This is a genomic window from Rhodocaloribacter sp. (assembly GCF_056451265.1).
Map to the genome: position 1 here is coordinate 57,672 of NZ_JBWOPL010000053.1, position 57,671 is coordinate 115,342.

A 57,671-nucleotide genomic window follows, 5' to 3' on the forward strand; every position below is an offset into this window, starting at 1 on the left:
GATTCGAGAAGGAATATTTTAAGAGATACGCATCGGCGAGAGAACCCGTCATCACGAAGTACCCGAAGTCCATGCTCGCCAGGACCATAAGCACCAGTGTTATGATATGAAGCAGACCAATGCTCCACGAGCGCACCCTGCCCCGGCTGTTGTGGATCACCAGGAGCGAGACCGTGGCCAGAATAAAGATGAGGAGCAAGTCGCCACGAACAACCTCGAAGAATGCTCCGGAGAGCCACTTCATATGGAACGAGAGGGCGAAGCGGAGAAGGCCGGCAGCTCCGGCGAAAAAGAGTAGAAACAGCGGCACGAAGGCCGTGGTCAGCGACGGCCACCGCATCAGCAGGAAGGCGGCCAGGCAGAAGGCAAGCCCGCCGAGCAGCAGGGGCAACGGCGCATGTTCGATGAAAAGCGACGTGACGAGCTTATCCTGCGCGACCGCCTGTCCCCCGTCACGCTGAAGCACGGCGTACTTGATGAGCTTGAAGAGCACGACCTGGAGCGCCAGCGGCGTCAGGAGCCAGAGCACCCGCCGCCAGACCGCCCGGGTGACGCGCAGCCCGTCCACGAGGCGTCCGTCGATCCAGAAGCCCCACTGACTAAACCCCGAACCGCTCCCGCTCTCGTCCATGAAAGGCGGCCTCCTCCCACCTTCTCGCGTGTGTCCCTGTCGTGGACCGGGAGCCGCTCGCTCCCTCACTGAGCATACGTCGGCTTCGAATGAGGAAACTTAATACCACGGGAGAACAATTCGACAGAAACATACCAAGCGCGGGAATCCGTCCGCGTTCCTCCCTGCAGGTCGGAGCAATCATGCAACATGCGGGAGGCTGCGCCACGCTGCCGACGGCGTCCTCCGGTCTCGGAACGAGAGCAGGCCGACGATCATGCGCTTCCTGGAGGGTTTCGGTCAGGAACGTTCCTCAGCCGCCATCACCGGCAGGACCTCGCTGCCCACCGCATAATATGCGCGGTTATAGTAAAGAACGGGCTTACCCGGAGCGCCCAGGTCCACGGCTTCCACCCTCCCGACGAGAATCGAGTGATCCCCGGCCTCGTAGACGGCATACGGGCGGCAATAGAGTACCGCGAGGACGTCGTTTAGAATGGGGAGCCCGTCCTCGGGCGCCGGCGTGAAGGCAACGGAAGCAAACTGCTCATCGCCCGTGAGATCGGCGCGAGCGAAGCGTTCGGAGAGATGCGCCTGTTCCTCGCGAAGGACGTGCACCACGTACCGGTCGGCCTCGGTGATGATCGCGTGCATCCGGGCCTCTCGGTGCACGTTGAACGTGATCAGCGGTGGATCGAGCGAGACGCTTACGAAAGAGCCGATGGTGATGCCCCGGGCCTCCCCTCCGCTCTGCGCCGTCACTACGGTCACGGGTGCAGGAACCCGCCGCATCACGTTTCGCAATACTTCACCGTCCACGTTGGTCTGCATAAATACGCCCCTCTTCATAACATAGACGGCACGTCTCTCCAGAGAGGGCGTGCCGTATGGCGGTTGAGCGAAAAGTCGCCCGTTCGTCAACTGAATACGTCCTTGAATTTACTGAAAAACGAGCGCTTTTCTTGCTCGAGGGAGGGCTTGGGCTCGAAGGACGGGGACGTCCGGAGTTCCTCCATGATCTCCTTCTCTTCCTTCGTAAGTGCATCGGCGGCGGGCGTCCACACGTGGAGGCGCACCAACTGGTCGCCGCCGGTACCGCCGTGCAACTCGGGCAGCCCGCGGCCCCGCATGCGCAAGACCTTTCCGGACTGTACGCCGGGGTCGACCTGAAGCCGCGCGCGCCCCTTCAACGTCGGCACTTCGACTTCTGTGCCGAGGATGGCCTCCGGGATCGAGAGGTACAGGTCGTGATAAAGGTCGAGGCCTTCACGTTTGAAGTGCTCGTGCGGCACCTCTTCGATCTCCACGCGCAGATCGCCTGCAAGCCCGCCGCGCAGGCCGGCATTGCCCGCGCCACGGAGCGTCACCGAATGCCCTTCGAGCACCCCCGGCGGCACGTTGATCTGAATCGTCTCCTCTCCCTTGATGCGTCCCTCGCCGCCGCAGGCCTTGCACCGGTCGCGGATGATTTGCCCCTCCCCACGGCACGAGGGACACGGCTGCACATTGACGAACTGCCCGAAGACCGAGCGGGTCACGTGCCGGATCTCCCCGGCGCCGTGGCACGTCGCGCACGTAGTGTAGCCCTCAGCCCCATTCTCGGCCCCCGAGCCGGAACAGACCTCACAGACTACGTACTTTTTAACCTTGATCTTCTTTTCCGTCCCCTCGGCAATCTCTTCGTACGTCAGGGGCAACTTGATGCGAAGGTCGCTCCCCGGACGTCCCCGGCGATGGGCGCCGCCACGGGTGCGACGACCGCCGAAGACTTCGTCGAAGATGCTTCCACCGCTGAAGATGTCGTTGAAGGCGCTGAAGATGTCGTTGATGTCGTGAAAACCGGCGCCGCCGCCACCGTTCGCGCCCAGGCCGGCATGGCCGAAGCGATCGTATCGCTGACGCTTGTCCGGGTTTGAGAGCACCTCATAGGCTTCGGCAGCCTCTTTGAATTTGGCCTCGGCCTCATCGTCGTCCGGGTTGCGGTCCGGATGATACCGGAGCGCAAGTTTTCGGTAGGCGCGCTTGATCTCCTCGACCGTGGCCGTCCGTTCGACACCGAGTATTTCGTAATAATCCCGCATGGTAGTCTGCATATTCGAAAGATGGTCCGGGTGATCCGTTCTCGGCGCCCTCAGGCGGAGACGATCACCTTGGCGTGGCGAAGCATGCGATCTCCCATGCGGTAGCCTTTCTGGAGCTCCTGAAGCACGATGCCCGGCGGCGTTCCCTCCGGCGCAGGCTGCTGCATGACGGCTTCGTGCTGCTCCTCGTCGAAGGGCTGCCCGACCGCCTCTATGGGCTCCACGCCATGCTTCGCCAGCGCATCCTGGAACTTCTGGTAGACCAGTTCGACGCCTTTCTTGAGTGAAGCGTATGCTTCCCTGCGGTCCTCACCATGCTCCGCCTGTTCGGCGGCTCGCACAGAGCGCTCCAGATCGTCGAGCACGTCGAGCATGTCTCGAATGACCATGGCTTTGCCCATGTCGATGAGAATGCCCTTCTCCACTTCGGTGCGTCTCCGATAATTCTGGAACTCCGCCGTACGGCGCAGCAACTGCTCTTTCGTGTTTTCCAGTTCAGATCGCGCGCGTTCCAGTTCCGTGGTCACAGATTCTGCGGCTGCTTCCGTCATGCCCTCTTCATTTTTTTTGGCAGGTTCGCGGTCAGCAGAAGCCGCCTCGGGATCTACCGTGGTCTGGTTGTTTTCCGGTGTCATGTCTATGTTCGTAGTCTTGGTCGTGTTGGCAAAAAATCCTTTCGTTGGAGCCTTGCGCACACTAGGAGGCGGAAGAGAGCCGGCTCATGTGCCGCGCCACCTCTTCGACGAGTGCGACGACCCGCGCATAATCCATACGCGTCGGACCGATGACGCCGATCGTCCCCACCGTATCGCCGAATTTGTATCGGGCTTTCACGATGGAGTATCGTTCGACCGTATCCACTCCCACGTGCTCACACTTGTTCTCTTTCCCGATCCGAACACTGGCGCGCCCCACCTCCACATCGCCGTCCTGTTCCGGCTCTTCGAGGAGATAGAGCATCGTCTCGTCGTCTTCGATCAGTTCGATCAGGCTTTTGAGTTCGCCCGGTTCCTGAAACTCCGGTAATTCGATGATGTTGGGTGTGCCGCGATAAGCGACCTTCCGCTCCTCGGACACCTCGCTAAAGAGCGTCGAGGATTCGTTCAGGATCAGGCGAACGATGCCCGTACGGTCGTCGCCCAGATCCTGCACGCGGGGGACACACGTCTGTCGAATCTCTTCCAGCGTCAACCCTGCGAGGCGTTCGTTCAACAACGTCACGATCCGCACGAGTTCGTGACGGCTCAAGTCGACCTCGGACTCCATGTGGAAGATCAGCGTGCGGATAAGCCCGCCCCGCACACTCAGCACGAACATCACCCGCGAGCTCGAGAGGGGGACGACTTCGAGGCGATCGAGCACGCCGGTGGACAGACGCGGGCTCAGTACGACGCCGAGCAGATGCGTCAGTTCACCGAGCAGATCGGAACTGATCCGGAGCAGGTCGTCGGCCTCCCGGCGCACCGGCAGCAATTTCTTTCTCAGCGTATCGCGGATGTCCTCCGTCACCTGCACCGACTCCATCAGTTCATTGACGAACGTGCGATAGCCCAGGTCCGTCGGGACGCGCCCGGCAGAGGTATACGGGTGATCGAGATAGCCCTGCTCTTCGAGGTCGCTCATCGTATTGCGGATCGAAGCCGGACTCAGGCCGAGCGGATAGCGGCGCGACAAAAAGCGCGACCCCACCGGTCCGGCCGTGTGCACGAAGCTCTTTACCACGAGCCGGAGGATCTCCCGCTCGCGCTCGTTCAGTCGCCGCGATGCCTCATATGTATGCTTGCTCGTATGCACGTGCGCTCGTTAAGCAAAAGCCTTGCCGACTCCATGATTCCCGCCCGGGGTACGGCAATCCGGGAGAAAAAACGGTGAGCCTATGTCATCCTGACAGGCCCTTCACGGGCTGCTCCCGGCCCGGTCGCCGTTTCCCCTGTCCTCCAACCCGGCTTTGCTCCCGGGAGTTTCCTCGGAGCTCTCGCACATCGACCTATCCTTCCGGGATTTATCTCCAAAAAGAGAAGCGCGGCTTCCTTTGCAGAAAACCGCGCTTGCTTTTAACCCCGGGGACTCGCGGGAGGACCGATGGAAAGAACCCCGTCAGTTCACGCGCTCGATCTCCATCTCACGTTTGAGCCGGATTTGCGCGCCACTCTCCACGCGGAACGACCGATCCTCGGTGCGCTTGCGGGGCGAGCGCGCTACCGCCGCTCCCGAAGCACCTTCCGCCCGAAAGGAGATCCCCGCTCCGCCGACGACGGTGACGCCGTCGTAATCGTCTCCGTAAGCGGCGTCGCCGTAGTACTCGTTTTCCCGATCATAGACGCTCACGGCGTCCGTTCCATAGTCGTACAGCCAGGCACGGTCCTCGGGCAAAAGGCTGATCGGCACGTAGCCGTCGAAAGCGTTCGGCGCAAAGAGGCGGCTGTAAGCGACAGAGTAGACACGCTCGCTTCGGAAATCGAGCCGCCCGGCCTCGAACCCGTCCCTCCGGCTATAGGCATCGAGGACGTACCCTTCACGATGGTTCGTAGCGATCATCTCAAAACCGGCCCCGGCGTCGCCGACGATGAACACGTCGCGGTCGAAGTCGACAGCCCCCGAGCGGTAGACCGTGGCACGGATGTGTCCGAGCGCGTACGGGATATGATGCACCGAGCCGAGAAGACGCCCGTTCTCATACACTTCCACTGCCTCGATTTCGATATCGATCTCGGCATAATCACGGGTCGCATACCGCACCGAGTGACGATAGTACGTCTGTACGTCGATCCGGGAGGTGCGATGCTTCCGACCCCAGCCCACCTCCACGTACACTACCTGACGATAGCGGTACCGGGGTCGCCAGTGCCGATGATACCGATATTCCCACGGCCAGTGGAAATCCACGTAGAGGTTCGGACGTATCACCACGTTGGGCCGGTGCTTGTGCTTCGGTCGATAGACCGGGCGCGATCCAGGCGGTGCGACGCGGGAACGCTCCACGCGCCGGTCCTTGACGAGCACGCTCCTCCGTCCATGCTCGACGACTTCCGTCGAACGCCGACCCGGGCTCTCCTGCCGACGGCGCTCGGTGCGGCTCCGTCCCTCATGCGCCTGTTCCCGCGTCTGCTCCGGAACGCGCCGGCCGGACCTACCGGTTTCGCTCGGTCGTTCCCGGCGTTCCGGACGATCTGAGACCCGGGACCGGTCCCTGCCGGAACGCTGCCTGACACCACGCTCGGCCCGTCCCTCCGGGCGTTGCGCCGTCGTCACCTCACGGTCGATCTTCTTGCGTTCCACCCGGCTCTTTGCGCTCGAGGCGCCGCGCCCCCCGCGACCGGACTGAGCGAGCGCCCCCGGCGCGGAGATGCTCAAAACAAGGAGCGCCACAAACAGCGTCGTCCCGGTGCGCGTGAGTCTTCGTACGTAAGTTTTCATCGTCTCCTCCGTCTGATCGTGAGCGTTCGATATGGGTCCCCTCAGACGCCGGTCGGTTTCCCATACAAGGACGTGCCACGAATCGGAGCAGGGTACGCAATCCTCATTTTCCCGTCCGGAAATGCACTTTTCCCGCCGCGACGGCCTTCTTCGGCAGAAACGAACGTCCACTATGATATACATTCCTGGACGCTCGACGGACGTACGAACCCCGCTGCTCCGAAGGGCTTACCGGGCGACGCCCCACACCATAACGCCGCCGATGTGCGCCGTCCAGGCGATGAGGACTGCGCTGATCACCGCGAGGAGCCCGAGCCCGAACCGGATAAGCACCGGGTCGGGCTGGGGGCGGGTGATGGGACGGTAACGCTCCCACACCGTAAGCGCGACGATTCCCGCAAGGGTCAGACCGGTAAAAAGGAGCGTGTATAGCCCCATGTCCTCGTGAAGATGGACCAGTTCTTCGACGATGGGCGTGCCCTCCACCTGCTCTTCCATGGCTTCCCCGGTGAAATAGGCGAAGAGCGCGCCCGCCATCCCGGCGGCATACAACAGGAGGGCGCAACTGCGCCAGAAATGCGCCCCCCGAATCGTCCACACCACCATGCACGCCGCCCCGGTCAGGATAAGCGCCACGGGGAAATGGACGGCAATGGGGTGCCAGACGGGGATTTCGTATTGCAGAACCTTTTCCATGTCGCGTGGTGGGATATTGACTCGAATGGAGCGTAGGGCTCGTCAGGCGCCCCTTGGGACGGAGCGCATGCCCTTCTTCAGTCGCATACACCGCCCGTCTGCTCTTCTTCGCAGATTTTGCACCGAAGTTGTCGCCCGAGGTGCTCCCGGCGGCTCTCCTCCTTCACGACCCAGGGGCGCTCGATCCAGGGCGGGTTGTGCCGAACGTGCTGCTGATGCCCGCACGAGAGTTCGGCGACCCAGTCGCCCTCTTCATCCTGATGAAAGCCTACGATGGCGCGTTTCGTCACAGGTCTCTTCTCCCTCAAAAAAGAAGGGGCCGCAGCCAACGCCGCAACCCCTTCTCTCTCCGAGTATCATGCATTATTTGAGCAGTGTCACCGTTCGCTCGGCGGTGAACGTGGCGCCTTTCACCTGAAGCACGTAGACCCCGCTGGCGAGGTTCGAGCCGTCGATGGTGAAGGTCTGTTGCGTATCGGCTTCGAGCCTACCCTGGTGCACGAGTGAAACGAGGCGCCCCTGCACGTCATAAAGCCCGATGGTCACCTCCTGTGCCTGCGCAACGGCGAGCGTGAGGGACGCGCGGGGATTGAACGGGTTCGGATATACTTCCGAGAGTTGATACGTCCCGGGCGTCTCGACGGTGACCTCGACCTCGGGCGAGAACGCGAACGTGCCGTCGAAGTCGAGTTGTTTGAGACGGAACACATGCCGGCCCGGCGCAAGGCGCTCGGTGCGGAACTCGTACGAACGCGCTTCGGTCGTCGTGCCGGCTCCGTTGACGAACCCGAGCGCTTCGAAGACCTCGCCTCGTTTCATCTGAACTTCGAAGCCCGCATTGTTGCTCTCCGAACTGGTCTGCCACTTCAAGAGCGCCTCACGGCCGTCGAGGGCGACCTCGAACGCGGAGAGTTCAACGGGGAGGTTGACATCATTCGTGGCGCCGGGCGTCGGGGCCGTCGGGCGGATCTCCGGAGCGCCGTCGGGCAGGCGCTGGTTCGAGTCGGTATCCTTCGCGCCAAACTCATCCTCGTTGTATTGCATCGTCAAGCCGAGCGCCGCGAGCAGGCCCGCGTCGTCCGAGTCATTGGTGTCATAGGCGATGGCGTCGAGGAGGTTCGTCGTGGTGGGCGCGGTGCCGCTTGGGAAATCCGTCGCATTGCCCACGTAGAGGGCCACCGCATCGGCTCCGTTCTGGATCAGGTTCGTGGTCCCGGCCCCCTCTTCGAGGTCGCAGTTGGCCACGTTGAGCGCGTCGCCGCAGTACACGAAGAAACCGTTGGCGTCGGTCGTCTGCCCGTCGAGGTCGACGGCGTTGTACGAAAGGTCCGTCGCGCCGTTGAAGAAGACGAGCACGAGGCCGTCGAGCATTGTGTTGCCCGCACCGCCGTCGTACAGTTCGACGAATTCGGCGTTGTCGGTGCCCGTCTGATCGGCGTCGACCTCGTTGATCATCACGGCAGAGGTGAGCGCCGTCACGTTGTCCATCCCCAGCGTGGCGGCAATGGCCGGCTCGATGCTGGGAGGAAAGCCGTTCGGGCTGTGATAGATCCAGAGTTTATCCACGGAGGCCATGACGGTGGCATAATTACACGTCCCGAAAACATTCATCACGTTCGAAGCTTCAAAGGGGAACGTGACCGTCGTCCAGCCGCTTCCGGCAGGCAACTTGACGGCCTTGGCCGAATAACAGCCCGGATCGGTGGCGCCGGGGCCCGTCGTGGCCAAAATGCGAAGCTCAAGATCGTTCGAGCCGAGATTGTTCAGATGCACGCGAAAGGCTGTGACCCCGGCCGTGACATAATCCCCGACCCACTGAGCGGTATTGAACATCGTCATTTTCGACCCGGCGCCGCTCGTCCCGGTCGAAGTATATTCAACATAGGCATCGCCGGCGCCGAGGGGTCCGCCGTCGGGAATGTTGGTGGGTGGGGTTGGCGCGCCGGACGAACCAACCTGCCAGCCTTGCGTGGTTCCGTCCTCGAAGTCGTCGACCTGTCCCGCCGTGATGGCCCACAACGTCCCGAAGGTGACGAGCACGAGCAAAACGGCGAGAAGGGGCAACACAGTCGTAGTCTTGATTCTCATAAGGGGATCCTCTTTAGCATGGGCAACCGGGAGCGACGTCTCTCAAAATACGGAGATTGATCAAACCAATCTATTAAATCTATTCGCCAGGTTCCATGCTCTCTCCGGACAGGAATAGGGCCCTGTGATGAAAACCACGCACAGACCGGCTTCTCCTTCCCGTGAACAGCGCCAGTCCCCAACCGTTATGAACGTCCCCTTTGTGAGCCTTGAGAAGAGATCCCCGGTTCGCCGCCCTCACTTGACGAGCATCATCGTCCGCGTCTCGGCGAAAGCGCCGGCTTCGATCCGGTAGAAATACAGCCCGCTCGGAAGCGCCCCGGCGTCGAACGTCGCCGTATGTTCGCCGGCCGGACGGTCGCCGTCCACGAGGACGCGGATCTCCCGACCCAGGGCGTCGAAGACCGTGAGGCGGACCGGCCCGCCTTCGGGAAGCGCATAAACGATCCGGGTCGCGGGATTGAAGGGATTGGGATAATTCTGCCCGAGCCCGTACTCATCCGGGACACTCACCGCCCCTTCGACGGACCCGCGCAGGGAAGCCTCGCCGACCATGCGAGGCGTCGGACCGGCGGTGAAGGTCTCGTTCCGGAAATAGAGCAGTTGACCCGAGGTCAGCCCCTTGCCAAACGACTGTCCCGCGCCCGAAATCACGTCCACGTCCCCGTCGCCGTCGAGATCGACGAGGGCCGGAGCGCTGTACCAGCCCACGTCGACGAAAGCGAGCGGATGATCCGGACCGGTGCGCTCGACGAATACCGGATCCACGACGCTCCCCGTGTTCTCATAATAGAGGATCTCGCCGAACGACTCCCCGAGAAGGACGTCGAAGTCCCCGTCGAAGTCGAGATCGACGAAGGACGGACGGAGGTGATAGGAACGACAAATGTTGAGGGGGTTGCCCGTGCCGAAACGCTGCACGAAAGCCGGATCGACGACGCTGCCGGTATTTTCAAAAAAGTGGACGAATCCATAACACCCGAATCCTCCCACGTCTTCTCCGCCGCCCACGAACGCATCGAAATCCCCGTCGCCGTCGATGTCCACGAAGGCCGGCTCGGGGCGGTCGGAAATCGTCAGCCCGTCAAACGGGTTATCGCTCCCCGAACGCTCGACGAAAGCGGGACTGGCGCCGTCGCCGGTATTTTCGAAGAAGTGCATTTCCGCGCCTGCGAATCCCCCGGCCACGTCCGAACCCGCAAACAGGTCCCGGTCGCCGTCCGCATCGAGGTCCACGAAATCGAAGGCGCTGTAGGCCCCCACGTCCACACCGTCGAGAGGGTTGCCCGATCCGGTGACCTCCACGAAGGCGGGGGTATTCACGTCCCCGGTGTTTTCGAAGAAATTCACCACGCCGTCGCTCTCCCCGACAAAAGCGTCGAAATCCCCGTCGCCGTCGATGTCCACGAAGGCGGGATCGCTGTTGTCACCGACGTCCACGCCATCGAAGGGATTGCCCGAGCCGGTGACCTCGACGAAGGTAATCTCGCTCGACCCGGAGAGCTTGACGAAGGAGAACGTCTCCGTAGTGGTGACGAGGTCGGGGTACGCGCCCACGATCACCGTGTAATCATAGGAGCCGGGCGCCAACCCGGCCGGAGCAATCTGCGTCACGCCCTTCCTTTCGAAACCGCCGGCTTCCACGGTAAAGGGAAGGGGGCCCTTCACCACGACCGTCGCGCCGTCGGGCCGGGTGACGAGCGCCCAGAAATCGAGGGTGATCGGCGCATCGGTCAGGTTCGACACCTCGAAGCGGTACTGAAACGTGCCTCCTTCCGGCGGTATCTCGATGTTCTCGTTTCTGAGAAAAAGGTCGAGCGCCACCTCCTGCCCGTTGCGATAGAAACGCACGCCTGTGAAATCATTGGCAAAGAAATCGGGATCCGCATCGCCGTCGATGTCGGTGAACGCCGGGATGAACGAACCGACGGGGCCGTGATTGACGAGCGCGAGCGGGTTATCCGAACCGGTACGCTCCACAAACGCCGCCGAGCCGACGTCGCCGGTGTTCTCGAAATATTGGACGGTCCCGAGGAGTTCTCCCACGAAGAGGTCCACGTCGCCGTCCTCGTCGATGTCCGAGAAGACCGGAGCGGCTTCGAAGCCCACGTCAATGAAGCTCACCACGTTGTCGGAGCCGAACTGCTTTTCGAACGCCGGATCGGTGACCGTGCCCGTGTTCTTCAGGAAATCGACCTTTCCGTCGCCACGTCCGATGAAGACGTCCGGGTCGCCGTCGGCATCGATATCCACGAACTCGGGGACGCTGTCGTCCCCCACATCGATGCCGTCGAGCGGGTTATCCGAACCGGTACGCTCCACAAACGCCGCCGAGACGACGTCGCCGGTGTTCTCGAAGTAATAAAGTGTTCCGTCATACCCTCCCACGAAGAGGTCTTTATCACCGTCGCCGTCGACGTCGACGAAGGACGGCGTGCTGCCGCCGAGGAACGGATTGCCGATGTTGATGAAGTCGAAAGGATTGTCGGAGCCGGTACGCTCGACGAAAAGCGGCAACACGGACGAACCCGTATTTTCATAGTACGACACCTTCCCGATGTTATCTCCCGACACGAAATCGGGATCGCCATCGGCATCGAGATCGACGAACGAGGGGGTTGCCGTGTCCATGACCGGATGAAGCGGGTTCGCCGGCCCGGTCTCTTCGACGAAGCCGCTCTCCCCACCGGCGGCTCCGAGCGCCGGCGCCCCGCTGTGCCACGGCGGCGCCTGTCGGAACCACGGGACACGCGTCGAAGGCCGCATCCACTCCGGACGTTCACCGGCAGGATTGCCCGACGGCGCTTTTTCCGCCGGCGCGGCCGCGTGGTGGATCGAGCCGAGACAAAGGCTTCCCCAGATCAAGCCCGATTTGAACATCGAGGGAAAAGACGTACGGCCGCTCTCGTCCTTCAGCGTATTCATGGCATCCTCCGTTGGAATCTGACACGGTGGCCGCCGTCCCGAAATGCACCGGCGGAGTGATCCGATGACGAGTAATGATATGATTTTTAATTATAACCTCATACCGCACAATAAGCAATCGCGTGAAGCATCGGTGATCCATCGCTCCGAGGACGAAGACCGTCGGGAACGCGGGACCGAAAAGAACGCCCGGCTCATGAAGCCGCCACTTCGACGTCCCTCGGCCCGACGCCGGTGACGTAATCTTCCCACATCCGCCGGTACGCAGCTTCGAGGTGGTGGACGAAGCGGGCCGTGTCGAAGAGGGGCGCCGTGGACCGGCGCTCGGCGAGTTTGCGGCGGAGAGTGGCGAGCGCGGCGGGATCGGCGGCGAGCGCGACGGCGCGCTCCTCGTATTCGGCTTCCGTGGCGCACACGGTTTCGGGCAGGCCGGCGGCTCGACACAGGCTCCCTCCCATCCGGCTGAAAAACGTCTGCCCCGGCGTTGTGAGCACGGGCAACCCGGCCCACAGCGCACCGACGGCCGTAGCCCCGGCATTGTACGCAAACGTGTCGAGGAAAAGGTCGGCGAGGCGGTACCGGGCGAGGTATTCATCCACGGGGAGTTTTCCTGCGAAGATGAGCCTACCGGGGTCGATGCCGCGCGCCTCGGCTTCACGGCGAAGGTTCGCCTCGGTCGTCGCGTTCCCGCTCGCATAGAGCCACAGCGCCGCCTCGGGCACGCGCCGGAGGATGCGCATCCACACGTCGAAACACGCGGGATCGAGCTTGTGGAGGCTGTTGAAGCAACAGAAGACGAACGCCTCCTCGGGCACGCCGAAGGCCGCGCGCGACAGCGGCTTTTCGGAGACCGGCAGCGGCGAAGCGACGGCGAACGTCTCCGGCAAATAGACGAGCGCCTCGTCGTATTCCGCCGCCATCGCATCGGTGACGGCAAAACGGTCGGCGATCATGTACGGGAGGAAGTTCGCACCCATCGTGTCGAGGTAGCCGAGATAATGCGCCTGCACGGGGGCGGGACGGAGCGCAAAGACGGGGGTGCGTGAATACGTGGTGTACCCCGCCAGATCGATGAGCACGTGGATGCCGTCGGCGTGGATGCGTCGGGCCGTCTGCGCGTACGAGAGCCGCGAACAGTCCGCATACGTATCGACGCCCGCCCGGACGGCCCGGTTGAACTCGTCGTCGACGTGGACGAGCGCATAGGCGTACACCTCGAAGGCGTCGCGGTCGTGATGCTCGAACATCCGGTGCGTGAGCGTGCCGACGGCGTGCCGCCGAAAGTCGGGCGAGACGTATCCGATACGGAGGCGTTCGGGCCGTTCACGGGTGTGGACGAAGGCGCATTGTTTCCGGAGTTCCGCCGTATGCCGCTCGATGAGCCTCGCCTGATGCCGCGCCACCGCCCTCCGAAGCGCTGTCGGAACGGCGTAAACGTTCAGGGTGAGCGGCGGCAGTCCCACCCGGTCGTTCTCCCGGAGGTGCGCCTCGGTGCTTCGTATCAGCGTCTGAACGCGCGCATCGTAGTCGTGCCAGTCACAAAGCTTGCGACGAAGGTAACCGAGGTGAAAAACGACCTGCCCGCCGAAGTCGGGATTGCGCGCGAGCGCCCGCTCATAGGACGCGGCGGCCTCATCGAGCCGGTTCTGTCCTTCGTAGAGTTGCCCGAGGTTGAAGTGCGCCTCCGCCGAGTCGGGGCGGAGCGCAAGCGACCTCCGGAGCGCCGCGATGGCGGCGTCGACCTCTCCGCGGAGTTGAAGCACGGCTCCGAGGTTGTTGTACGCGCCCGCCAGGCTCGGGTCGAGGCGGATCGCCGCGCGGAAGCACGCGATGGCTTCGTCATGGCGGCCCAGGAGACGGAGCAGGTTGCCCCGCTCGAAGGGAAGGACCGCCGCTTCCGGATGACGGCGAAGGGCGCCCCGGAAGAGCGCGTCTGCTTCGCCGAAGCGTCCGAGGTCCTGCAGGAGCCCGGCGAGCGCGAGCACGGCGTCGAGATAGTCGGGGCGAACGCGGAGGGCGTCTCGAAGCAACCGCTCCGCCTCCCGGTAGGCCCCCGACCGCCGGTAGAGGTTGCCGAGGTTGTACGACGCGCCGGCATAGTCCGGCTTGAGGCGGAGCGCCTCCCGGTAGGCGGCCTCGGCCTCCTCCAGCCGATCGAGCGCGGCGAGGGCATTCCCCAGATTGTTGTGGTACGACGCCGCGCCGGGCTTTCGGCGGATAGCCTCCCGGATGAGCGCGACCGCCTCTTCATGCGCCCCCTCCTGATGCGCGATCACCCCGAGCAAATGGGTGGAGCCGGGATGCCCGGGCACAAAGGCCAGGATCTGACGATACGCCGCTTTCGCCTGCTCCAACCGTCCCGCCCGGTGATGCGCCCGAGCTCTTTCGAACCATTGGGAGAGTTGTTCCGGAGTGACGCGGCTCATGGGATCATGCGAGGGCGGAGAGACAGAGCGGGCGGATCCGCGCGACTTGAGGCGACGAAGGGTTATGCGGGTCGGCGAGCCGACGGGCCAGGCATGCCTTCCTGCTCACGCGCCCAGTACCCGCCGTGCGGCGTCGAAAGCGCCTGTCGGTGCACGTCGCTCTCGAGACCGAGAATGCCGGGCTTTCGGATGCCGGGAAGTACCTGCACGTCGTAAATTTCCTCGCATGAGGCATGGTACCGCAAGGCGCCGGCCACGCGGCCCGAGGGAAGGTGAACGAGCACGATGCCCGCGTAATGTTCCTTATCGGTGAGCGGAAGATCTCCGAACAGATGCTTCTTTCGGATGCGCGAGTGCGCCACGAAGAGGTAGTCCCCATGACGGGCCAGGCCACGGGCGAAGCCCGGCACCCGAGTGACGACCTCGTACGTGCCCGCTTCCGGGTCGGCCACACACAGCGCCCCGTCCGCCGAGGTGACGAAATAGAGCGCGTCGTCGAAGACCCGGGGCGAATGCGGCATCGAAAGCCCCTCCAGGACGATCTCCCCGGTGGGCACGTGCACGAGCACGCCGCCGTGGAGCCGGTCCTCTCCCCAGCCCTTCCGCGTGTCGGTCTGTCCGAGCGCCGTCGCATAGACGGGCTCGCCGCCGACGAGCGCCATGCCGTTGAGATGACACCGGTCCTCGGGCGCGTAAGCCGAGACGAACGGCGGCCGCCAGACGGGCCGAAAGCTGTACCGGTCGTCGATGCGGCAGATCGAGGAGAAGAGCGTGTTCACCGCCCACAACCCCCCTTTCCCGAACGCCAGATCATGAAGGTCGACCTCGCCCGTGTAGTAGGAGGCGCGCGGCACGAAGAGACTCTCGTAATGGCCGGGCTTGTTCGGATATCCGCCCGCGAGCGATGGCGCGTTTTCGAGAACGACGACCTCATATTGCGTCGCCACCGCGATGCGCGGACCCTCCACGGCCAGACCCATCGGCTTTTTGAAGTTACGGGCCAGTTGCGTGAGGCTCTCCCCGTTCGGGCTCAGGAGAATGACCTTGCCCGCCTGATACGTGCTCAACACGAGGGAGCAATCGAGAAGAGCGAGGATGTCAGGTACTTCGCGGGTGAAGGTACAGGTGAAGGGTGCCAGCGCCTGCTTCATGTCGGATGGGTCTGTGGGGATCGGCGGGTGAATGTTCCGGGGTCACGATACCAGGAGCAACGGGTTCCGCCCACCCGGGCATGCTCGAGCGGCGCGAATCCGGCGCGAGGCCTTCACTTTACGAGCATCATCGTCCGTGTCTTGACGAAATCCCCCGCCTCGATTCGGTAAAGGTACAGCCCGCTCGGGAGGTCGTCCGCGCGCCAGGAGACGGCATGCGCTCCGGCGGATGCCACGCGATCGAGGAGCACCGCCACCTCGCGCCCCTGAAGGTCATAGACCACGAGCCGCACGTGTCGCGTCTCCGGCAGATTATAGGTGATCTCCGTGGCAGGATGGAACGGGTTGGGGAAATTTTGCCCGAGACTGAACCGATCCGGCAGCGCCGCCCCCTCGTCCTCCGTCCCCACGACGAAGGCCTCTTCCCCGAGGAGGTCCCAGTCGTTCACCACGTTCGGGCCGGGGGCCGCGCCGGCCTGTTTGGTGAACGTGAAGCTATCCGTGGCATCGACCGTGACGGGGAAATCTCCGACGTTGGCGGTGTACAGGTATTCGCCCGAAGGTGCGCCACCGGGCACGTTCTGCGAAAGCGTGCGGGTGATCGTCTCGCCCGCACTGAGCGTGAGCGTCACCGGCCCGCGCGTCAGGTTGATCCCGGCGTCGCTCTTCGTGAGCAGGAGCCACAGATCCACCGTCACGGGATCCTGTGTCGTGTTCGTGACGGTGACGTCGAAATTGAATTGCCCGCCCCCCGGTGGGATGACGATGGGCGGGTTCACCGGAGCCAGCGTCACCGGCACGTCGGCGGTCGTTTCGTGGAGGAAATACAGGAGCGTCCCGTTCTCCGCCCCGGTGAAAACATCGAGGTCGCCATCGCCGTCGAGGTCGCCGAAGGCAGGCGCGCTCTCGACGCCGACGTCGACGAAGGCGAGCGGGTTGGCGAGCGCGTCATGCATGAGGAAGGCCGGATTCGCCACGCTTCCGGTGTTCTCGAAGCACACGATCGTGCCGTCCTCCGCGCCCACGAAAACATCCACATCGCCGTCGCCGTCGAGGTCCTCGGCGACGGGTTTGTTCAGCGCCGCCACCGAAGCGAGACCGAACGGGTTCGTCACCGGCGCGGCGCACGAAGGATTCGCGGCATCCCCCGTGTTCTCGAAATAGAGCAGGCTCCCATCGGCCACCCCCACGAAGACGTCGAAGTCTCCGTCGCCGTCCATGTCGGCGAAGGTCGGAGCCGTGTTGGCGACGCCGCTCGGGGCGCATCCGAAGGGGTTGATCTGACGAGGGCCGAACGCGGGGGCCGAGACGGTCCCGGTATTTTCGTAGAAGAAGAGGCGTCCCAGCCTCTCGCCGAAGAACGCATCGAGGTCGCCGTCGCCGTCGAAGTCGACGAAGGCGGGAGTGGTGTCGAAGCCGAGCGAGGCGAGACCGAATGGGTTCGTGGAACCGTCGGCAAAGGCCGGGGCGGCCGCCGTCCCGGTGTTCTCATAGAAAAAGACGGCGCCGCTCACCCCGATGGCAGGCCCGGCCTCCCCGACGAAAGCGTCAAGGTCGCCGTCGCCGTCGAGGTCGACGAGCGCGGGCGCGCTCCGCGTCCCGACGTCCACGAGGCCGAGCGGGTTCGGCGTGGCAAACGCAAAGGCGGGATTCGCCGCGTCTCCGGTGTTCTCGAAATATTTCGCCAGGCCATTGCTCTCCCCGACGAAGGCGTCGAGGTCGCCGTCGCCGTCGAGGTCCACCAGCGCGGGCGCGCTCCGGTCGCCGGCGTCCTCGAGCCCGAAAGCGCCCGCGACGAGGCTGCCGAAGCTTGGGCCGGCCGCCGTGCCCGTGTTCTCCGCATGAAAAACTTCCCCGCCCAGCCCTCCGGCAACGAGGTCGAAGTCGCCGTCGCCGTCGAGGTCGGCGAGCGTCGGTGCGCTGTAAAAATCGGTGTCGAGACCGTCGAAGGGGTTGAGCGCGCCGGTGCGTTCGGTGAACGACGGCGCGCCCGCCGACCCGACGTTCTCGAAGTAATTGAAGACGCCGTACCCCTCCCCGATGATCGCGTCGAGGTCGCCGTCATCGTCGAGGTCGACGAAGGCGGGGACGGCGGTGAACCCCTGCGTGTTGGCCAGGCCGAAGGGGTTTGTAAGCGGAGGCGCGAAGGACGGTGCGCCCGCCGACCCGATGTTTTCGAAATACTTAGTGTCGCCGTCGCCGTTGCCCACGAAGGCGTCGAGGTCGCCGTCATTGTCGAGGTCGGCGAAGGACGGGGCGGCGGCATCGCCCACGTTCGAGAGGCCGAAGGGGTTGACCTGTGCGGCGGCGAAAGCCGGCGCGGCGACGCCGCCCGTATTCTCGAAGTAATGCACGTCACCGGCCTTCTCCCCGATCACGACGTCGAGGTCGCCGTCGCCGTCGAGGTCGGCGGCGTGGGGGATGGAGCGCTCGCCGACGTCCGAGAGGCCAAAGACGTTGTTCTGATCGAGAAAGGCCGGGACGCCGAGCAACGCGCGGGCGGCGGCCGCCTTCGGCCACGGCGCGGGACGACGAAACCAGGGCTCCGGGACGGGCGCGTCGGGCGCGGGGGAGACGGCCGCCTGAGCGGGGAAGACGCCCAGGCACATACTGCCTAAAGCGAGCGCGGCTCCGGAACGCCGGAGGGCGCGGGCGGACGGATGCGAGGGGGACACACCGGAACGACCCGAGGAATGCTTATTCATAATCATGCGGTGGCAACGAGCCATCTCGTGGTGGAGAAAAAATCCCCACTGCGCGTCCTTCGGACGCAGAGGATACCGTCATGGAAACCGGGGCGGGGGTCCTCATACCATACCCTCCCTCACACATCGAACATAGATGCGCGAACCCGGCTCGAAAAGGATCAATAAAGAGGCGCGTACGTGTGGCTGATTCTTTTCCGTTCGGGAAGATAATGATTTTGGAGCAGTTCCGGAACAAGCGCTCCCCGATTGCCCTTCCGGGCGTCGTTCAAACGCGCGCCGGGGTCTCTCGGAGTACGACGAGGACGTTTCCCGTCATCTCCTCGGGGATGGGCTCGTCGAGGAGCGCGAGGATCGTCGGAGCCACGTCGGCGAGCTTGCCGTCCTTCACCGGTCCGTCGAAGCCTTCTTTGATGATGAGGTGAGGCACGAGCGCGGTGGTGTGCGCCGTGTTCGGCGTGCCGTCGGGGTTGCGCATCTTGTCCGCGTTGCCGTGGTCGGCCAGAAGGTTGACGCTGTATCCGTGCGCCAGCGCCGCCTCGACGACCACCTTCGCGCAGGCATCGACCGTCTCGACGGCCTTCACCGCCGCCTCGAAGACGCCCGTATGTCCCACCATGTCGGGGTTGGCGAAGTTGAGCACGACGAGGTTGTAGACCTCTTTCGCCAGCGCTTCGGCCACACGCTCGGCCAGTTCCGGAGCGCTCATTTCGGGCTGAAGGTCATAGGTGGCCACCCTCGGCGAGGGCACGAGGATGCGGTCCTCACCGGGGAAGGGCTCTTCGCGTCCACCGCTGAAAAAGTACGTGACGTGCGGGTATTTCTCCGTCTCGGCGGCCCGGAGCTGCCGTCCGCCCCGTTGCGAGATTACTTCGCCGAGCGTGTTCTTCAGGATGAGTTTCGGAAAGGCCACCGGGAGGTTGAAATCCTCCTCATACTTCGTAAAGGTCACATACCGGAGGTTTTTAAACTCGACTACGGGGAACGGCGCCTTCTCCTTATCGTCGGGAGAGATGCCGCGCCGGGCATTGTCGGCCCGCACCCAGGCCTCGAAGTCTTTCTGAATGAATGCGCGGGTGAGTTGCCGGGCCCTGTCCGCCCGAAAGTTGAAGAAGATGACGGCGTCGTCGTCGCGCACGCGCGTGCCGCGGCGATCGTCCGGATAGTCGATGCGGCGGGGCAGGATGAACTCATCGGTGACGCCCTCGTCATAGCTCGACTGAACGGCGGCGACGGGGTCGGTGAACGCCTCGCCCTCGCCGTGCACGATGAGGTCATAGGCGAGTTTGGTGCGCTGCCACCGGTGGTCGCGGTCCATGGCATAGTACCGCCCGATGATGGATGCGATGCGCCCCGTGCCGATCTCTTCGGCCTTTTCGAGAAACTGCCGGACGTAGTCGATGCCGCCGTGCGGGTCGGTGTCCCGCCCGTCCATGAAGGCGTGGAGGCAGACCTGATCCTTCGCGAGCCCCTCGCGCCGGGTCAGTTCGAGAAGCGCGAAGACGTGGTTGATGTGTGAGTGCACGCCGCCGTCGGAGAGCAGCCCGAAGAGGTGCAGTCGGGTGTCGTGCGCTTTCGCGTGGCGGGCGGCGGAGCGAAGCACCTCGTTCTCGAAGAAGTCGCCGTCTTCGATGGCCTTGTCGATGCGGGTGATGTCCTGATACACGATGCGCCCGGCGCCGAGGTTCATATGCCCCACTTCGGAGTTGCCCATCTGCCCATCCGGCAGCCCCACGGCCCTCCCGGACGCCCGAAGCGTGGCGTGGGGATAGCGGGCAAAGAGCGCGTCGAGAAAAGGCTTTCGGGCCTGATCGACTGCGCTGACGGACGGGTCCTCGGCGATGCCGTATCCGTCGAGGATGACCAGGAGGTGTCGTTTGCGTGGATCCATCGTCTTCTGCGCTCCGGCCATGGTCATCACGGTGAACCCCGTTCAAACGCGATAATCCTTGACCTTTTTCGTGGTCTGTCCAGTTTTCGTATCAAAAACGTTCATCGAGCCGCAATGCGGGCAGGCGATCTGTTCGACGCCGTACCGGTCGGTTCGGTGCGCGGGCGTGTCGAAATAACGGCCGCAGGTTTTGCAATAGTACGCTCCGCGCTTCGGGTCGAGGTCCGTCATCGGCGGGGGGAGGCGTTGCACCCGTGCGAAATACTTGCAGACCGGGCGGACCGGGCATCGTTCGCACTTCGGATGGCGGGCCGTGCAGGTGTACCTCCCGTGAAGGATGAGCAGATGATGCGCCTCTCCCCATTGCTCGCGCGGGATGATCCGCTTGAGTTGACGTTCGACTTTCAGCGGCGTATCGGCGTCTTCCGTGACGAGTCCGATCCGGTTTGCGACCCGAAAGACGTGGGTGTCCACCGGCAGCGCCTCCCGGCTGTCGAAGGCGACCGAGGCCACCACCTGCGCGGTCTTCCGCCCCACGCCGGGCAGGCGTTGCAGCTCCTTGATCGTGCGCGGGATCTCCCCTCCAAACTCGTCGCGCACCATACGCGCCATCGCGACGAGGTGCTTCGCCTTGTTGTTCGGGTACGAGACCGACCGGATGAGGGGATAGACCTGCTCGGGCGTCGCCTCGGCCAGCGCTTCGATGGTGGGAAAGGCCTCGAAGAACGCAGGCGTCACCTTGTTCACGCGCTCGTCGGTGCACTGCGCCGAGAGGATGACGGCCACGAGCAGCTGATAAACGTCCTCGTAACGGAGCTCCGTCTCCGGCTTCGGGATAACCTTTCGGAGCGCTTCGAGGGTGAAGCGCGCTCGTTCTCTTCGGTTCACGGCTTCTCCATGCGCGGTTGCGTGCGACAAAAACATCCCGGATCGCGGACGCTCGAAAAGCTAGGAAGCGGCGCTCAAAGAAAAACGTCCCGCTCTTGAAATTCGCGTTCATTGCGACGGTCCATCCCTCCGGCTCGTTCCGTCGTCGGCAACGAAGCGACACAACGCGCGTAAAGGGGAGCATCGTCCTTTTTCCGCTACCACCGCGCCCGCATGCACCGCCTGCTCATCCTCGCCTTCGTCCTCGCGCTCGCCTCCCCCGCCCGGGCCCAGCTTCCGGACTCGCTCTCCCAACGCGCCGCGATTTCACTTCTGACCATCCTCCCCGGCGACGCCCTCTATTCGGCCTTCGGGCACAGCGCGCTCCGCGTCTCCGACCCCCTCACGGGCTTCGACGCCGTCTTCAATTATGGCACGTTCGATTTCGAGGATCCCTTTTTCATCCCCAAATTCATCTATGGGAAACTCGACTACTTCCTTTCCGTGACCCCCTTTCGGTACACGATCCGGGCCAGTGAAATCCAGCGCCGATCGGTCATCGAGCAGACGCTGGATCTGAGCCCGAGGCAGGCGGAAGCCGTCTACCAGTTCCTTCGCTTCAATGCCCAGCCCGAGCATCGGGGCTATCGGTACGACTTCCTCTTCGACAACTGCTCCACCCGTCCCCGGGACGTGCTTGAAAAAACCCTCGGAGAGGCACTCCGGTTTGCCCCGAAGCCCAACCCCCACAAGAGCTTCCGCACCCTGCTCGATCCGTACGTCGCCGACCGCCCGTGGCTCGACTTCGGCTTCGACCTCATCCTCGGCGCACCGACGGACCGCATCGCCACCCCGCACGAAGTGATGTTCCTGCCCGAGTACCTCATGGAAGCGTTCGACTACGCCTCCGTGTCACGGGACGGCTCGGTGCGGGACCTCGTGGCGCACAAGGACACCCTGCTCTGGATCGAAGGGCGAGCGCCCGGGCAAGCCGCCCCGCCCTGGCCGCTCCTCCTCTTCAGCGGGCTCTTGCTCGTCGGGCTCGTGCGTACGGGGATGTCTCTTCGCAGGGGTGTGCTCCCCGCGAGCCCCTCGCGTACGGACCTCTTGCTCTTCTCCGTTGCCGGTTTCGTGGGGCTGTTCCTCCTGTTCATGTGGCTCGGCACCGAGCACCACGTCACGAAGTGGAACTGGAACGTGCTCTGGCTGCTCCCCACGCACGGGGCAGCGGCTTATGCGCTGTGGCGGAATGCGCGGGTTCGGTGGCTCCGGCTTTATTTCCGAGCCGGGGTCGTGCTCCCACTCATCACGTTCGGCGGGTACTTCGTCGCCTGGCCGCAGGCGTTTCATCCCGCCGCGCTCCCGCTGATGTTGCTCCTGGCCCTCCGCGCCGGATGGATCGCCCGGCAGCTCCGTACGGAACGCGCAGCCGCCTGAGTACGCCGCGTACGACTCACAGGATCGGGGGGTGCCGCCGCACCGATCCCCGGGCGTGGGGATGCATCGGGAGATGCGTCTTCCGTACCCTCTTCCTTCGCCGCCCCTCGACGGAGGCTTTCCCCGCCGGGGTCGCGTGCTTGCGGTAAGATGCGCGGTCGAAATAGTTCAGTTCCCAGAGCATGAACAACCCGAGGCCGGCCACCAACGCCGCCAAGAGCGCCGCCATCCCCACGTCGCTTTGATCGATGAGCAGGGCAAAGAGGCCAAGGCCAATGCCGAGGAGGTAGAAAACAAGCAGTGCGCGCGGCTGATGCCCGAACATTCGGCCGAGGACCCGATGATGCAAATGCTCGCGGTCCGGGGCGAAGGGGTCCCGCTTCCGCGCGATGCGTCGCGCGATGGTCATGCTCGTGTCGAGAATGGGAAGCCCGAGGATGACGAAAAGCGCGAGCATCCGGCTCACGGAGGGCACGGCCACGAGGGAGGCGAGCGCGAACACCCCGAGCAGATACCCGAGCAGCAGGCTCCCGGTATCGCCCATAAAGACTTTCGCGGGAGGCAGGTTGTATCGCAGGAACGCCATCACGGCGCCGGCGGCGGCCATCAGAAAAAGGAGCATGACGCCGCCCATCCCCCCCATGAGCGCCATAAAGAGCAGCGCGATCAACGTCACGCCTCCGGCGAGTCCGTCCATCCCGTCGAGGAGGTTCACGGCATTCATGATGAACATGCCCCAGCCGATGATCAGCGGGAACGCCAGGAACGTCGCCGCGGTCCCGCCGCCGAGGAGCGTCGCCACGGCGCCGACCATCTCTCCACACATAAGCACCGGGACGAAAGCGAGGAACTGCCCGAGGAGCTTGTACCGGGCGCGGATCTGAAAAATGTCGTCGAGGAGCCCGGTGACGACCACGACCGTCGCGCCCGCCATGAGGCAAAGCACGGAGCGCATAGAGAGGATGCCGGAAACAACGCTCGTTTCGAAAGCGCGCCCCATGATGAACGTCACGAGCAGCCCGCCGACAATGCCGAACCAGATCGCCAGCCCGCCGACGCGAGGCATTTCCTCCCGGTGAATTTTCCGCTTCCCGTCGGGCGTGTCCACCCACTGCTTGTCGAGCGCCACCCGACGAACGGCAGGCATCAGCAGATAGGTGATTCCGAAAGCAACCAACCCGATCAGAAATGCGCCTGACAGACTAAAAGAAATCATGGATTCGTTTGGGCTCGGGGAATGAACGTCGTATCTGTGAAGGATCCATCCGTTTCTGAGGGAAAGCTACTCGGCGAGGCTTCCCTCCTCAGAACCGGCATTTCAAAATGATGTCGTCGCACACACCCTTTCGACAAACGCTGTGCCAGTCCCTTTTTGAAACAGTAAACCTTCTCTTTTCGCGCAAAAACGCTTTTTTTGCCTTTTGCCGTTGAAAAATGGAACAATGCCGTTTCTTTTCGGCCATGTCTCTCCGCGCCGGCGTCTCATCCCGATATTCGACCTCGGGAAGACGGCTTTCGCGGATTCTTGCCACCCGGGCCGGATGCGGAGGAGTATGCCGCACGGGAGAGGCAAGAAAGGGGCGGGACTCGAGATGAAAGGAGCACGCAGACCCATCCACCCGGGATTATTCACCAGATCAACCATTGGGGGGATGGACCGGCCTGCGCGCTGCCTTTCACCATGGTTTCGAAGTGAAAAATTGTTCGTCAGTTCGCCAGCGCCACGTTCGCGGCCCGCCGGTCCCGCTCCGAAGGCGCAGGCTTGACGAGGCAGAGGGCGCTCTCGCGCGTGCGACGCGCCTCCAGCCAGAGCCGACGCAGATGCGCGCCCGTGACCCGACGCGCCATCTCCCGGAAGAGATATTTCCGAAGCGCAGGGGCGAGGTCGGAGCGACCTTCCCAGGCGCGCTCCCAGGCCCGCGCCTCGACGTCCCGCTCGATCTCACGGAAGCGGAACGAGACCGCGCTGAAGTCCACGATGATGAGCGCGCCTTCGCGGTCGAGGCCGTGCGTGTGGGTGAAGTGGTAGCTCGTCTCCGCGAAGCCGTGCCGCCACCCTTCGAGGATGCCGTCGATGTACCGGTCGATCAACCCGAGCGCATTGACGCCATACCCGAGAAGGTCGCCGAGGGGAACGGCCCGATCCTGAAGCACCCGTTCGCCCGCAAAGCGCAGATGCCCGAACAGACGGGCGGGCGCCGAGCCGAGCCGCACGTTGCGGAGGACGGCGTTGCGCCGCGCGAGCATCCGATCCGCTTCCTCGAGCAGTGCGGCGGGCTTGAGCAGCCGTGAAGGTTGGCGCCATGCCAGCGCCGTCGCCGTCTGCCGACGACCCACCGGCGTCTTCACCACAACCGCTCCCGTGGTCCGTACCCGAAACGCGGCTTCTCGCCCGGCCTTTCTCATCTTCTGGATCATCCTTGAGTCTCATTTCCATCGAAAAAAAGCGAAAACGACCTGCATGGCCTTATTCTGCTCTTCTGATGACCATTATCAAAGACGATGCCGGAAGGGGCCAAAAAAAAAGCCCCGGGACCGAATGGCCCGAGGCTGTGGTACCGCGTACGGGATTTGAACCCGTGTTACCGGCGTGAAAGGCCGGCGTCCTAGACCCCTAGACGAACGCGGCGGATGATTGGGTCGGCTTCCGGAGCGCGGCTTTTGAAAGGCGCCCCCTGCCGAAGAAGGGTGACCGAGGGGAATTGAACCCCCGACCTCCAGGGCCACAACCTGGCGCTCTAACCGACTGAGCTACGGTCACCATGTCACATAGATTCTCAAAATAGAAAAGAACGCCGAAGCTTTTCAAAAGAACCGAATGAACTTTTTATGTAATGGCCTCTGACGGCCCTTGCTTCCGAAGGGGGCGTACAACCTCCGCTCTCCGGCACAGGTTCCCGCTCCAGCGCCTAGCGGATGACGGCGACTTTTCCGTAGGCGGTCCCTTCATCGTTGAGCCCGACGGCTACGACGAGGTAGACGCCGGAGGGCACGAGCCGCCGTTCGAGGTCGCGGCCGTCCCAGCGGACGCGCCCCCCACGCGCCGAGAGACGCGCCACCACGGCCCCGTTCGGCGCGAGGATGCGCACCTCCGTCTCCTCCACCAGCCCTTCTATGAAGATATCCGGCTCCGCACCGGCCGTCAGAACGACCGGATTGGGGTAGACGAACAGATCGCCCGCCTCTTTCGCAGGCGAGACGGCTTCGCCCTGGAAGCTGATCAGGCCCCGGTCGGTTGCGAAATAGACGCGGCCGGTCCGGCCGTCGACCTCCACGGCGAGAATCTCATCCGAGAAGAGCGGCGCATTCTCCGTGGTAAACTGTTCGACGAAGTCATACCCGCCCTCGGCGGCCGCTTCGATGAGCCACGCACCCTGATCCGTGGCGACCCACAACCGGTTGGCCGGATCGACGGCGATGTCGTTGATCCGAAGACCGAACAGGACGAAGGTGCCCCGCGCGCGGTCGGCCCACGTCGGCCAGCTGGGCTCGCTCGATGCATCCTGCGCCACGATGCCGGTGTTGAGCATGAAGGCCAGCCCGCTCTCGGTGCCGAGCCAGATCAGCCCCGACCGATCCTCGGCAATCGCCGTCACGGACGGGCTCGGCAGGCCCCGCCCCGCCCCCCCTTTCTCGTCGAGAAAGCGGAAGATGTCGTCGGCCGGATCGGTGGGCGTACCGCCCGTATCGAGTATGGCGAGGCCGCGTTTCTGATTGAAATTGCGCTCGTTTCGTACGATGATCCACTTTTGATCGAAGGCGTCGATATAGATGCGCCCGTATGCGCTGGCGGACGAGGTGAGGCCGTCCCCGAGCAGGGGCGGCAGCGCCGTCCATGCCCCGTCGGGGGTGCGGACGTGGAGCGGGCGGGCAGATCCGCGCGTGGTGACCCATACCGTACCGTCCACCTCGGAGGCCACACCCCCGGCAATCAGGTTGCCCTCCTGCGTCGGGAGCAACGACGAGTTCGTCTCGTCGTAGACGACCAGGGTCCCCTCCGGCGTCACCTGTACGACGCCACCGTTCTCCGAAGCGATCCAGGCGTTCCCGTCGGGGTCCGAGCCGACCCGTGTGAAGCGATCCATGCCGTCGAGCTCGTCGAAGAACCTTGAAGCGTACGAGGTCCAGTGTCCCTCCGGGTCGAGGCGGTAAAAGCCCGAGCGTTGCCTTCCCACGCCGCCCGCCCACAGGTTGCCGTTCACGTCGATGGTCAGGTCCGTAAACTGATCTTCGTACGGGCCTTCGGGGACGGCCTCCTGCACCACCTCGAGCTCCGTCTCCGAAGCGCCGGGCATCGCCACCCCCACGAGCCCCCCGACGACGTCGCCGAACCACAGGTTGCCGTCCGGCCCAGCGACGACGTCCGTCGGATCCTGGTAGGCGGCGATCCTCAACGTTCGCGCGCGACCGTCGGGTTCGACGACGAAGAGGTTGAACCGGCTCGTCCCGAAAAGGCGGTCTCCGACCCCCTCGAACGTCCGGATCTCCGTGTCGGTGAACGCCACCGACTGAAACGTTCCGTCGTCGGCGCGCCGGTACAGCCCCTCCCGGGTCCCGACGTAGAGCCGTCCGCCGAAGTGGGCCACGGCGAACGTCGTGGGCTCGAAACCGGGCAGCCCCTCATCCTCGACGGTCCAGGCTGCCGGATCCTGAAGGTTGGTCGTGCGGAGCGAGGCCCGCGCCACGCCCCGTTCGGTGGCCAGCCACAACCCCGCCTCTCCGCCCGGCATCGGGGCCACGATCACGTCGTTGACCTCGGATGCGGGCGGGATGTCTCCGAGCCGACTGTACGTGTCCCGCACCTCTTCGCGGACGGGATCGAAGACGACGAGCCCGAATGCCGTCGCCACGAGCACGGAGTCCCCCTGCACGACGAGGCGGTTGATGCGGCGGTTCGGAAACTGCGAAGCCCGGGCGATGTCCCGGAAGGTGCGGATCTCGCCCGTGGCCGGGTCGAGCCGGTCGAGGACGCCGTCCTGATAGCCGATCCATACGAGACCGCGCGCGGCGTCGTAAGCGAGGGCCTGCGCCTCGACGCTGTTGAGCCCTTCGACGGGCGTGAAGCGCTGAAACTCCCCCGTGGCGGGCGTGAAGCCGAAGATGCCTCCGGTGGTGGCCGCCCAGAGGGTCTCCGGCGAGGCCGCCACGTCGGAGACCTGCCGCATCGAGGTGTGCGCCTGCCAGGCCCCTACCTGCGCATGGGCCTGCGGCAGGCAAACCGCCAACAGGACGGCCGCAAAGAGTCCCCGAAGGGAAGGCGCGGGCAGCGTCATGCGCCGGGGAACGGAACGAGCGGAAGCCGAACGAGCGGCGTCTCGGAGAAGGTGCGACATGCTCTCTTTGCAAAAGGGAAACGCGCGACGGAGCATCCTATACCAGGTCCGCGTCTCCGGTTTCGAATGACAGATCCGTATCGATGCTTCGATGGGCAAAGAGGCTGGTGAAAAGATCAGAGTTGCCGCAGGAGGTTGACCATCTCGATGGCGGCGACGGCGGCATCCGCCCCCTTGTTTCCCGCCTTCGTCCCGGCGCGTTCGATAGCCTGCTCGATGGTGTCCGTCGTGAGGACGCCGAAGATGACGGGCACGCCCGTGGCGAGCGAGGCATGCGCGACTCCTTTCGCCGCCTCGCCCGCGACGAAGTCGTAATGCGAGGTGGCCCCGCGGATCACCGCGCCGAGGCAGATCACGGCGTCGGCGTCGCCTTTTTCGGCGATCTTTCTTGCCACGAGGGGGATTTCAAAAGCGCCCGGACACCACGCCACCGTGACGCGGTCCATGTCCGCGCCATGACGCCGAAGCGCATCGAGCGCGCCATCGAGGAGTTTCTCGGAGATGAAAGCGTTGAACCGGCTCACGACGAGCGCAAAGCTCGCCTCCTGCGCCAGGAGTTGTCCTTCGATGATTTCAGGCATCCGGATGATTCGTTGCGGCGTCGTGAAGCGAGACGCGGCCGCCGTTCAAAGTGTGTGATTCGAGATAGCTGGCGCCTTGCCCGGGGTCGCCTCTGCTCTCCTGTCGCGAGGCGGGACGGTTTCTCCTGCAGGTAGCAGGTATACCCCTCACGTGGTGAGCATACCCATCCGGGCGCGGCGCCGGGCGCGGTCGAAACGAGGATAGGGGATGCTTATGTGCCCGAAGTTTTCCTCGTCCTGCTCCCGGAAGCCATGATAATCCGAACCGCCCGTTTCAAGCAAGAGAAAATCCCGGGCGATCTGACGATAATAGTCCGTCAGCATCGCATCGTGGGAAGGATGGATCGTCTCGATGCCGTCGAGGCCCATGCGAATGAGCGTCATGAGCACCTCGGTGGCGGTCCAGTGTCCGGGATGCGCGATGGCGCCGATACCCCCGGCTTCGTGGAGGAGGTCGAGGGCCTGCTCGGCCGGGAAGGGCTCCTTTGCGACGAAGGCGGGGCCGCCGTCGGCGAGGTACCGGTCGAAGGCGTCGACGTACGTCTCGACGTGTCCTCCGGCATGGAGTGCGCGCGCCACGTGGGGCCGCCCGATCACCCCGTCGCCCGACTGTTCGAGCACCGCCTCGAAGCGAAGCGGAACGCCGAGCGATTGGAGACGCTCCACCATCGCGAGCCCGCGCTCCCGGCGCCGTTCGCGATACGAGGTCAGATACTCCCGCAAGCCTGCGTGCGCCGGATCGAAGAAGTAGCCCAGCAGATGAATCTCGCGATCCCCCACCGTCACGCTCAACTCCACCCCGGAGACGACCTCCACACCGTACTCCACGCCCGCCGCCAGGGCTTCCGGCAACCCTTCGATGGTGTCGTGGTCGGTGATGGCGAGCGCCGCAAGACCGTATTCCCCGGCTTTACGCACGAGTTCCGTCGGCGAGCGTTCGCCGTCGGAGCAGTTCGTGTGGGTGTGCATGTCGGCTCGGCGCAGGTCCATTCGGTTCGGCAGTATCGTGATCGGGGCTTTCCGCTCCCTGAGGTTATCGAAACCCCTACAACTCCCCATGCGCCGGGAAGTTTTCGGAACGCCCGGGGGCGCGGCCGCGCAGCGCGTGCCGCCGCTCGCTTCCCGAGGAGATTCGCACAAAACCGTCCGAGCCCGGAAACATGGATACCCGAGACGGGCGTAAGGTCGCCTGAATCCCGGTCCCTCCCACCCACTGATCCGACGCGCATGAAACGGATGTGGAGCCCCTGGCGCTCACGGCATATCGAACGGATGTCGAACCGCGATCCGCGGGAGCCGGACGACGGCTCCATCTTCACGCGGTTGGCCGCAGAAGACCGGGATGAGGAGAACTTCATCCTCTGGCGCGGCGAACACGTCTTCGTCATCATGAATCTCTATCCGTACAACAACGGACACCTCATGATCGTGCCCTTCCGAGAGGTATCGGAATACGGAGCGTTGACCACCGAGGAGCGGAACGCCATAGCCGATACTCTCGCGCGGTGCATGCAATGGATCGATCACGCGCTGAAGCCGGAGGGGTACAACGTCGGAATCAACCAGGGGCTCGCGGCGGGGGCAGGCATCCCGCAACACCTCCACGTGCACGTCGTACCTCGGTGGCAGGCCGATACGAATTTCATGCCCGTCGTGGCCGACGTGAAAGTGATTCCCGAGGCAATGCGCGACACCTATCGCAAGCTCCGAGCGGCCATCGACGCGCTCGAATGAGTCCGCTCCGACCAAACATTAACGGTTCAGTTATCCACATCCCCGGATCCGATTCGCAGCTTTTCGTATTTTTGCCGTTCACCAATCGTCTCTCCGCATGTCCGTATCACCTCCGACCGTCGAAGAAACCGCCCTTCCGGAAGATCTCGGAGGTGAAGAACCGTCGTCGCCGCCCCCGATTTCCTGGGTGAGCATCCTCTGGCCGATCCTTCTGAGTCTCGTCGTTCTGCTGGTCATCGGGTATCTCACGTTCAACCCCGATGATCTCCGGGAGATGCTCCATCGGCTCAACCCGTGGCTGATGACGGCGGCGCTGGGCTCCGTGGCGGCACGCATCCTCTTCGGCGGCTGGCGACTCTATTACGTCTCGCACCGCCGCATTTCTTTCACGGCCGCCGTGCGGGGACAGCTGGCCTGGGATTTTGCATCGAACATCACGCCTTCGCTCGTCGGCGGCGCGCCCCTGGCAGCGTTCTACATCTCCCGCGACAGCAAGGGTAGTTCGAAAGGGCAGATTCCGGTGGGCATGGTCGGCGCGTGGATGCTCTTCGTGATGATCCTCGACCAGATATGGTTTGCGCTCTCCGTGCCCTTCGTCCTCATCGCCGCCGCCTTCATCGACGTCATCCCCGCCTCTTTTGGAAGGGTCGGCTTCTGGACCTCCGTGGTCTATTTCATCGCGCTGCTGATCTGGACGGTCGTTTTCGCTTATGCGACGCTCATGCGTCCTTCGTTGCTCAAAAAGATTGCAGAGAGGGTTTTTCGCTTGAAGGTGCTTCGGCGCTTTCAGAAGCACGTCGCCCATGAGATGAGCCAGTACGAGCACCGCGCGAAAATCCTCCGTACGCAACCGCTCCGCTTCTACGTGACGGGCTTCCTTCTGACGATGGGCACATGGATGGCCCGGTACCTTCTGCTCGTGCTGCTCATCTGGAGCGTCGTGCCCGACCTCGACGTGCTCCTCGCCTTCGCCCGCACGGCGGCGCTCACGCTCGGCTCGCTCATTCTCCCCACCCCCGGCGGCGCAGGCGGCGTCGAAGGGCTTTACGCGCTCTTCCTCGGCCCGCTCATGCCCAAAGGGATGGTGCTCCCGACCCTGATCGTCTGGCGCATCCTGGCGTATTATTTCTTCCTCGCCTCGGGCGTATTCGTCACCTTTCACACGGTGCAGAAGAACATCCGCTATCGCCGCCGCCAAAAAAGCCGCCTCGACGAAGCGCGGAACAACGGCGCGGGCGAGCTCCCGCGCCCCGAGAAGAAAGAGCCCTCCCTCTGACCGGCCCTCCCCCCGACCGATGACCGATCCTTCCCTCGTCGAACGCCGGGAACGCGCGGCGGCGTACGCCTTTCGCGGCCTCTTCCCCTACCTTCGCTTCGGCACGGCGAGCGACCGGTACGCCGGATGGATCGGACAGATCTACCCCGAGCACTACGCGAAAGCCGTCAAGACCCGCAAGCGTAAGCTCGGCGGGCGAACGTTCGAGGAACGCACCGTGCCCATCGCCTCCGTGCGCGACTACTTCGAGCATTTCGACGTGCTCGAGCTCGACTTTACGTTCTACCGCCCCCTCCTCGACGCCGAAGGCCGTCCCACGAACAACCTCTTCGTGCTCGAGCAATATGCCGATCAGGCCCCTGCCGACGCGCGATTCCTGCTCAAGGCCCCGCAGACTTTCTTCGCGCGGAAACTACGTCGGAGCCGCGAAGGCAAGGTCGTTTACGAGAACAACCCCTCTTTCCTCGATGCCGAGGGGGTCACGAAGCAGTTCATCGAACCCGCCCGCAAGCTCCTCGGCGACCGGCTCTCGGGCCTCTTGTTCGAACAGGAGTACCAGCGACGCGCCGAAAGCCCGGACCCTGTGGAGAACATCGCCGAGCTCGACGGCTTCTTCGGCGCCCTCCCCGGCGACGTACAGGCGCATCTCGAGCTGCGGTCGGCGCACCTGCTCGTCTCCCCGTACTTCGACTGGCTCGCGGATCGGGGCCTCGGCTTCGTCTTCAGCCACTGGACGTGGCTGCCGCCCCTTCGTGAGCAGTGGCGGCTGTGCGGGGCGCGGTTCACCGCCGCCGACGGGACCGCCGTGGCGCGCCTGCTGACGCCCCTCCGCATGCCCTATGCCGAGGCGTATGCGCTTGCCTATCCGTTCGACCGGCCCGTGCCGGCGTTGAGCGAGACCAAGCAAGCCCGGGACATGGTGCTCGACGCCGTCGCGCTCGCGCTTCGGGCCGAGGCCCAGGGCGCCGTGCTCCACCTCATCGCCAACAACCGCGCCTGGGGCAACGCACCCGCCCTTGCCCAGGCCATCGCCTTTCGCCTTCTCGACGAACTCGAAAAACGCTCGTGAGCACGGACGCGCCCGTCACTCGGCGCGACCGTAGTCGTCTTCGAGCCGGATGATGTCGTCCTCGAGACAGAGGCCGAGTTGCGTCTCGATGATGACCAGGTAATCCTCGCCATCGTTCTCGATGCGATGCACCCCGCCGACGGGGATCTCCACATGGTCTCCGTTCCTGACGCGCGTCACGTCCCGATCGAGCGTGAAAAGCCCTTCGCCCCGCACGATGACCCAGTGTTCGCGACGATGGCGGTGCTTTTGAAGCGAAAGCCTCTGGCCGGGGTTGACGACGATGCGCTTGACCCGGTAACCGGGCTCATTCAAATATTCTTCCCAGCGTCCCCAGGGTCGGTTGTCGGAATCGAGCAGCATATCTCAGATAAGAAATGATCGGTGAAAAAAATTTTTCGACGGCGTATACGACCGAGCACGCAAGGCCTTTACGTCCCGGCCCCGCAGGGTGGACGGCGACTCCCCGGCTTTTCATTCCGGCACGGATCAGGGGGTGGCTTCTTCGGTCACCGGCACTTCGGACGGCGCCGTCGGCGCGACCGTTTTCCCGTAGAACCGGAGCACGGCATAAAGCACCGCAATCCCAACGATTAAGCCTGCCCACCACGGCGCACCCAGCCCAACCGGGATCGTCCCCAGCACGAGACCGACGCCGCCGACGAGCAGGGCGTACGGGATCTGAGTGCTCACGTGATCGATGTGATCGCAGCCCGAGGCCATCGACGAGAGGATGGTGGTGTCGGAGATGGGTGAGCAGTGATCGCCCCAGACGGAGCCGGCCAGGATGCACGCGATGGTGGAATAGAGCACGTGATAATGAACGGGGTCGGCCATGCCGTTGGCCATGAGCACGGCCCACGAGAGCGGCACCACGAGCGGGAGCAAAATGCCCATCGTGCCCCAGCTCGATCCGGTGGCGAAGGCCGTCGCCGCCGAGAGGATGAAGACGATGGCCGGCACGAACGCGGGCGGGAGCGTGTCGCCGAGCAGGTGCACGAGGTAGTCGGCGGTGTGGAGCACCTCGGTGATCGAGGAGAGCGACCAGGCCAGCACAAGAATGATCATGGCGAAGAGCATCGCCTTGAGCCCCGAATACCACGCGTCGATGGCTTCGTGGAGCGTGAGGATGCGCTGCCCGATCGAGAGGCCCACGGCCGTGAGCACGCTGAGCAACGAGGCCCACATGAGCGACTTGTACGAGTCCGCCGAGCCGATGATGTCGCGGAGCGTTTCGCCCTCACCCGTGACGTAGAGGCCGACGAGCACGGTCCCGATGAGCACTACGATGGGGAGGACGGCGTTGATCACGCGGTGCGGCTTGTCCGGCTTCGGCTGCACGTCCTTCCCCTCCGCCGCCTCTTCGTCCACGCTCGCGCCGGGCCGGAGCACCTGTCCGGTCGTCCGGGCGCGCACCTCGGCCCGGTACATCGGCCCGAAGTCGCGATTCGTCCAGGCGATGAGAAACACGAAGAAGATCGCGAGGATGGGGTAGAAGCTGTACGGGATCGAACTGAGAAAAATCGAATAGGCGGCCTCATCGTAGCCTTCGATCTTCGATACGGCGTCGCCGATGAGACCCACCTCGAAGCCGATCCACGTGGTGACGAGCGCGAGCGCCGAGACGGGCGCCGCCGTCGAGTCGACGATGTAGGCGAGCTTTTCGCGGGAGATCCGCAGCCGGTCGGTGACGGGCCGCATCGTATTGCCCACCACGAGCGTGTTGGCGTAGTCGTCGAAGAAAATCGCCACGCCGAGCGCGCCCGTGGCGATCTGCCCGCGCCGGGCGTCTTTCGCCCAGCGGACGATATGGTTGACCACGCCCTGCATGCCGCCGTTGCGGGAGATGATGCCCACCATGCCTCCGATCATGAGGGAGAACAGGATGATGGCCGCGTGATCGGGGTCGGAGAGGGCGCCGAGCACGTAGACCTGGAACGAATCGAGCACGCCCTGCCAGAAGCCGAGCCCTCCGCCCGCCACCGTCCACGCGCCGATCCACAGGCCGAGGAAGAGGGCCGGCACCACCCGTTTGAAAGCCAGCGCCACGGCAATGGCCAGCAGCGGCGGCACGATAGAGAGCCACCCGGGTGTGGAACGCGTCGAGGCCTCTCGCAGCACCGCGCCGTCGCGCATGAGGGTCAGCCGAACGCGCCCGCTCTCGGAGGTCGTCAGCCCTTCGGCCACGAGCACCCGCTCCCCGTCGACGCGTCGGAATTCGAGCGGGAACCGTTTCCCGTCCATGAGCACGGCATACGTCGCCGCCTGCTCCTCATCGAAGAGGACGTCGGGGCTCCGCACCGTGACGGTGAACGGGATGTCGTTGAGCACCACGCGGGGCACTTCGAACGTGTATTCCTGCGCCGCCGCCGGCAAAGAGACGAGCGTCAAAAGGAGAAGAAAACGAAGGCGTAGCATAGACGGGAGGGATTCGATGGAAACGGGCAGGGTCATTCCGAGGTCCCGAAAATTCGGTCGCCCGCGTCCCCGAGGCCGGGGCGAATGTAGGCATGGTCGTCGAGCTCGCGGTCGAGGGCGGCGGTGAAGACGGCGACTTCCGGATGCGCCTCGGTGAGCGCCTTCACGCCCTCGGGCGCCGCCACGAGGCAGACGAACGTGAAGCGCCGCGCCCCGCGCTCCTTCAGGTGGCGTACGGCGCCTACGGCGCTCCCGCCCGTGGCAAGCATCGGATCGACGACGAAGACGCGGGCCGTCTCCAGCCCGCCCGGGATGTTGCTGTAATAGTCCACCGGCCGGTGCGTCTCCTTGTCCCGATACATGCCCAGATGTCCGATGCGGGCCGTCGGAAGGAAGCGGATGAATCCATCGACCATGCCGAGGCCCGCGCGCAGGATGGGCACCACGATCACCTCGTCCGCCACCTCATAACCGGTCGTCCGCTCCAGGGGCGTCTCGATGGGGAACGAGCGGAGGCGGAGATCGCGCATCGACTCATAGGCCAGGATGGCGGCCGCATCCGAAAGCGTCTTCCGGAACAGTCCGTGCGGGGTATCGCGCCGCCGGAGGATGGTCACATCCCGGCGCAAGAGCGGATGATCGACGATGGTCAGGTTCTTCATGGAAGGTCCGTCGTGCCGGGTTTGGAACTCAGTGGGCGTCTTTTTTCGCCTTCTTCTCCGCCCGCAGACGCGCCCGGACCTCTGCATTTTCCAACCACGGCTTCCGCTCGAAATAACTCTTTGTGATCCGGCTGAGCAATCCCGAGAGCAGGACGAGGGTGATGACGTTGGGCAAGGTTACGAGCGAGAGGGCCACGTCGCCGATGTCCCAGATGGTGGTGACCGCCACCACGGCGCCGAGGAAATGCATGACGAGGAAGACCATTTTGTACGGCAGGATGGCCCGTTTGCCAAAGAGATAGTTGGCGCAACGATCGCCGTAATAGCTCCACGAGATCGCCGTGGAGATGGCGAAGAGGAAGACGCAGATGAGCACCACCCACCGCCCGAGCGGCGCAAGTCCGACGGGTTCGAGTCCCCGCTGGAAGCCGAGCGAGGTGAGCGGGGCGCTGTTCTTGACCGCATTGCCGTAGAGCGCGTCGTATTCCTGCCCCGACGCATCCCGCGCCACCCCTTCCGACGGAAAGATGACGCCGCTAAAGACGGTCGTGTGATCTTCGTCGAGGTAGAGGGTATCGACCGGGACGTCGAAATATGCGAACCGAGCGTCCTCGTCGCCTTCCACGACCGGGATGCCCTCGCGCACTTCCAGCCGTTCGGGCGCCCGGATCGAATCGTAATTGCCCTTCGCGTCGATCTCCAGGTACGAGATGTTGTTGTCGTTGAGCGGGATGGTCGTCGGCACCTTGGCATCGAAGACGCCCGTGGCGACGATGACGAGCCCGGTGGTGGTGCAGATGACGATCGTGTCGATGAAGGGTTCGAGCAGGGCCACGACGCCTTCCGAGACCGGCTCGTCGGTTTTCGCCGCCGAGTGGGCGATCGGGGCCGAGCCCTGCCCCGCCTCGTTCGAGAAGAGCCCTCGCTGCACCCCGTACCGCATCGTCACGAGGAAGAGACCGATGCCCGTGCCGGCGACGCCTGCCGTGGGATTGAAAGCTTCGACGATGATCCGCCCGAGCGCCGCGGGCACGGCTCCGGCGTTGAGGATCAGAATGAACAACGCGCTGACGACGTACAGCCCCGCCATCACCGGCGCGAGGATGCCCGTCACCGCTCCGATGCGCTTGATCCCGCCGATGATGACGATGCCCACGAGCGTGGCCGTCACAAGCCCGGTGATCCACGTGGCGACGCCGAAGTTCGAGGCGACTTCGGTCGCAATGGTGTTGGCCTGAATGGCGTTGCCGGTCATGAAGGAAGTCAGCATGAGCATGAAGGCGAAAAAGACCGCCACGGGTTTCCAGTTCCACCCGTAGACCTCCTTCATCCCCTTCTCGATATAGTACATCGGACCGCCGGCCACCGAGCCTTCCCAGGCCTTTCCCCCGTCGATGTTCACGCGATAGTATTGCGCGAGCGTGACCTCGCTGTATTTGGTGGCCATGCCCAGGAGGGCCGTCATCCACATCCAGAAGAGCGCGCCCGGCCCTCCCCAGTGGATCGCCAGCGCCACCCCCGCGATGTTTCCGATGCCGACCGTGGCCGAGAGCGCGGTGGTGAGCGCCTGAAAGTGGGAGACGTCGCCGGGCTCGTTCGGATCGTCGTACTTACCCGAGGTGACCGCAAACCCATGCGCCAGTCGCCGTACCTGAATGAACCCGAGACGGAGCGTCAAGAAAACACCCGCCCCCAGCAGACCGATGACGAGGACGGGTGACAACAGGTCATTTGCCAAGTCAATGAAATGAGCCAGCGCTTCCATAGAGTCAGTGTGAGATGAGTGCGTGATACGGGAGACCTGTGGCATGGCCCCGCCCGGCGGTGGACCCGAGGCTTCGCGGGTGGATAAAAAATGAGGGGGTACGGAGCGCCGCACTCCCGTCATCGCAAAGCGTCAAGCGGGCAAAATATAACGCCCCCGGTACAGCCGAGCAAACCCATTGCCGCGCACCCGACGGGAAGACGCCCCGGAAATGAATCACGCCTCGTGAAGGGTCTCCGGATCCACCTCTACGAGTTGTCCCTTCACGAAGGCAAGCGTCCGGGCGGGAAACTTGCGGACGAGGCGGTAATCGTGCGTCGCCATGAGGACGGTCATGCCCTGCCGGTGCAAGCCGAGGAGCAACTTTTGTATCTCGTCGGCCACGGCGGGATCGAGGTTGCCCGTGGGCTCGTCGGCCAGGAGAATCCACGGCTCGTTGACGATGGCGCGGGCGATCACCACACGCTGCTGTTCACCGCCGGAGAGTTCGTGCGGATAACGTTTGCGCTTGTGGCTCAGCCCGACGCGCGAGAGCGTCTGCAACACCCGATTCTTCACCTGCGCCCCGCTCTTCCCCGTCGCATACAGGGCAAAGGCGACGTTCTCGAAGACGTTCCGATCGGGCAAGAGTTGAAAATCCTGAAAGACGACGCCGAGGGACCGGCGAAGGTACGGCGTGTCCCGGGGACGAATGGTGTCGCTCCGGTAGTCACCGATGCGAACGACGCCGGCGTCGGGCAGCACGTCCATGTACATCAGGCGCATGAGGGTCGTCTTCCCGCTGCCGGTCGGCCCGACGAGGTAGACCATCTCCCCCCGGCGGATATGCAGCGAGAGGTCCTCGAAGACGACGCGCTTCGAACCGTTGGGAAGCGTGTGCGAGACCGTGACGTGCTTCAGTTCGATCAAGGTCGGAGCGTGCTGGGGTTGGAAAGGCGAACACTCATCGAGCGCGCGGGCTGCAGTATACCAAATCCGCCGGACATCCGGAGGCGCTCTCGTCGGGTCAGGTGGCCTGCGACGCGGCGGGGCGGCGCACGACCCAGTGGACGCGCTCGGAGTCCGCCTTCGCCTCCCGCTTCGAGAACCCGTCATAGGCAGCCTCGATCTCGAAGCCGGCCTCCTCGACGAGCGCGCGGATCTCATCCGGCGTATACGCCTTCTGTACGTGGGTTTCGAGGAACGTGCGCCCGGTCACCGTCAGTTCGAACGTCGTCGTGTGGAGGCGCGTCTCCCGGTCGTATCGACTATGACGGCGGAAACTGAACGCATCGTAGGAGCCTTCGTCCTCGAAAAGCGCCTCGTTGTTCTCCGAGTTCGCCGGGGTGCTCTGATCGAAGAGGAAGAGGCCGCCGGGCCGGAGGGCTTCGAACGTACAGCGGAAGAGGGCGCGTATGGCGTCCGTCTCCAGGAGGTAGTTCAGCCCGTCGTAGACGAGCAGCGCCACGTCCACGGGCGCTTCGACGCGGTAGTTCGTGAAGTCGGCCACCTCGAAGAGCAGGTCCACGCCCGTCATCTCGGCTTTGGCCCGCGCCACGCGGATCATCTCCGGCACGGCGTCCGTCCCGGCATAGCGATACGGCCCCATGGGCGCGAGTTCGAGCGCGAGCGAGCCCGTGCCGCAGCCAAGTTCGAGCACCGTCTGCGCCTCGGGAAGGAAGGTGCGGATCAGTCCGTGCACGTACGCGGCCCAGAAAGCGTAATCCACGTGCTCCATCACCACGTCATAACCCGCCGCGAGCACGGAATACGGGGGCGTCTCTCTCCGATCCGATGGATCCGTCATGGGGCTCTTTCAACGCTGGTTACCGAAAAGGTCTGCGCCCCGCTCAACTCGCCTTCCGGCGGCTCAAGGGCGGGCGGCGGCGGGCTATGTCGATGGCGAGATAGATGGCGCTCCGCATGCTCCCCGGCGATGCTTTCCCGCTCCCGGCAATGTCGTAGGCGGTGCCGTGGTCGGGCGAGGTGCGGACGATCGGCAAACCCGCCGTAAAGTTGACGCCGGTGTCGAAAGCGAGCGTCTTGAACGGCACGAGGCCCTGATCATGATACATGGCGAGCACGGCGTCATAGTTCCGGTACCCGCTCACGGCGAAGAAGCCGTCCGCCGCGAAAGGACCGAAAACGAGCCGCCCTCGCTCGCGTGCTTCTGCGATGGCCGGGAGGATGAAATCTTCCTCTTCGTGCCCCATCACGCCCCCGTCGCCCGCGTGCGGGTTCAATCCGAGGACGGCGATCCGGGGTCGGGCAATGGCGAAATCACGGATGAGACTCTCGCTGATGATCTCCACCTTTTCGAGGATCGCCTCCCGCGTGACGTACTTCGGCACGTCCCATATTGCGAGGTGGCCGGTGACGAGCCCCACCCGGAGTTTGTCCGCGATCATCATCATCGTGAAGCGCTCGCATCCGGTGCGACGGGCGATGAACTCCGTGTGTCCCGGCTCCCGGTAGCCCGCCATGGCGATGGCTTCTTTCGAGATCGGAGCCGTCACCATGGCGTCGACCTCACCGCTCATGCACAGATCGACGGCGCGCGCGACGGCCTGCATCGCCAGCTGCCCCCCCGCCTCGGTGATCGCGCCGAACTGCACGTCGAACGACGACCCGCCGGTCACGTCGAGGACGGTGATTCCTCCTTGCTCGATGCGCTCCGGCGCTTCATGGACGATGCGGAGCCGGAGATCCCCGAAGCCGAGCCTGGCGGCATGCACCCGGAGCACCTCCGCCGAGCCGATGACGAGCGGCTCCATGTATTTATTCAGCCGGGAGTCGGCAAGGCATTTGATGACGACTTCCGGCCCGATGCCGTTGGGATCGCCGAGCGTAACGGCCAGGCGCGGACGTTCCCGCCGAGCGGGCGTGTCCTGGCCTGTCTCTGAAAACGGATCCATCATGATGACGCTCCTCCCCGAGGGGGCTGTAAAAATGATCGGTAGGGAAAAGCCCCCGGCGGAGCTTGTGGATGCTTCCCCTGCCGCCGCTCACCGACGCTCGTCACGATTTGCGCGGGCGGGCGTACCCCCGGAGGAAATCGGCGAGGAGACGCACCCCGAAGCCGGTCCCCCCTTTCGGTCGATAGGGCTTCGGCTCTTTCAGAAACGACGGCCCGGCAATGTCGATGTGGATCCACGGATAGTCGACGAAGTGTTCGAGGAATTTCGCCGCGGTGATCGACCCGGCTCCGCGCCCGCCGATGTTCTTGATGTCGGCGACGTTGCTCTCGATGAGTTTTCCGTACTCTTCGTACATCGGGAGCGGGTGCACGCGGTCGCCGGTTCGGTCGCCGGAGGCGCGCAGGGCTTCGAGAGAAGCGGCGGTCTCGGCGTCGTTCGTCATGACGGCGGCACACTCGTTGCCGAGGGCCACCACGGCGGCTCCGGTGAGTGTGGCCAGGTCGATCACGAGTTCCGGGCGATAGGTCTTCGCATACGAGAGCGCGTCGGCGAGGATCATCCGGCCCTCGGCATCGGTGTTGAGCACCTCCACGGTCGTGCCGGAGTGCATCCGTACGACCTCGCCCGGCACGTAGGCATTCCCGCCGGGGCGGTTGTCCGTGGCCGGGATGAGGCCCACCACGTAGACCGGCGTCTCCAGCCTCGCGACGGCCTCCATTGCGCCGACGACCGCCGCCGCGCCTGCCATGTCGGATTTCATGTACTCCATCGAGCCTTCCGTCTTCTTGAGCGAAAGCCCGCCGGTGTCGAAGACGACGCCTTTGCCCACAAGCACGACCGGGCGCTCGTTGACGGCGTGCTCCGGCCGCCAGGTCAGCACGGTGAACGTGGGCGGCTCGACGCTCCCCCGGTTCACGGCGAGGAGACCGCCCATCCCCTCCGCTTCGATGAGCGCTTTGTCCCATACCTCGGCTTCATACCCGTACTTCTTCGCCGAGCGCTCGATGGCCTTCGCGAAAAGCACGGGCGTCTTTTCATGAGGCGAGAGGTTGACGAGGTCGCGCGCCGACATGACGCTCTCGGCGAGGATGCGTCCGCGCTCGGCCCCACGACGGCTCGTCTTGTCCTGATCCGAACTGTGGAGGACGATGCGTTCCGGCCCGGAGAAAGCTTGCTTCGCGTCGGTCTTGTACCGCAAAAATCGATAGGCGGCCAGCATGAACCCTTCGATGAGACTCTGGCTCACCACCTCGGCGTCGAGCGCGAGCACCGGCGCGGAGATACCGACCGTCTCGGCCTTCGCCGTCTCGACGAAGCGAACGCCTTCGGCCACGGAACGACGGACTCGCTCGGCGTCGACGCCGGCGGCGGCCCCAAGGCCCACCAGCGCTACGCGCCGGGCATTCGCTGTTTCCGGATAGATCAGCACGCCGCTGCCCGGCGTCCCCTTGAAATCGGCGGCCGCTCGGCCTGCCGAGGGACCGAACACCTCTTCGAGCTCGGCAAGCGCCGCCTGCACCCTGTCCTCGGTCACGGGGATCAACAGCAGGTCGACGTCAAGCTCTCGAAGCGGAATCGTTGTGACGGATACTTTCATGATGGCGATTTTTTTGACTGAATGTCGAGCAGTGAAGAAAGATAGGCCTCATCCTCGGGAGAGAGCGTCTCATCCTCTACGGGCGCCTCATCTTCGAGGGCGAGGAACCGGGGCGCGGCGCGGATGACCTCCCGGATGGTTTCCTCGAGCGAGCGGGTGATGAACGCTCCGGAGGCATTGCGATGCCCGCCGCCGCCGAAATGCTGCGCCCATTCGTGCACGAACGCCGTGCCTTTCGAACGGAAGCTGACCTTCGTGCCGCGCTCGGTCTCCGTGAAGAGCAGCGCCGCCTCCACGCCCTCGATGGAAAGCACGTAGTTGACGAAGCCCTCGGTCTCCGAGACGTCCGCACCCGTCTCTCGGAGCGCCCGCTGCGAGACGATCATGTAGCCGACGCGTCCGCGATACCGGAGCGTGAGCGTGTCGAGCGTGCGGCTGAGCAGACGCAGCCCCTCGACGGTTCGCGTATCGAAGAGTGCGGTGTGAATGGGTGTGGGCCGTATGTCGCCGCGTTCGAGCAGGTCGGCCACGATTCGGTGCACCCGCGCGTTGACCGTGCTGTACCGAAACGAGCCGGTGTCGGTCATGATGGCCGTGTACAGGGCCGTGGCTATCTCCGCGTCGATGAGACCGGGGTCCAGAGCCGTGATGATCTCATAGACGAGCTCACCCGTTGAGGACGCCGACTCGCGGCGGTGCATGAGATCGAACCAGTCTTCCGGGCCGGGATGATGATCGATGAGCACCTTGACCGCCTCGCTGTTGCGCACCGCCTGCCCGAGCTTGCCGATGCGCGCGACGCCGTTCGTGTCCACGACGAAGATGACGTCCGCGCCGGCAATGCGCTCCCGCTGGCTGAGCGATCCTTCGAACACCTCCACGTCGGAGACTCCGGGGAGCCAGCTCAGGTTGTAGGCGAGACGGTCGCTGTTGATCATCGAAACCGATTTGCCAAGTTTTTTGAGCAACCGGCCCAGCCCCAGTTCGGAGCCGACGGCGTCGCCGTCGGGGCGAAGATGAGTGGTGATGACGAAGCGCTCGTGCGCGTGTATGAGGGAAATAATTGGTTCGATCATTCGAATCTCCTGCCTTCAGAAATAGCCCATTCTAAACGCGGCCCTGGTCCAAATGTTCGACCGGGCAAGGCCTCTCCACGGCGTCTCCACAAGCCCGGCACGGAGCCGGAAACCCCTTCTGTCCTCGATCCAATCGCTTGATCCCGGTCCCTTCGAACGTCCGAAAAATCCTGTTTATGCCCATCCCGCGACGATGGATTTTTTTCGAAGCGGGAGGTTATATCCGGAGTCCCTCATGTGTTTTATATGAAATGCCCATCGCTGACCGAAAAATGTCATGTCCGTCTCCCTTCCCCCCTCCGAAAAACGCCCCGCGCTGAAGCTTCCCCATCATTTCTATGGTTGCCGGGACGCCGTCTTCGAGGTCACGCTCCACGAGCCGCCGGCCTCGCCTCGCGCCGTTCCCGAAGCGTTCGTGCACGACCTCTGGCGCACACAACGTTTCGCTCCGGAGGCGTTGAACACCTCGGACGGACGGGCCGTCGAGGTCATCACGCCCGGCGCGCTCAACCCCGACGCCGGCCCCGACTTCTCCGGCGCGCGCCTGCGCATGGGAGAGATCGAGTGGGCGGGCGACGTCGAGATCCACGTGTCTTCGGGTGCGTGGTTCGAACACCGTCATCATCGCGATGCCCGGTACAACGGCGTCATTCTCCACGTCACGCTCTTCGCCGACCTGTGGACGGGCGGGCTGCTGCGAGAGGACGGCAGCGTGATTCCGGAAATCACGCTTTTCCCTCACCTCGACGCGCCGCTCCACCGCCTCCTCCACCGCTTCCACACCCGCGCCGAGGACGAACTCCCGTGCGAGTCCGCCTGGCCCCGTGTGCTTGCCTCCGTCTCTCGCCCCTGGATCGAGCGGTTGGCCCTCGAGCGCATGGAAGCGCGACGCCGGGCGCTGGAGGCACGCTATCTCGCCGCGCCGGACCTCGAAGCGCTCCTCCACGAACGCCTCTTTGCCGCGCTCGGCTACGCCAGGAACGCCGCTCCGATGACCGAGCTCGCCCGCCGTCTCCCGCTCGCCCGGATGCGCCGCATCGAGGACCCGCGCGACCTCGAAGCGCTCCATTTCGGAACGGCCGGACTCCTCCCTGCGCCGGCCGACCTCCTCGATGCGGACCGGGAAACCGCCGACTACGTGATGGATCTCCACGAGCGCTTCGAGCGACTCCGACACGGCCTGCCGGTCCAACCGATGGAGCGGGCTTCATGGCGTTTCTTTCGGCTGCGCCCGGCCAACTTCCCCCCGCTCCGTATCGCCCAGGGAACGGCGCTCCTCCGGTCCTTCCTTCGCCACGATCCCCTCGGCGCCCTCCTCACCGCGCTCGACGCCCCCGCTCCGGCGGCAGCGCTTCGAAGCGCGCTCTTCGTCCGTCCCCCGTCCTTCTGGGACCGCCACGTCCGCCTGGAGAGGGCCGCGCGCCCCCGCAACCCCTCCCTCGGCGCATCCCGCGTGGATGCGCTGCTCGTCAACGCCGCCCTGCCGGTCCTGCTCCTTCTCGCCGATCAGCGCGGCGACCCGGCCCTCGAAGCGCGGATCTTCGACGTCTTGCGCTCGCTCCCCCCGGAAAAGAATGAAGTCACCCGCCGGTTCGATGCGCTCGGCGCACCCTCCGGAGACGCCCTCCAGACGCAGGGTCTGCACCAACTCTACCGCACGCGATGCCGGAACGGGCGGTGCCTCTCTTGCCCCGTCGGGCAGTTTTTGCTCGGAACCGGTTGTGCGTGAGGACCGGCTCCGGGTATCTTGGATCCGCCCACAGGCTTCCTCACCAAATCCACGTCGCACTCGTGCTCATCCGCCTCGTCCGCATGACCTTCCACCCTGACCGGGTGGAAGATTTCCACACGCTCTTCTCAAGGGTTGCCCCCCGCATCCAGTCCTTCGAAGGCTGTCTCCACCTCGAACTCTGGCGGGATGCGCGATACCCCAACATCCTTACGACCTACAGCCACTGGACCGGACCTGAAGCCCTTGATCAGTACCGCAAAAGCGCCCTTTTCAAGGAAACATGGGCGGACACGTCCCGTCTCTTCGTCGCCCCGCCCCGGGCTTACAGTCAGTTTCGGGTTCGCTCCGAAAAGATGAACACGGGGGTCGCTTAGTTATTCTCCTTATCCGCCGATAAAAGTATCGGCCCCACCCGTTTCTTTACCGGACAGGTACGAGAGATCACTCACTCATACACCGCTCCCGCCACCATAATTTTTTCTCACTCTATTTGAATGGCGGCTTCAGTGCCACGGCGCCCGCCGGGAAGCAAAATGACGACCCCGACAAGAACGTCCTTGAAGGCAGAGCGCAAGAAAAAAGTGCCCGATCTCGATCTGCGCTTCCCTCCTCTGCCGCGGACAGTAAAGGAAGTGTCCACGCTCCTTGCCGAGCAAACCGACATCCCCGACACCCCGAGACTCACCGAGATCATCCACAACGACCCGGTGATGGCCGCTTCGGTCTTGAAGCGAATCAACTCCGCTTATTTCGGCGTCCGTCGGCACGTGAGCGATGTCACCAAGGCCGTGCGCCTGCTCGGCTTCCTGGAGGTCTGCAATATTGTCCTCGCCTCCGCGATGATGAGCCTCCGAGACGTCGTCAAGACCCGGATGCAGGCGAATATCTTCGAGCAAATCATGCAGGCAAGTGTGGGAACGGCTTCCTATGCGCTCGAACTGACCCATTACCTGAAAATTCCATACCGTGAAATCGCGTTCACGTCCGGGATCCTCCATGCTTCGGGCCGTCTCGTATTGCTCCACAATCGGCCCGCCGAATACGAACGTCTCTGGCGAGGCTGCGCACCGGGGACTATGCCGACGGCCGAGGCCGAGCGTGCGCTCTTCGGCGTAGACCACTCGTTGCTCGGCGGCATGGCCGTCGATCACTGGCATCTTCCGTCGAGTGTGGTGCAGGTCGTCCGCTCGTACCTGACGCCCGGCCACATCAAAGAGCCGAAGCTTCGGGTCATCGCCCTGGCCGTATCCGTGGCGGCCTCGGCTACCGAACAGTTGTGCATGAACCCCGGGAACACCAACCTGCGGTTCGAAGCCAAGACGGCGCTCCGCATCCTTGCGCGCTCTTCCGAAGTCACTACGCAGGAATTGATCGAATTGATCGAGGCCAGGCGAACGAGCGTGACGGAATTCATGGCCTCCATGGTCTACTCGCCCTGAGTTGAGGCTCAGACGGGTTCGCTCGCGCCTGCAGGCGATCGCATGCCGCTCTCCATCGCACAAGGAACGAGGTCACAGGGAAATGCTGACGCCGCCGCGCATCTCACGTCCCGGGCCGGGTAGTCCCAGTTGTGGAAGGCTCGCTTCGTCCGTCACGTTATCGGCACGAACGAAGAACTCGGCAAAGATCTGACGTCGGGGCAGGAACAGGCGATACGCCAGTCGCCCGTTGAGCACCAGCGAAGTCGGCAGAGGCTCGAGGGTATTGTCCTCGTCGAGGGCATAGGCGCGGCCCGTATAGACGGACTGAAACGTGAGGGAGAGCCCCCACGGCGCGTTGTAGGTCAGCGTCAGGGTGCTGAGCCACTCCGGTTTTTCTACGAGCGGACGGTCGGGGCCGTCATCGACGAAGGCCCGAGTCCTCATCCACGTGACATGGCCCTGAAGCATCCACCGGGGCACGAGGGTCGTCGTTCCCACCAACTCGATGCCGTAAACCCGGCTGCCGTCGAGGTTGATGCGCTGTCGCCGTCCGTCCGCCGTCCGTCGCTGATCGATGGTGTCGAAGGTGCGGTTCAGGAAGACGATTGCCTCGCCGGCCACTTTTTCCGAATGCAGAACCAGCCCCGTCTCCCCGAGGAAGGAAGATTCGGGTTTGAGATTCGGATTCACGAGGAAACGCCGGAGCGCCGCTCCGAAAAGCTCGCGCATGGTGGGGAAGCGCACCTTTCGCCCGGCAGACGCTTTGAGCGAGAGCGTTTCGTTGAGCGTATAGACCACCCCCGAGGTGACGCCGTAATCGAAAGTGGGCGCGCGGGGCGGTTTGTCTCCGGTGCGCGGCGTAGCGATGCCGTCGAGGCCGGCGCCGACGACGAGGTCGAAGCGTTCGCCGAACCGAATGTCGTATTCCGAGCCGAAGCTGTAAATGTTCTGCCGGTAGACCAGGCGTGGGCCGAGATCGGGCCGTCCGGCATCATCAAAGGCCGTGTCACGCTGGCGGTGGGTGGACGTGAGCGCGTTCAGGGAGAGACTGAGCGCGCCGTCTCCCAGAAGCCGCCGATAAATGAGGCGCGAGCCGAAGGTGACATCTTCATCCTCTTCTCGGTCGCTGATCCGGTCGTAAGCAACGGACGTGAACTGCTCGATGGTTTGCATGAAGCGGCTGCCCCACACGGCCCCGCGCAGACGCCCGCCTTCCCCGAGCCCCATCGCGCCGTTGAAGATGAGCATGGTGTTTCGCCAGGTCGGATAGCGCCAGAAGCGCACGCGGTCCACTTCGGGATTGAGATGACTCTCGGGCGCCACCCCCTTTTCCCCATCGACGTGAAGCACCGAGAGGCCGATCTCGGCGTCGTTCCTGAACCGAAGGCTGCCGCGACTGAAAAGCGTGAAAAGGTCTCGGTCGGTATTCGTTCGACGATCGGGATCCGACTGGCTGTACGGCAGATCCACCCCATCAGGCAGCGCTACGGCCTTCCGCGTGGCATATCCAGCCGAGCCTGCATAACTGAAGCGTCCCTTCGAGAGCAGATACGTTGCCATACCCTGGCGGAAGCCGTGCGAACCCACCATGCCCGTAGCTTCGGCGAAACGGCCGGAACGTCCGAGCGAGCGCGAGGTCATGTTCACCGCGCCACCGATCACGTTGGCGCCGTAGAGCACGGACGGGACGCCCTTGGCGACGGTCATCCCCCCCACGATGCCGACCGGGATGAGACTCAGATCTACCCGATTGTCCCACGGCACGTTGACGAGCGCCCCGTCGAAGAAGAGGGCGAGTTGCCGTTCCCCCGCATTGCGAATGTAGACGAGCGTCTCGCCCCGCGAGTTGGTCTGAACGAAGGCGGAAGGGATCAGCCGGGCCACTTCGGAGACCGACACGGCGTCTTCCCGTACGAGCGAGGCAAGAGAGACCTTCTGCATGGTCATCGGGGGGACGGCCTCCACCTCCTCGGCCCCCACCACGATCTCCGCCAACTCATACGAACGAAGAGAATCCGCCTCGTTCGTCCCCGATTGCGCATGCACAGAAAACGGAACGGCGAAAAAAAGGAGGAAGCACGAAAGGAGACGCCGTCGGACGAACACGCGCCGGCGCCCATGCGCCGCCCTCCCTTCGGCGCGAGGATTCTTGCTTCTTATCACGATCGATTGGTCTCGGCTGATCTGTCCATCATCGGGCGGCGGGCACGTCCTTGCCGGACCACCCTAACTGTTCAAGCCCCCCCCTGTTCCACCCCGTATGCGGGACTTTCTCAACCGAGTTTCACCCACCGAAAGCCGCCGCCACCCGGGCCACCGTGGGATTGTAGATTTGTTCTTCGATCCGGCGATAATACGGCGGGACCTTCTGATAATGGGCCGAAGCCGCGCGTTTTTCGAGCGTTTCTCTCAGGCCGAGCATCTCTTCGAGCACGCTCCGATACCCGTCGTGCACGAGGAATTGTTCGGAGACGACCGCCCCGAGCGCCCGGCTCGCCGCCCGATACGAGGCCCCGTCCTTGAGCCGGTCGTACGCGGCCCGATGCGCTTCGAGCAGGGCCGCATGCTTCTCTACGACCCGCTGATATTCCTCGACGTACGAGATCAGGTTGCGATGGGCGGAAGCGAGGGTCTGAAGGGTCTCGGCATCGGAGCGCGCCCGGTCCAGCTCCTTCGCAAACCGTTCGTTGGCCTGATGGATCTGAGCAACGGCAGCCTCTTCCGAGCCGTAGCCGCCATAGGTGCGGCAACCGGTCAGCACAAAGCCGACAAACAGGAGAATCGCGAGGGTGGGAATGGACTGAAGGGCGCGTGTTTTCATCGTGATGCGATAAGGATGCGACAGGGAAGTCTTGGAGTGTGCGTTCGAAAGCGTTCCGCTTCGGGTCGGAATATCCCCAACTTCAGCCTGGGGAGCACCCCCTTCGAAGCAATTCCACGCTTTTTTCAAGGGCCGCGCAACGGCGCGCGGAAGGTTCCGGCTTGCCGGGCACATTCGTCCATGCCCGGAAGGCAGCTCAGATAATGGTGTCGTCCGGGATCTCCGCGTTTTTGGGAATGACGACGATCCCGTCCCGGATGTAAAAATTCGGTCCCTCGCCCTCCTGCACGTGCTCCCGGTTCTTGATCACGCATCGTTTCCCGATGCTTCCGTTCCGGTCTATGATGGCCCCTTCGATATACGACTCTTCCTCCACACCGGGCCGGGCGGGACCTTCGACCGGATCCCGCAGCGACACATCATGCCAGGGAAAGTAGTCGGCCCCCATGAACACGGTATCCTTGATCGTGGTGTTGTTGCCGATGTACGAGCGCAGTCCGATGACCGAGTTCGTAATCTGGCTGTTCACGATGATGCTCGCCTCAGCGATGATCGAGTCCTGGATGTACGAATTCTGGACTTTTGCCGGCGGCAGCATGCGGGCGTTCGTATAGAGGAGCCGTTTGGGGTTGTAGATGTCGAATTGCGGGTGCCGCTGGGCAAGCATCAGGTTGGCGTCGTAGAAGGAGCGGATGGTTCCGATGTCGCTCCAGTAGCCCGAGAACGGATAGCTGACCACCCGTCGCTTCCGGATCGCGCTCGGGATGATCTCTTTCCCGAAGTCATGCGCCTCCGGATGGTCGGCGAGCAAATCCCGCAGCACTCCACGGCTGAAAATGTAGATGCCCATGGACGCCAGAAATACCCGCCCGGCAGCTTGCATCTCTTCGCTCACCGGACTCTCCTTCCCAGCAAGTTCCTCCGCCGGAGGTTTCTCATAGAACTCGGTGATCAAGTGATCCGCATCCGTTTTCAAAATGCCAAAACCGGGCGCCTCCCGGGCCGTGACGGGGATCGAGGCGATGGTGATGTCTGCCTCGTGTTCCTTGTGATGCGCCGCCATTTTTCGGTAATCCATCGAATACAACTGATCGCCCGAGAGGATGAGCACGTAGTCGTAGCGGAAGTTGGCTACGTGGATCATGCTCTGACGTACGGCGTCGGCGGTGCCCTGAAACCAGTCCTTCGAGTAGGGGGTCTGCTCGGCCGCCAGGATCGAGACGAAGCCCTGTCGGAAGCGGTCGAACCGATAGGCGCGGGCGATGTGACGGTTCAGACTGGCGGAGTTGAACTGCGTGAGGACGAAAATACGGGAAATGCCGGAGTTGATGCAGTTGGAGATCGGCACGTCGATGAGGCGGTACTTGCCTGCGAGCGGCACCGCCGGTTTCGCCCGGTGCTTCGTGAGTGGGAAGAGCCGCGTGCCGGCGCCGCCTCCGAGAATGATGGCAATAATTTCGTCCATATGGATAATGTTTGGATAACTCGAGGAACAGGGAAGGGCAAGACTCGCAGCGGTCTCTCTCGGCAGGAAAAACCCACGCTTCCAGGGCCGCCGGAATGAAGGGAACGTACTAAGCGCACCGTACGGGTTCAAGTCCGCGGCGCCTTCAAAGGATTTTTACAGGTAAAGAATTTGTTTCCGCCCTCCCCGGTCAGTATGTTTTTCGCTGCCATGGAGGCGTCAGGAAATCAGATTTTGTCCGGAGACTCCTCGATGGCAGGCGTTTCAATCCCCACCCACGACGCTCCCCCTACTTGTGCGGACCCTATGCCGCTCGCTTCCCCGAACATTCGCTCACAGTTATCGTTTCGGCGTTGACCGACGTATCCCCACCCAAGCATTCCCGTACGGTCATTGTCGATTCCAGCGGCGTAAGCTCGTCGAAACCTGGCGTCGCACCTTTCTCTAAAGATCAACATCCTACGACTTGTCCCTTATGGTGGAAAGCCTCGTCAAGAACATGACCCACATCATCTTCTGGTGTGTGGTGATATGCTCCATGGTGAGCATTCTCGTGGTGCTTACGTTCCAGCAATTCACCTTTCTGCTCGGTTTGTCCTTGATTATGAACGTATGGAGCATCATCCAGAGCGAGCGGAATGGTTTCGTGAAAGCGAAGGAGATGCGTCGCGCCTTCGAGCCGCCGCGTCATTTTTCCGGGTTTCAGATTCTCGTCGTGGTGCTCCTCATCCTCGCGGAAATCGGCGTGGGCGTCGTCGTGCTCCTGCTTTGACCGAACGGACCCGACGGTACGCGCCCCCTGGGGACCGGTAATTCCACGGGCGCCCCTGAAACACCCGTATAGGGCTCGGGTACACGTGTACGTCACCGCTGCCTTAACCCACGCCCTTCCGCCGTATGAGCGAGCATACCCTTCAACTCGTCGAGCGTCTCCGGCAACGCCTGCGCGCGGCCATGCGGCGTATGACGCTCGCAGAGGCGCTGTTCGGCCTCGTGCTTATGCTGGGCATCCTCTCGGCCTACTGGGTCCTTTCGGTGGCGCTGGAGGCGGGATTCTGGCTCGATGGGTCTGTGCGCGCGGTGGTGTTCTGGACGGGTGTGCTGACGGCCACGGGGCTGTTCGTCTTTTTCTTGCTATTGCCCCTGCTCCGCTTCACCGGCCTGTTGCCCGGCCCTTCCGAAGAAGGCATTGCCCGGCGGATCGGGGCGCGCTTCCCCGAGGTCTCGGACCGGCTGGTAAACCTCCTGCAACTGGCCTCCGGGCGGCACACGTCGGCCCCGGATGCGCTCGTCGAGGGTGCGGTTCAGATGCTGGGCCGACAGGTAGAGTCCGTGCCGTTCGAACAGGTCGAAGACTTCCACCGGGCCCGGCGCGCGGCACGCCTTGCGGCCTGGCCCGTGCTTGCGCTCCTCGTCTTCCTCATCGCCGCCCCCTCAACTTTTCTCGACGCCTCGAAGCGTCTGCTTTCGCCCGGCGCTTCCTTCGAACGGCCCGCCCCCTTCTCGTTTCTCGTCGATCCGGGTTCGGTCGAGCTCGTCAAAGGCGCTTCCCTTGAGATCACGGCCCGCACCGAAGGCCGAAGCGCGCCGGAAGCAATCACCCTCTCGCTCAACTACCTCGACGAAGCCCCCATTGAGACCCTCGACCTCAGACGCGACTCGACGGGCGTTTTCCGGCATACGCTCGTCAACGTGCGGCGGTCGCTCCGGTACCGCGTCTCGGCCGGTCGGGTACGCAGCCCCTGGCACACGGTCACCATCGAAGAGCGGCCCCTCGTGCGCGGGCTGCAGGTAGCGCTCGAGTACCCCGCCTACACGCGCATCCCGCCCCAACGCCTCGAACCCAACGTGGGCGACGTGGCGGCGCTGCCCGGCACGAAGGTCCGTCTCGACGTCCGTCTCGGCGGCGAACGGGTGACCGAGGCCTTCCTCCGCTTCGATGACGGCTCGCTCGACACACTCGCGCTCGACGCCGATCGCGCAACGGGATCGTTCACGCTCCGCCGCGAAGGCAGCTATCAGGTGCTGCTCCGAAACGACCGGGGGATCGAGAACCAAGCGCCCATCACGTATGAAATCACGCTCGTCCCCGACGCCTATCCCGCCGTCGTGCTCCTCGAACCCGAACCGCTCACCGAACTGAACGAGGAGATGCGCGCCGCCCTCCGGCTCCGCATCGCCGACGACTTCGGCTTCGCGCGCCTGCGCCTCTATTACCGCCTCGCCGAGAGCCGCTTCGGACAACCCGACGAGTCCTTTTCCCACTTCGACCTCCCGCTCGACGCCCCCCGTCTGCTCGACCAGGAAATCACCTATGCGTGGCTCCTCCGGCAGACCACGGCCCTCGACCCCGTCCCCGGCGACGTGATCGAATATTACGTGGCGGTGTGGGACAACGACGCCGTGGCCGGCTACAAATCGGCCAAAACGCCGCCGCATCGACTGCGCATGCCCTCGCTCGCCGAGCAATACGAGAACCTGAGCGAGACACAGGATCAGGCCGAGAGCACCCTCGAAGACCTGATGCGCGAAGCCGATACGGTCAAAAAGCAATTCGAGGAACTGCGCGACGAACTGCGACGGAAACCGGAAGCCGACTGGGAAGATCAGCGGCAGGTGGAGCAGCTCCAGGAACGCCAACGCCAGATGGAACAGCGCGTCGAAGAACTGACCTCACAGATCGAGGAAGCGACCGCTCGCATGGAGGAAAACGACCTCGTCAGTGAGGAAACGCTGCAAAAGTTCGAGGAGCTCCAGAAGGTCGCCGAGGAGATCAATTCGCCCGAGCTCATGGAGGCGCTGAAGCAGCTTCAGGAGGCCATGCAAAACCTGAACCTCCAGCAGATGCAGCAGGCCATCGAAAACTTTCAGTTCAATGAAGAGCAATATCAGGAACGCCTCGAACGCACGCTCGAGTTGTTCAAGAAACTGAAGGTGGAGCAGGGACTGGACGAAATCGCCCGGCGCATGGAAGAACTCGCTCGGAAAGAGGAACGTCTGGCCGAAGAAACCGGGAAGCTACAGGAACAGCCCGAAGAGGACCCGTCGCCTCTCGAAGATGAGCCTGAAAAGGAGGGCGATGCTGAGAATAAGGATACTCAGAAGGCCGAAAATCAGGAGGGGAAAAACCAGGAAGGCGAAAACCAGGAAGGCGAAAACCAGGAAGGGGGAAATCAGGAGGGGAAAAACCAGGAAGGCGAAAATCAAGAAGGCAAGCCGCAAGAGGGCGGTGAGCAACAAAACGCGGAGGAGCGGGAAGCGCTGGCGCAGGAACAAGAGCGGTCTGCCGAGGAGATGGAGGCTATCGAAAAGCGCATCGAGGAGCTGAAGGAACAGATGGAGGAGCTTCGCAACGCGCCGAAGCAGGATATGGAAGAGCTCAGCCGACAGATGGAGCAACAGGCGTTGCCGGAAGAGATGAAGAAGAACGCCGAACAGCTCCGGAACGGTGAACTGCAACCCGCTCAGCAGGGACAGCAGCAGATGCAACAGCAGCTCCAGCAAATGCAGAGTCAGCTTCAGCAGATGCAGCAGGGTATGCAGAGCCAGCAGATGCAGATCAACCTTGCCGGCCTTCGCCAGGCCCTGAGCGACGTCCTGACCCTTTCGGAGCGTCAGGAGCTCCTGCGCCGCGACGTGCGCGGCCTCTCCGCCGACAGCCCACTGCTCCGTGAGTACGCCCACCGGCAGGTCGAACTGGGCGAGGGCCTGAGCACCGTCGTCGATTCCCTGCAATCCCTGGCCCGGGAGATCCCCCAGATGACTCGCGAGGTGCAGCGACATTCCGGGGAAGCGCTGCGTGAGATGGGGGCGGCCACCGAGGCCATGGCCGACCGCGTCGCCCGGCGCGCCAGTGGACATCAGAAGGGCGCGATGACTCAGCTCAATGAACTCGCGCTCCTCCTCTCCGACCTCCTCAACCAGATGATGAACGCCTCTTCCGGCTCCGGAGGCAGCATGTCCATGCAGCAGATGATCCAGCAGATGCAGCAGATGGCGGGCCAGCAACAGCAACTCAATCAACAGATTCAGCAGTTGCTCAACGACATGCAGGGCAACCGCCTCACGCAGGACATGCAGGATCGCCTCCGCCAGATTGCCGGACAGCAGGAACAGATCCGCAACCAGCTCCGTCAGCTCAGCCGCGACCGCAACCTCCGCAACAATGTGCTCGGGGATTTGAACCGGATTGCGGAACAGATGGACGAGACCATCCGCGAACTCCAACAGAAACGGTTCAACCGGAAGACCGTTCAGCGCCAACAACAGATCCTGACGCGTCTCCTCGACGCCACCCGGTCGCTCCAGGAACGGGGACGCGAAAAGAAACGGGAAAGCCGCCAGGGAGAAACGTTCACACGTCCGAGTCCGGGAGAATTGACGCCCGCCGAGGAAGCCGAAAAGCTGCGCCGGGACCTTCTTCGCGCACTCGAAAGCGGTTATGCGCCCGACTACGAAGAGTTGATCAAGCGCTACTTCGAACTGCTCCAGCAAAAGACGCTCGACCGACAGGAATAGTCCCGCTCTCCTTTCGCTCGACGGGCGCTCATCCGTTCACAAGAAGCGGGATCGGAGTTCCGGCGTCGGGATGCGGCACGAATCGCGTTTGCCGAACCAGCGATACCGATTCCGGGCAATCCAGTCGTATATCCGATCGCGGATCGGGCGGGGAACCACGGAGAACACGGCGAGCGCCGGCCACGCTCCTTTCAGCCTGCGAGCGATGCGAAGGACGGCGTCGGAGCGCCGATAGATCCGGTCCCCCTCCACGAGCACGATGCTTTCGAGCGATGCTCCGGTGGCCCCCGCGCGCTGCAGAATCGCCTCCGCCTCCTCCGATTGTAGGGAGGCGAACCTGAAATAACCGTCCGGGTCGCGGTCGATGATGAAGTTTACGCTCCCGTTGCACAGGTTGCACACGCCGTCGAAGAGCACGAAGGCATGGCGCTCCGGAGGTTCGGACAGGCTTGCTTCGGGTTGGATGTCGGCGTGCTTTTCGGACATGACGGCGCCCCTACGTTCGGTTCTCACGAGTCCTACGCCCTTTTCATGCCAGGGTTCTTTTTTTGCAATAACGGCATTATGGCCGTTCCCCGAAAAGGAACCTCGGATCTTCATACCGGTAACCAGAAACAATCACGGCTCTCAGCCTCCTCCCGAGCATCCCGGGCCCCGCCGCCGGTCGCCGCTAAAGATGCCGATGCTCGGAATACTCCCGTGCCTGCTCATCGGAAAAGCACCGTTTGCAAAAACACCCTTCTCTTGGAAAAGTGAGCTTATCTTCTTAAATTATAAGGCTAGTTTTGCATTACAAAAACACGCGACTCCTCACAATGCAGGATTTACCGTGGAAATCCCGATTCCGCATGAATGCGGCGCCTTCAAAAGAGCACCAACCCGGGGCCTCCGGATGATTCTTCCGGGCGAAGCATCTTGAGGAACCGTATCGCCCCGTGCCCTGCACCGACCGATTGCGTATCCCGCTAACCTAATGACCAGAAGCATGACAAACGCGATGAGGACTCTTTTCGTCTCAGGTGAAGTTGCCCCGTTCACGCACGCTTCAGAACTTTCCCGACTGGCGCGTACGCTCCCCGAGCATCTCCACGAGACGGGTGACTTCGAAACCCGCATCATGATGCCCCGCTACGGCATCGTCAGTGAACGTCGGAACCGCCTGCACGAAGTCATCCGCCTCTCCGGCGCGGAAATCCCTATGGGGGACGAAACTGAGAGCTTGAAAGTAAAAGTGGCCTCGATTCCGGGCATCCGCCTTCAGGTCTACTTCATGGACAACAACCGGTATTTCAAGCGGAAAGGAATTTTCTCCGACAAGCAGGACAAACTCTTCCCCGACAACCTTGAACGCGCGCTCTTCTTCTCCCGCGGCGTGCTCGAGACGATCCGCAAGCTGGGCTGGTCGCCCGACGTGGTGCACGCCTTCGGATGGATCAGCGGTCTGACGCCCCTTTTGCTCCGCACCGAGTACGCCTCCGATCCGCTGTTTGAAAACGTGAAAATCGTCTATACCCCGGAAACCGTCAATTTTGAAGCCCGCTTCACGGCCGAGCAATCCGCTCATCTGGGACTCCCCGAAGAGACGGTCGGCCAGTCGCCGGTAGAGATCGGGCTTCACTTCACCGACGCCGTCATCTACCCGCCCTCGCTCTCGCCGGTCAACGGCGCTCCGCAATTTGGCGAAGAAGCCGAGGATATGTGCGCGAAAGCCGTCTCCGTTTATGAACAAGTGTCAAACGGCGTGCCTGCCTGAAACCTGATACCGGGCTTCGGCATAGACCCTCCTGCTTAACGTAAGAACCCCATCGACACCCGTCGCGTGGGGTTTTTACTATGCTTCCGCCTCTCATACGATTCCACGCATCCGGTTCGTTATCGGGAGGCGCAACCCTTTCGGCGATATTGTGAACAGCCTGCCCATGCCTCGTCCTTTTGTCTTCTCCACCCTGGTCCTTTTTCTCCTCGCCTTCACGACGGCCTGTGAAGATCCCTCCAACGTGGGCATCGAACTCATCGGCGATCAGGGCGGCGATCCGGTCGTGGTCAACCTGCCGCCCTCCGTCTTCGAGATCGAACCCATCACCGACATCACCGGCACGACGACCCAGATCCTGCGCACCCTTTCGGGTCGGGTGGAAGATCCCCTCCTCGGAACGATCGTCGCCACCGGAAACCTCGACTTTCGGGAGCCTGCCGGAATCACCGACGTTTTTCGCAACGGAGAAATCACCGAGGCCACCCTGCAGCTCGTAGTGGATTACGCGTACGGCGATACGTCCCGCGTCCTTACGCTGGCGCTGCGCGACATCCCCGACGAATGGGACGCCGCGGGCTCGACGGCGGACACGGTCATTCAAGCCGCGCCGGAGGTCGTCACGGAGTTCAATGTGGCCCCCACCGACTCGCTTGTCGGGATCGCTTTACCGGGCGCCTGGATCGATGCCCATAGCTCCGAGCTTCGTTCCGAGAACTTCAACGACGATTTCCACGGGTTCCAGTTCGAGCCCGTCGAGGGAAACGCCGTGGTCGGATTCTCCGCCGTCGGCGCGCAGTTGATCGTGGTCTCGGGGGGCGAAACGGCCACCTATACGATCGCCAAGAGCCTGAGCACCCTTGCGCGCACCGACGTGCCGGACCTGGGACCGGACCTCCTTGCGCTGCAAGACGGCGTCGGCACCAGCATCGACGTGTCTTTCGACTTTCTCGCGGACTCGATCAGGGATACCGCCGTCAGTCGCGCCGTCTTCCTTTTTCCGACGGATACACTTACGTTGGCGGCGCAGACGCCCCCCGGCTTCGTGCGTCCTCGTCTCGGCGACCTCTCACTCGTTGGCATCACGGATGCGGGCCCGGCGCTCGAACTCATCCGCACCTCTGCCGACGCCGATGGTCGATATCGTTTCGAAGCATCCGGACTTCGGAACATCGTCCAGAGCATGGTCCTCGGAAAGTCTACGTTCGAGCGCTTCCGTCTGACCGTCCCCACGGACAACAACACCATCAACGCGGCCC

At 63.6% G+C, this 57,671-nt stretch carries 44 protein-coding genes and 2 tRNA genes (2 of these 46 cut by a window edge); 11 read left to right on the forward strand and 35 right to left on the reverse strand.

From position 1 onward, the window contains the following. The 15 genes from AC1HIY_RS09595 to nth form a co-directional block, all read right to left on the reverse strand. A protein-coding gene (locus AC1HIY_RS09595) for an LTA synthase family protein (RefSeq protein WP_479576509.1) crosses the window boundary here: on the reverse strand, nt 1-631 show its start. The gene continues 1,514 nt to the left of window position 1, outside the view; only the first 631 of its 2,145 coding nucleotides appear in the window; its start codon is at nt 629-631; its stop codon lies off the left edge, out of view. Nucleotides 632-910: 279 nt separating this feature from the next. Continuing rightward, complete coding sequence (locus AC1HIY_RS09600) at nt 911-1,441, reverse strand: flavin reductase family protein (protein ID WP_479576510.1); 531 nt, start codon at nt 1,439-1,441, stop codon at nt 911-913. 86 nt (nt 1,442-1,527) lie between these two features. Continuing rightward, nucleotides 1,528-2,703: a molecular chaperone DnaJ gene (gene dnaJ, locus AC1HIY_RS09605; protein ID WP_479576511.1), complete on the reverse strand. Its 1,176-nt coding sequence runs from the start codon at nt 2,701-2,703 to the stop codon at nt 1,528-1,530. A gap of 38 nt (nt 2,704-2,741) precedes the next feature. Continuing rightward, complete coding sequence (locus AC1HIY_RS09610) at nt 2,742-3,386, reverse strand: nucleotide exchange factor GrpE (protein ID WP_479576512.1); 645 nt, start codon at nt 3,384-3,386, stop codon at nt 2,742-2,744. Between the two features lies 1 nt (nt 3,387). After that, nucleotides 3,388-4,485, reverse strand: coding sequence for a heat-inducible transcriptional repressor HrcA (gene hrcA, locus AC1HIY_RS09615; protein ID WP_479576513.1), 1,098 nt, complete (start codon nt 4,483-4,485; stop codon nt 3,388-3,390). A 303-nt stretch (nt 4,486-4,788) separates the two neighbouring features. Beyond that, the gene (locus AC1HIY_RS09620; protein ID WP_479576514.1) at nt 4,789-6,108 is read right to left on the reverse strand and encodes a hypothetical protein; all 1,320 of its coding nucleotides are present in this window, start codon (nt 6,106-6,108) and stop codon (nt 4,789-4,791) included. 228 nt (nt 6,109-6,336) lie between these two features. Further along, complete coding sequence (locus AC1HIY_RS09625; RefSeq protein ID WP_479576515.1) at nt 6,337-6,804, reverse strand: DUF2231 domain-containing protein; 468 nt, start codon at nt 6,802-6,804, stop codon at nt 6,337-6,339. A 77-nt stretch (nt 6,805-6,881) separates the two neighbouring features. Beyond that, nucleotides 6,882-7,094: a DUF3565 domain-containing protein gene (locus AC1HIY_RS09630; protein ID WP_479576516.1), complete on the reverse strand. Its 213-nt coding sequence runs from the start codon at nt 7,092-7,094 to the stop codon at nt 6,882-6,884. A 73-nt stretch (nt 7,095-7,167) separates the two neighbouring features. After that, the gene (locus AC1HIY_RS09635) at nt 7,168-8,892 is read right to left on the reverse strand and encodes a T9SS type A sorting domain-containing protein (RefSeq protein WP_479576517.1); all 1,725 of its coding nucleotides are present in this window, start codon (nt 8,890-8,892) and stop codon (nt 7,168-7,170) included. A gap of 237 nt (nt 8,893-9,129) precedes the next feature. Then, the gene (locus AC1HIY_RS09640) at nt 9,130-11,817 is read right to left on the reverse strand and encodes a T9SS type A sorting domain-containing protein (RefSeq protein ID WP_479576518.1); all 2,688 of its coding nucleotides are present in this window, start codon (nt 11,815-11,817) and stop codon (nt 9,130-9,132) included. A gap of 194 nt (nt 11,818-12,011) precedes the next feature. Further along, nucleotides 12,012-14,243 carry a tetratricopeptide repeat protein gene (locus tag AC1HIY_RS09645; protein WP_479576519.1) on the reverse strand — a complete coding sequence of 744 codons (2,232 nt, stop codon included), beginning with the start codon at nt 14,241-14,243 and terminating at the stop codon, nt 12,012-12,014. Between the two features lie 62 nt (nt 14,244-14,305). Beyond that, a complete protein-coding gene (locus AC1HIY_RS09650) occupies nt 14,306-15,394 on the reverse strand; it encodes a TIGR03032 family protein (protein WP_479576520.1) in 1,089 nt (362 codons plus the stop codon). A 113-nt stretch (nt 15,395-15,507) separates the two neighbouring features. Then, nucleotides 15,508-18,099 (reverse strand): T9SS type A sorting domain-containing protein, encoded by a 2,592-nt coding sequence (locus AC1HIY_RS09655; protein ID WP_479576521.1) that lies wholly within the window; start codon nt 18,097-18,099, stop codon nt 15,508-15,510. Between the two features lie 268 nt (nt 18,100-18,367). Beyond that, nucleotides 18,368-19,990, reverse strand: coding sequence for a 2,3-bisphosphoglycerate-independent phosphoglycerate mutase (gene gpmI / locus AC1HIY_RS09660; RefSeq protein WP_479576600.1), 1,623 nt, complete (start codon nt 19,988-19,990; stop codon nt 18,368-18,370). A 42-nt stretch (nt 19,991-20,032) separates the two neighbouring features. Next, the gene (nth, locus tag AC1HIY_RS09665; RefSeq protein ID WP_479576522.1) at nt 20,033-20,878 is read right to left on the reverse strand and encodes an endonuclease III; all 846 of its coding nucleotides are present in this window, start codon (nt 20,876-20,878) and stop codon (nt 20,033-20,035) included. A 213-nt stretch (nt 20,879-21,091) separates the two neighbouring features. On the opposite strand from nth, the gene AC1HIY_RS09670 reads away from it, so the two are divergent. After that, nucleotides 21,092-22,294 carry an Lnb N-terminal periplasmic domain-containing protein gene (locus AC1HIY_RS09670; RefSeq protein ID WP_479576523.1) on the forward strand — a complete coding sequence of 401 codons (1,203 nt, stop codon included), beginning with the start codon at nt 21,092-21,094 and terminating at the stop codon, nt 22,292-22,294. Between the two features lie 16 nt (nt 22,295-22,310). Here AC1HIY_RS09670 and AC1HIY_RS09675 read toward each other — a convergent pair whose 3' ends face one another. The 7 genes from AC1HIY_RS09675 to AC1HIY_RS09705 form a co-directional block, all read right to left on the reverse strand. Next, nucleotides 22,311-23,510 (reverse strand): glycosyltransferase family 4 protein, encoded by a 1,200-nt coding sequence (locus tag AC1HIY_RS09675; protein WP_479576524.1) that lies wholly within the window; start codon nt 23,508-23,510, stop codon nt 22,311-22,313. Nucleotides 23,511-24,001: 491 nt separating this feature from the next. After that, nucleotides 24,002-24,712 carry a hypothetical protein gene (locus AC1HIY_RS09680; RefSeq protein ID WP_479576525.1) on the reverse strand — a complete coding sequence of 237 codons (711 nt, stop codon included), beginning with the start codon at nt 24,710-24,712 and terminating at the stop codon, nt 24,002-24,004. Between the two features lie 135 nt (nt 24,713-24,847). Further along, nucleotides 24,848-24,923 (reverse strand) — tRNA-Glu (locus AC1HIY_RS09685). A 58-nt stretch (nt 24,924-24,981) separates the two neighbouring features. Further along, nucleotides 24,982-25,055, reverse strand: a tRNA-His gene (locus AC1HIY_RS09690). Between the two features lie 148 nt (nt 25,056-25,203). Continuing rightward, on the reverse strand, nt 25,204-27,627 hold the full coding sequence (gene porZ, locus AC1HIY_RS09695; protein WP_479576526.1) for a type IX secretion system anionic LPS delivery protein PorZ: 2,424 nt from the start codon (nt 27,625-27,627) through the stop codon (nt 25,204-25,206). A gap of 116 nt (nt 27,628-27,743) precedes the next feature. After that, nucleotides 27,744-28,208, reverse strand: coding sequence for a 6,7-dimethyl-8-ribityllumazine synthase (gene ribH, locus AC1HIY_RS09700; RefSeq protein ID WP_479576527.1), 465 nt, complete (start codon nt 28,206-28,208; stop codon nt 27,744-27,746). Between the two features lie 147 nt (nt 28,209-28,355). After that, the gene (locus tag AC1HIY_RS09705) at nt 28,356-29,198 is read right to left on the reverse strand and encodes a PHP domain-containing protein (RefSeq protein WP_479576528.1); all 843 of its coding nucleotides are present in this window, start codon (nt 29,196-29,198) and stop codon (nt 28,356-28,358) included. A 237-nt stretch (nt 29,199-29,435) separates the two neighbouring features. Between AC1HIY_RS09705 and AC1HIY_RS09710 the strand changes: the two genes are divergently transcribed. From AC1HIY_RS09710 to AC1HIY_RS09720, 3 genes are all read left to right on the forward strand, one after another. After that, nucleotides 29,436-29,942: an HIT family protein gene (locus AC1HIY_RS09710; protein ID WP_479576529.1), complete on the forward strand. Its 507-nt coding sequence runs from the start codon at nt 29,436-29,438 to the stop codon at nt 29,940-29,942. A 97-nt stretch (nt 29,943-30,039) separates the two neighbouring features. Then, nucleotides 30,040-31,218 carry a lysylphosphatidylglycerol synthase transmembrane domain-containing protein gene (locus AC1HIY_RS09715; protein ID WP_479576530.1) on the forward strand — a complete coding sequence of 393 codons (1,179 nt, stop codon included), beginning with the start codon at nt 30,040-30,042 and terminating at the stop codon, nt 31,216-31,218. Between the two features lie 19 nt (nt 31,219-31,237). Then, entirely contained in the window at nt 31,238-32,287 is a 1,050-nt protein-coding gene (locus tag AC1HIY_RS09720; RefSeq protein WP_479576531.1) for a DUF72 domain-containing protein, read from the forward strand. A gap of 15 nt (nt 32,288-32,302) precedes the next feature. Here the strand turns inward: AC1HIY_RS09720 and AC1HIY_RS09725 are convergent, their stop codons facing one another. The 9 genes from AC1HIY_RS09725 to AC1HIY_RS09765 all read right to left on the reverse strand — a co-directional run bounded on the left by AC1HIY_RS09725 (nt 32,303) and on the right by AC1HIY_RS09765 (nt 42,702). After that, nucleotides 32,303-32,650 (reverse strand): phosphomannose isomerase type II C-terminal cupin domain, encoded by a 348-nt coding sequence (locus AC1HIY_RS09725; protein ID WP_479576532.1) that lies wholly within the window; start codon nt 32,648-32,650, stop codon nt 32,303-32,305. A 126-nt stretch (nt 32,651-32,776) separates the two neighbouring features. After that, complete coding sequence (locus AC1HIY_RS09730) at nt 32,777-34,705, reverse strand: Na+/H+ antiporter NhaC family protein (RefSeq protein ID WP_479576533.1); 1,929 nt, start codon at nt 34,703-34,705, stop codon at nt 32,777-32,779. 32 nt (nt 34,706-34,737) lie between these two features. Next, the gene (gene upp, locus AC1HIY_RS09735) at nt 34,738-35,367 is read right to left on the reverse strand and encodes a uracil phosphoribosyltransferase (protein ID WP_479576534.1); all 630 of its coding nucleotides are present in this window, start codon (nt 35,365-35,367) and stop codon (nt 34,738-34,740) included. 28 nt (nt 35,368-35,395) lie between these two features. Then, a complete protein-coding gene (locus AC1HIY_RS09740) occupies nt 35,396-37,132 on the reverse strand; it encodes an alanine/glycine:cation symporter family protein (protein WP_479576535.1) in 1,737 nt (578 codons plus the stop codon). 216 nt (nt 37,133-37,348) lie between these two features. After that, nucleotides 37,349-38,041, reverse strand: coding sequence for a cell division ATP-binding protein FtsE (locus AC1HIY_RS09745; RefSeq protein ID WP_479576536.1), 693 nt, complete (start codon nt 38,039-38,041; stop codon nt 37,349-37,351). A gap of 97 nt (nt 38,042-38,138) precedes the next feature. After that, complete coding sequence (locus AC1HIY_RS09750) at nt 38,139-38,918, reverse strand: class I SAM-dependent DNA methyltransferase (protein WP_479576537.1); 780 nt, start codon at nt 38,916-38,918, stop codon at nt 38,139-38,141. Nucleotides 38,919-38,961: 43 nt separating this feature from the next. Continuing rightward, nucleotides 38,962-40,029, reverse strand: a complete 1,068-nt coding sequence (gene pdxA, locus AC1HIY_RS09755; RefSeq protein ID WP_479576538.1) for a 4-hydroxythreonine-4-phosphate dehydrogenase PdxA — start codon at nt 40,027-40,029, stop codon at nt 38,962-38,964. A 100-nt stretch (nt 40,030-40,129) separates the two neighbouring features. Continuing rightward, nucleotides 40,130-41,626 carry a leucyl aminopeptidase gene (locus AC1HIY_RS09760; protein WP_479576539.1) on the reverse strand — a complete coding sequence of 499 codons (1,497 nt, stop codon included), beginning with the start codon at nt 41,624-41,626 and terminating at the stop codon, nt 40,130-40,132. Beyond that, on the reverse strand, nt 41,623-42,702 hold the full coding sequence (locus AC1HIY_RS09765; RefSeq protein WP_479576540.1) for a DHH family phosphoesterase: 1,080 nt from the start codon (nt 42,700-42,702) through the stop codon (nt 41,623-41,625). The genes AC1HIY_RS09760 and AC1HIY_RS09765 overlap by 4 nt, the downstream gene beginning before the upstream one ends. 277 nt (nt 42,703-42,979) lie before the next feature. Here AC1HIY_RS09765 and AC1HIY_RS09770 point away from each other — a divergent pair, with 277 nt between their 5' ends. The 3 genes from AC1HIY_RS09770 to AC1HIY_RS09780 all read left to right on the forward strand — a co-directional run bounded on the left by AC1HIY_RS09770 (nt 42,980) and on the right by AC1HIY_RS09780 (nt 45,873). Next, complete coding sequence (locus tag AC1HIY_RS09770) at nt 42,980-44,431, forward strand: DUF2851 family protein (protein WP_479576541.1); 1,452 nt, start codon at nt 42,980-42,982, stop codon at nt 44,429-44,431. 62 nt (nt 44,432-44,493) lie between these two features. Beyond that, on the forward strand, nt 44,494-44,808 hold the full coding sequence (locus AC1HIY_RS09775; protein WP_479576542.1) for a putative quinol monooxygenase: 315 nt from the start codon (nt 44,494-44,496) through the stop codon (nt 44,806-44,808). Nucleotides 44,809-44,967: 159 nt separating this feature from the next. Continuing rightward, nucleotides 44,968-45,873, forward strand: coding sequence for an HDOD domain-containing protein (locus tag AC1HIY_RS09780; RefSeq protein ID WP_479576543.1), 906 nt, complete (start codon nt 44,968-44,970; stop codon nt 45,871-45,873). Between the two features lie 72 nt (nt 45,874-45,945). Here the strand turns inward: AC1HIY_RS09780 and AC1HIY_RS09785 are convergent, their stop codons facing one another. From AC1HIY_RS09785 to AC1HIY_RS09795, 3 genes are all read right to left on the reverse strand, one after another. Further along, nucleotides 45,946-47,901, reverse strand: a complete 1,956-nt coding sequence (locus AC1HIY_RS09785) for a TonB-dependent receptor plug domain-containing protein (RefSeq protein ID WP_479576544.1) — start codon at nt 47,899-47,901, stop codon at nt 45,946-45,948. A gap of 238 nt (nt 47,902-48,139) precedes the next feature. Continuing rightward, nucleotides 48,140-48,676: a hypothetical protein gene (locus AC1HIY_RS09790; RefSeq protein ID WP_479576545.1), complete on the reverse strand. Its 537-nt coding sequence runs from the start codon at nt 48,674-48,676 to the stop codon at nt 48,140-48,142. A 196-nt stretch (nt 48,677-48,872) separates the two neighbouring features. After that, nucleotides 48,873-50,141, reverse strand: a complete 1,269-nt coding sequence (locus AC1HIY_RS09795; protein WP_479576546.1) for a glucose-1-phosphate adenylyltransferase — start codon at nt 50,139-50,141, stop codon at nt 48,873-48,875. Between the two features lie 499 nt (nt 50,142-50,640). On the opposite strand from AC1HIY_RS09795, the gene AC1HIY_RS09800 reads away from it, so the two are divergent. Then, nucleotides 50,641-50,913: a hypothetical protein gene (locus AC1HIY_RS09800; RefSeq protein ID WP_479576547.1), complete on the forward strand. Its 273-nt coding sequence runs from the start codon at nt 50,641-50,643 to the stop codon at nt 50,911-50,913. A gap of 125 nt (nt 50,914-51,038) precedes the next feature. Beyond that, nucleotides 51,039-54,659: a coiled-coil domain-containing protein gene (locus tag AC1HIY_RS09805; protein WP_479576548.1), complete on the forward strand. Its 3,621-nt coding sequence runs from the start codon at nt 51,039-51,041 to the stop codon at nt 54,657-54,659. A 36-nt stretch (nt 54,660-54,695) separates the two neighbouring features. Here AC1HIY_RS09805 and AC1HIY_RS09810 read toward each other — a convergent pair whose 3' ends face one another. Then, the gene (locus AC1HIY_RS09810) at nt 54,696-55,145 is read right to left on the reverse strand and encodes a thiol-disulfide oxidoreductase DCC family protein (RefSeq protein ID WP_479576549.1); all 450 of its coding nucleotides are present in this window, start codon (nt 55,143-55,145) and stop codon (nt 54,696-54,698) included. A gap of 511 nt (nt 55,146-55,656) precedes the next feature. On the opposite strand from AC1HIY_RS09810, the gene AC1HIY_RS09815 reads away from it, so the two are divergent. Together AC1HIY_RS09815 and AC1HIY_RS09820 are read left to right on the forward strand one after the other, a co-directional pair. Continuing rightward, the gene (locus tag AC1HIY_RS09815) at nt 55,657-56,412 is read left to right on the forward strand and encodes a glycogen/starch synthase (RefSeq protein WP_479576550.1); all 756 of its coding nucleotides are present in this window, start codon (nt 55,657-55,659) and stop codon (nt 56,410-56,412) included. A gap of 166 nt (nt 56,413-56,578) precedes the next feature. Beyond that, nucleotides 56,579-57,671 carry the 5' portion of a hypothetical protein gene (locus AC1HIY_RS09820; RefSeq protein WP_479576551.1) on the forward strand. It continues 71 nt past the right edge of the window, so the window shows 1,093 of its 1,164 coding nt (coding positions 1-1,093); the start codon lies at nt 56,579-56,581; the stop codon falls past the right edge of the window.

Excerpts from the sequence above, each read along its gene's own strand:
- AC1HIY_RS09765 (WP_479576540.1), bottom strand. The coding sequence starts at position 42,702 with ATGATCGAACCAATTATTTCCCTCATACACGCGCACGAGCGCTTCGTC.
- AC1HIY_RS09620 (WP_479576514.1), bottom strand. The coding sequence starts at position 6,108 with ATGAAAACTTACGTACGAAGACTCACGCGCACCGGGACGACGCTGTTT.
- pdxA (WP_479576538.1), bottom strand. The coding sequence starts at position 40,029 with ATGATGGATCCGTTTTCAGAGACAGGCCAGGACACGCCCGCTCGGCGG.
- AC1HIY_RS09705 (WP_479576528.1), bottom strand. The coding sequence starts at position 29,198 with ATGGACCTGCGCCGAGCCGACATGCACACCCACACGAACTGCTCCGAC.
- AC1HIY_RS09680 (WP_479576525.1), bottom strand. The coding sequence starts at position 24,712 with ATGATCCAGAAGATGAGAAAGGCCGGGCGAGAAGCCGCGTTTCGGGTA.
- AC1HIY_RS09715 (WP_479576530.1), top strand. The coding sequence starts at position 30,040 with ATGTCCGTATCACCTCCGACCGTCGAAGAAACCGCCCTTCCGGAAGAT.
- dnaJ (WP_479576511.1), bottom strand. The coding sequence starts at position 2,703 with ATGCAGACTACCATGCGGGATTATTACGAAATACTCGGTGTCGAACGG.
- AC1HIY_RS09805 (WP_479576548.1), top strand. The coding sequence starts at position 51,039 with ATGAGCGAGCATACCCTTCAACTCGTCGAGCGTCTCCGGCAACGCCTG.
- AC1HIY_RS09675 (WP_479576524.1), bottom strand. The coding sequence starts at position 23,510 with ATGATTTCTTTTAGTCTGTCAGGCGCATTTCTGATCGGGTTGGTTGCT.
- AC1HIY_RS09655 (WP_479576521.1), bottom strand. The coding sequence starts at position 18,099 with ATGAATAAGCATTCCTCGGGTCGTTCCGGTGTGTCCCCCTCGCATCCG.
- AC1HIY_RS09810 (WP_479576549.1), bottom strand. The coding sequence starts at position 55,145 with ATGTCCGAAAAGCACGCCGACATCCAACCCGAAGCAAGCCTGTCCGAA.
- AC1HIY_RS09750 (WP_479576537.1), bottom strand. The coding sequence starts at position 38,918 with ATGACGGATCCATCGGATCGGAGAGAGACGCCCCCGTATTCCGTGCTC.
- porZ (WP_479576526.1), bottom strand. The coding sequence starts at position 27,627 with ATGTCGCACCTTCTCCGAGACGCCGCTCGTTCGGCTTCCGCTCGTTCC.
- AC1HIY_RS09770 (WP_479576541.1), top strand. The coding sequence starts at position 42,980 with ATGTCCGTCTCCCTTCCCCCCTCCGAAAAACGCCCCGCGCTGAAGCTT.
- AC1HIY_RS09815 (WP_479576550.1), top strand. The coding sequence starts at position 55,657 with ATGAGGACTCTTTTCGTCTCAGGTGAAGTTGCCCCGTTCACGCACGCT.
- AC1HIY_RS09635 (WP_479576517.1), bottom strand. The coding sequence starts at position 8,892 with ATGAGAATCAAGACTACGACTGTGTTGCCCCTTCTCGCCGTTTTGCTC.
- AC1HIY_RS09800 (WP_479576547.1), top strand. The coding sequence starts at position 50,641 with ATGACCCACATCATCTTCTGGTGTGTGGTGATATGCTCCATGGTGAGC.
- AC1HIY_RS09780 (WP_479576543.1), top strand. The coding sequence starts at position 44,968 with ATGACGACCCCGACAAGAACGTCCTTGAAGGCAGAGCGCAAGAAAAAA.
- gpmI (WP_479576600.1), bottom strand. The coding sequence starts at position 19,990 with ATGGATCCACGCAAACGACACCTCCTGGTCATCCTCGACGGATACGGC.
- AC1HIY_RS09740 (WP_479576535.1), bottom strand. The coding sequence starts at position 37,132 with ATGGAAGCGCTGGCTCATTTCATTGACTTGGCAAATGACCTGTTGTCA.
- AC1HIY_RS09760 (WP_479576539.1), bottom strand. The coding sequence starts at position 41,626 with ATGAAAGTATCCGTCACAACGATTCCGCTTCGAGAGCTTGACGTCGAC.
- AC1HIY_RS09625 (WP_479576515.1), bottom strand. The coding sequence starts at position 6,804 with ATGGAAAAGGTTCTGCAATACGAAATCCCCGTCTGGCACCCCATTGCC.
- upp (WP_479576534.1), bottom strand. The coding sequence starts at position 35,367 with ATGAAGAACCTGACCATCGTCGATCATCCGCTCTTGCGCCGGGATGTG.
- AC1HIY_RS09640 (WP_479576518.1), bottom strand. The coding sequence starts at position 11,817 with ATGAATACGCTGAAGGACGAGAGCGGCCGTACGTCTTTTCCCTCGATG.
- AC1HIY_RS09730 (WP_479576533.1), bottom strand. The coding sequence starts at position 34,705 with ATGCTACGCCTTCGTTTTCTTCTCCTTTTGACGCTCGTCTCTTTGCCG.
- AC1HIY_RS09650 (WP_479576520.1), bottom strand. The coding sequence starts at position 15,394 with ATGAAGCAGGCGCTGGCACCCTTCACCTGTACCTTCACCCGCGAAGTA.
- AC1HIY_RS09710 (WP_479576529.1), top strand. The coding sequence starts at position 29,436 with ATGAAACGGATGTGGAGCCCCTGGCGCTCACGGCATATCGAACGGATG.
- AC1HIY_RS09720 (WP_479576531.1), top strand. The coding sequence starts at position 31,238 with ATGACCGATCCTTCCCTCGTCGAACGCCGGGAACGCGCGGCGGCGTAC.
- AC1HIY_RS09600 (WP_479576510.1), bottom strand. The coding sequence starts at position 1,441 with ATGCAGACCAACGTGGACGGTGAAGTATTGCGAAACGTGATGCGGCGG.
- AC1HIY_RS09645 (WP_479576519.1), bottom strand. The coding sequence starts at position 14,243 with ATGAGCCGCGTCACTCCGGAACAACTCTCCCAATGGTTCGAAAGAGCT.
- AC1HIY_RS09725 (WP_479576532.1), bottom strand. The coding sequence starts at position 32,650 with ATGCTGCTCGATTCCGACAACCGACCCTGGGGACGCTGGGAAGAATAT.
- AC1HIY_RS09795 (WP_479576546.1), bottom strand. The coding sequence starts at position 50,141 with ATGGACGAAATTATTGCCATCATTCTCGGAGGCGGCGCCGGCACGCGG.
- AC1HIY_RS09790 (WP_479576545.1), bottom strand. The coding sequence starts at position 48,676 with ATGAAAACACGCGCCCTTCAGTCCATTCCCACCCTCGCGATTCTCCTG.
- ribH (WP_479576527.1), bottom strand. The coding sequence starts at position 28,208 with ATGCCTGAAATCATCGAAGGACAACTCCTGGCGCAGGAGGCGAGCTTT.
- AC1HIY_RS09670 (WP_479576523.1), top strand. The coding sequence starts at position 21,092 with ATGCACCGCCTGCTCATCCTCGCCTTCGTCCTCGCGCTCGCCTCCCCC.